The organism is Kribbella sp. CA-294648 (genome assembly GCF_050943845.1).
GTDB lineage: Bacteria > Actinomycetota > Actinomycetes > Propionibacteriales > Kribbellaceae > Kribbella.
This window is the reverse complement of sequence record NZ_CP191981.1, coordinates 5,549,039-5,606,383: the sequence shown is the minus strand read 5'-3', so window position 1 is coordinate 5,606,383 and position 57,345 is coordinate 5,549,039. Positions and strand designations below refer to the sequence as shown.

Genomic DNA, 57,345 nt, shown 5'->3' with positions numbered 1-57,345 from the left:
CGACGTCCGCATCGAGCGCGCCGGTCGCCGACGCCCGGGCCGACATCGCCGCGATCCGGCCGGGATCGGTGAGGATTGGGAGCAGGGTCGTCTCGATCCAGGCGGTGTCGAGGTCGGCGTTGTCGACGAGCAGCGCGCCACCCGCCGCGACGACCGGCTCGGCGTTCAGCCGCTGCTCACCGCCGCGCAACGGCAGCGGGACGTACGCAGCAGGCAGACCGACAGCGCTGAGCTCCGCGCACGTCATCGCCCCCGAGCGGCAGATCACGAAGTCAGCCGCGGCATAGGCGTACTGCATCTCGTCGACGTAGGGCAGCACAACGTAGGGCGGTTCACCGGCCGGTACTTCGATCGCGTGCTGCGGCCCGGTGATGTGCAGCACCTGTACGCCGTACGCCCGCAACGTCCCAGCCGCGCCGACCACCGCGGTGTTGATCGTGCGTGCTCCCTGCGAACCACCCGTGACCAGCAGGACCGGCCCCTCGGGCCTCAGGCCGAACCGCTGCCGAGCGGCCCCGCGCAGCGCGGGCCGGTTGAGCCCACTGATCGCCGGTCGCAGCGGGATGCCGATGGCGGTGGCATGAGCAAGCCGGACGCTGGGGGAAGCGGTGTACACATGCGTTGTCATCCGCGCGGCCAGCCGGTTCGCCACTCCCGGCCGCGCGTTCGCCTCGTGGACGACGATCGGCAGACCCCGCCTGTGGGCGGCGAGGTAGGCCGGCGCGGCCACATAGCCGCCGAAGCCCACTACTACGTCGGCCTGTACACGATCGAGGACTTCGCCCGCCGCCAGCACCGAGTCGCGCAACTTGCCCGGCGTGCGCAGCAGCTCCCGGTTCAGTTTGCGCTGCAGCGGTACCGGCGGGATGAGTTCGAGGGGATAGCCGCGCGCCGGGATGAGCGTGGTGTCCAGGCCGCGGACGGTGCCGAGGGCAACAACCTCGGCAGTGGGCTCCAGCCGGCGCAGAGCGTCGGCGAAGTTCATCATGGGCTCGATGTGCCCGGCCGAATGGCCACCGGCGACAACGACGCGGGGGCCGGTCACTCCGTGCCCTCGATGGGGAAGTCGAAGTACGTGTCCGGGTAGGGCTCATCGGTGAGGGAGTAGTGCCACCACTCGCTGTCGTACCGGCGGAAGCCGCAGTCCTCCATGATCGAACAGAGCAGCTGACGGTTCTGTGCCTCGGCCGGCGTGATGCCTTCCGCGCCGTGATGGGAGATCGCGTCCATCAGGTCATGACCACCACCCATGGCGGCGAGTTCACCGGTGGGCAGGTGATAGAGCGTCAGGTCGACGGCACTGCCCCGGGTGTGGCCCGACTTGGCGGACACATAGCCGCGACCGACCATCTCGCCGCGGTCGATGTTCGGATAGTGGCGCTGTTTCGTCGCGCCGTCCTCCGGCTGTGTCGACCAGCGCAGGAAACAGTCGACCGCACGTTGCGGCCGGTAGCCGTCCCAGATGAGCAGACCCATGCCGACCGATTCGGCCTTCCCCTGCGCGCTTTCCAGCGCCGCGCACAGGGCCGTCGTACCGACGATGCGGTTGGTCAGGTAGCCGTCCACCGGGCGGCCGGTGAAGTTGTCCCAGCCGGCGTACTTCGCATCCCAGCGGATGCCGGGGACGACTTCGTCGACGAAGACGAAGCCGGCTTTCACTGGATCTTCCCCGTCACCGCCAGCGAGACCACCCGGTCGAGGACTTCGGTCAGCGACAGGCCGGCGGCCGCCATCATCCTCGGATAGCGGCTGTAGGAGGTCAGGCCGGGCAGGGTGTTGACCTCGTTGAGGATCACCTTGCCGTCGTCGGTGAGGAACAGGTCCACCCGGGCCAGTCCCCGGCAGCCCAGCGCGCGATAGACCACCTTCGCGGTCTCCTGGACGAGCGAGCGCGACGTCGCCGAGATGTCGGCGGGCACGACGATCGTCGAGTTCTCCGACCCGCTCTCGGGGTTGTCCTCCAGATGGATCTTGAAGAAGCCGTGGGTCAGCGAGATCTGGTCCACCTCACCCGCGATCAGGTGCTGCTCGTTGCCGAGGATGGCGCAGCCGATCTCGCTGGCGGTCACGGCCTCCTCGATCAGGATCTTCGCGTCGTACTGGCGGGCGGTCTCCACCGCGGCCGGCAACTCTGCTTCCGAGGAGACCTTGCTGACTCCGAACGACGATCCCGAGCGGGCCGGCTTCACGAACACGGGATAGTTCAGCCGGCCGGCATCGATCTTCTCGTCCGGGGTGAACGTCCAGAAGGTGGGAGTGGCGACGCCCGCACTCCTGGCGACCAGGTAGGTGAGGGACTTGTCCATGGACAGGGCCGAGCTCTGGATGTCGCAGCCGACGTACGGGATGCCGGAGAGTTCCAGCAGCCCCTGGATCGCGCCGTCCTCGCCTTGTCTGCCGTGCAGGACGGACAAGACCGCGTCGAGCCGGATCTCTTCGTAGCCTCCCTGCTCCAGCACGAGCAGGCCGTGGGCGTTGCGGTCCGGGGACAGCACGGCCGGCCGGCAGGTGCCCTCTTCCCAGTTCCCGCCGGGGCCGTCGCAGAGTTTCCAGGCACCGCTCTTGGTGATGCCGAGATAGAACGGCTCGAACACGTCGGTGTCGAGACTCTTCGCGACCTCCCGGGCGGACTTGACGGAGACGTCGTGTTCCTCGGAGCTGCCCCCGAAGATGATGCCGAGCTTCATATCCATTGCTGCTTTCTGCGTTCGAACCTCAGGCAGTTGGCCAGAGAGTTCTCGACGGTGTCGGTCAGGGCGCGGTCGGTGTAGTAGGCGGTGTGCGGGCTGATGATCACGTTCGGCAGTTCCTGCAGCCGCACCAGCGACTTGTTCTCGAGGGGTTCGTCCCGGCAGTCGGCGTAGAAGATTCCTTCCTCGCCTTCGAGCACGTCCAGCGCGGCCCCGCCGAGCCGGCCGCTCTCCAAGGCAGGAACCACGGCCTCGGTGTCCAGCAGTGCGCCCCGGCCGGTGTTGACGACGAACGCGCCCGGTTTCATCCGCTCGATCCGCTGGGCGCTCAGCAGGTGGTGCGTCTCCGGGGTCAGCGGAGTGTGCAGCGTGACGAGGTCGCTCAGCTGGAGCAGCTCGTCGAGCGGGACATAGTCGGCAGCGGTGGCCGGGTGGTTGTCGTAGGCAAGCACTTGGCAGCCGAAGCCTCGCAACCTGTCGATCACCGCCGCGCCGATGCGTCCGGTTCCGACCACTCCGACGGTCAGGTCGCGCAGTTCCTTCCCGCGGACGTCGTTCAGCCGGTAGTCGTGAACATCCGTCCGGCGAATGATCGACTTCGCCTGCCGGACCACCATCAGCATCAGCATGAGCGTGTAGTCGGCCACGCCGTCGGGGGAGTACGGGACGTTCTCGACCTGAAGACCGACGCTCTCCGCGTAGCCGACGTCGAGGTGGTTGTAGCCGATGCTCCGGGTGGAGATGTACTGCACGCCGGCCTGGCTCAGCGCCCGCAAGGTGCAGTTGCTGATCTGGGTCTTGTGACCGACGCTGATGCAGCGGCTCCCGATGGCCAGCGCCGCGGTGGCTTCGGACACGGGTTCCTCGGTGATGGCCGGTACTACGCCGTACCGGAGGGCGAGCTCCCGGAACAGGGCCGCCTCGTCCGGTTCGCAGCTGTAGACGGTGACTCTTGTCGTCAGCAGCGCCGAGCTGCACCAGGACGCCAGCGATCCGGCGCCGGGGGCCGCCGTTGGTACTGGTTCGCTGAAGATCATGCCGCTCAGTCAAGCCACCACGGTGTATCGCCCGCGTATCGAAATCTCCATACACAGCAGGAACATCGCACCCGCTTGAGTGGACAGCGTGACCCTCACTCTCTGCCTCATCGCCCTCGCCGTACTGTTCGTCGCCCGGGTCCTGCACATCTACAGCCGCCAGCGTCGCGACCGCATGTAGAGGTCGAAGGCCCGGTACGTGATCGGTCGCAGCGGGAGGTCCCACTCGCCGGCGTACCGCACTGCTCGGCCGCCGGTGCCGACCTTGAACTGGATCAGCCCGACGTGGGGGTCGTCCGCGTCCAGGGTGGGCGTGATGCCGCGCAGGTCGTAGACGTCGCACCCGGCCGCCAGCGAGTCGCGGATCATCGCCCACTGGCAGGCGTTGGAACCGCGCACCTCGCGCTTCTCGGTGGAGCTGGCGCCGTACGCGTACCACGCGTGGCCGCCGACGCGGATCAGGATGGTGGCGGCGACCAGGTCACCCTGGTGGCGCGCCAGATAGAGCTTGATCCGCTCGGGATCCTCGGCACTCATCGCCGCGAACATGGTCTCGAAGTACCGCAGCGGCCGCGGCGTGAAATGGTCGCGCTCGGCGGTGTGCACGTAGAGATCGTGGAACGCCTTCAGCTCCGCACTGGTCCCGAGCTCGACCTCGACGCCCTCCTTGGCGGCCTTCTTGATGTTGCGGCGCCAGTGCTGGTTCATGCCCTTGAGCAGGTCGTCCTCGGTCCGGCCGGCCAGGGGAATCTCGAACTTGTACTGCGGATGCCCGGTCCCGAAGCCGCTCTCCGGGCTTTGCGGCAGCCACCCGGCAGCGCTGAGCTGGAGGTGGACGCCGGAGCCGACCGGATGGGCCTGCCGGCTCGGCAGGTCGGTGAGTCGCTCGATGCCCGGGTCGGCGATGCCCTCCTTGACCTGGGCGGCGCTCCAGGTGTGCGTGTGCACCGGTGGTCCGAGCCGGATCGCGAACGCGCCGTGTTCCTTGAGGTACGTCGCCAGCGGGTCGAGCCACCCGTCGATCTCGCCACTCCAGTCGATGGCCGGGCCCTCGGCAAGGTAGGCCAGGGTGTAGCGCTCGAGCCGCGGTACTGGGCGGTGCAGCACGAGGCCGGCTCCGACCAGCCGTCGGCCGTGGTACCAGCCGAGGGACTCGCTGCGCCATTCGGTCTTGACGTGAGCCCACGCTGGGGTCTGCAGGAAACTGACCGACGGCAGCGTCTGGATGAACGCCAAATGCTCGGAGACGCTGATCGGTTGGACGGTCAGGGAGGGCATGCCTCCAGTCAACGCAGCCTGATGTTGTCAGGGTGTATGCCGGTTTGAATACGCCGACGATATGCGGTGAGGTGCCAGGCGATCGTGTAGAGAAGCAAGGCGACCGCGAAGGCGGCGCCTGCGCGCTTGGCTGCGCCGGTCAAGACGCCTTCGGCAATCTCGGCCCACGACGCTGTCACGGCTCTGTAGCTGTCGTAGTCATCGCGAGCGAGGGCTGCGGCGCCTAGGAGCGGGGCCGCGATCAGTGCGGCTACCACCAGCCGTCGCGTTTTGGTACCGAGGTGGTGGGCTCCGTTGGCTCGAAGCTGATCGCGCCGCTGCCAGAGGTACCAGCCGATGACGGCTAGGCCGAAGGCTGTGCTGGCGTACTGGAGCAGGCGGGACGGGAGGAAGTCGGCGTCAGTGAAAGCGTCCCAGAGGATGTGGGTGCCGACACCGATGAGGGCGGACAGCAGGAGCCAGCCGTAGTACTGAGCTCTGGTTGGTCGGGTGGGTTGGGGGAGGGCCAGGCCGGGTGGGAGCAGGGCGGTGATGGGGGCGCGCATCAGGCAGTAGACGGCCACCAGCGCGGCGGCGTACAGGAGGTCGATCGGGAGGCCGGTGAGCGAGTGGGTATGGGTGGCGTTGAGGAGTGGGCCGTACCAGTCGCCGGCGTGCGTTGAGGTGATGCCGGCCGCGGTGAGGTAGTACGGGACGTCGGGGGCCATGGAGCCGGCGACGAGGGCCGCGGGGACGAAGGGGCGGCGGAACAACGGCAGGACCACCGCGGGGTGAGCCAGGGTGAAAGGCATCTCGGTGGTCTTCTCTCGTCGCGGATAGTACGTGACGAAGAATACTCACTTCAGCGGACTATTGCTAACCGAGCAAGCCGTGAGTCAAGGCGTGGGCGAGGAAGAGCGGCGAGGCTGCGGTGATGGCGGCCAGGCCGCGCAGATCTGACAGGCGTGAGTGAAGGGCTAGGGCGACACCAGTCAGGATGGCGGTGAGCAGCGGCCAGACGCCGTAGTCAGTGCTGACGACGAAATTGCGGGTCTGGACGAGGGCGACCGGGAACCACGCGACGGCGGCCATGGCTCCGGCGACTGCCGACAGGTGCCGGTTGCCACGGCGGTCTGGAGGAGCGGCGAGTACGACGGCTGCGGTGAGGACTGCCGCGATCGGCTCCAGCGGGCCTTCGGCGTACCGGCCAGGGGTGACGGTCCAGAGGGCGGCGTAACCGAGCAGGCCGGCGACGGCTGCGAGCGTGCCTGCGGTGGTCCGCTTGAGCAAGGCGGTGATTGCTCCGACGCACATCAGCGCCAGGGACAGCACCTGCAGCGCTTGGGGGCCGTCCGTCGTTGCCAGGTGGCTCCAGGTCGAGCCGGGGGAGATGGCGACTCCGGCGTACCAGCTCATCAATTGGATCCCGCCGTACGCCGCGGTGACTCCTAGGGCGAGCGGGGCGGCGAGGGCGAAGAAGCGGCCGCCGGGTGAGGCGGAGTCGAGGCCGAGGCGTACCCGGAGAGCGTGGGCGAGGAGGTCGGCGTCTGCGCGGAGCCGGGCGGTGCGGGGGAGATCCAGCGTCAGCTCACGATGGACGTCGAGAATCTCTTCTCCATAGGCGGCTCGATAGGCCGCCGGGTAGATGCGGAGAAGGTGGGAGCCGCCCGGGTCTCGGCTCACGTGGCGGTCGCGGTCCCGGCGGCCAGGCGGCGGCGGACTTCGCGGGCGGTGGCGGCCAGTCGCTCCGCCTCCGCTTCCAGCCGCTCGCGGCCGGTGGGGGTGAGGGCGAAGATCCGGCGGGCGCGGCCGGACACGACCTCCTCGCGTTCGACCTTGATCAGTCCCTCCGCCAGCAACCGGTCCAGAGCGCCGTACAAGGCTCCGGTCTTCGTCACCACCCGGCCGTCGGTGATGGTCTTGACCTCCTGCGCGATCGCGTAGCCGTGCCGCGGTTCGTTCGCGAGCGCGGTCAGCAACAGCAGCGCCAGCTCCTGCATCCCTCGATCGGTCATGCGAACAGACTATTCCGTCGAACGGACCACCGGACCGGGGGTGGCAGAGACGACGGGATTGCCCGATTCTTGCGGGATGGAGAACGAGGAACGGCTGTGGTTCCTGGACTGGTTGCGGGTGCTGGCCGTGGTCGGGGTGTTCCTGTTCCACACCTTGCGGCCGTTCGACGACGGCGACTGGCACGTGAAGAACGCCGAGGTCAGTGAGCCGATCTCGATCATGATCGCGTTCTTCGGGCTGTGGGGGCTGGCGTTCTTCTTCCTGATCTCCGGGGCGAGCGCGTGGCTGGCGTTGCGATGGCGGACCGGTCGGGAGTTCGTCCGAGAGCGGTTGCTCAGACTGCTCGTCCCGTTCGTCATCGCGTACGTCCTGCTGTCGCCGCCGCAGTACTACCTCGAGGAGCACCACAAGGGCCGCTCCGACGGGTCCTTCCTGGAGGACGCGAGAGCGTTCTTCAGCGACCTGAGTGGTGATGCGCCGCTGTGGTTGCGCGACACGTACCACCTCTGGTTTCTCGTGTACCTGTTGCAGTTCGCCCTGCTCGGGCTGCCGATCTTCCTGTGGCTGCGCGGTCCCGCGGGCCGTCGCCTGGTCGACTGGATCGCGGCGCGCTGCGTTCGACGCGGGAGCATCCTGCTGCTCGCCGTACCCCTCCTGCCGGTGCACCTCCTGCTCTACGGCGCACCTGGTCCCGAGCACGGCTGGGGCGAGTTGGTCTTCTTCTTCGACTTCTTCGTCGTCGGTTTCCTGGTCCTGTCCGACAACCGCCTGATCGCAGCCGTACGCCGCGACGCCGTCCCCGGACTGGCCTTAGGCCCCGGGGCCTTCGTGCTAGGCGTGGCCACCGGCATCATCGACTTCCTCGAAGTGTGGTGGGAGGACCCAAGCTACTCGTGGCCGTACGTCTACTACTCCACACTCATCACCCTGGCCGTCTGGGGCTGGCTGGTCGCCGTACTGGCGCTCGGCCTCCGCCTACCAGCGTTCCAACGCCCGATGCCCGCGCCGATCGCTCGAGCAGCAATGCCGTTCTTCCTCATCCACCAGCCGGTGATCCTCCTGATCGCGTACTACGTGGTCGACTGGAACGCGAGCATCCTGACGAAGTACGCCGTACTGATGCCAACAGCCCTCGTGTCAACCACAGCCCTAGCTTTCTTTCTCTCCGCCCTCCCCGGCATCTCAACCGTCCTCGGCGTCAAAGGCAAGTATTTTGTTGCCAGTGGCAAGTAGATGTCGCGCGGCCAGAGGAGCCGGGGGCTGCTCCTCTGGGCGATCGCGGCGACGTGCCAGGCTCCGGTCAGCTCGCTGCTGCGAGGGCCGGCGCCAGTTCAGGGGTACGGCGGAGCATCTGGAGTGCCCGCATCCGCATCGGGCCGATGCTGCCGATCGGCAGGTTCAGCATCTCCGCGATCTCCGTGTACGACGGGCAGCTGTCGGACATCAGCAACCGGATCAGGCGCTGATAGCGTCCGGGCAGCCGGCGCAACGCCTGCTCGGTGGTCGGTTCGTACTCACCGTCGACCGGGTAGACGTCGACCACGGCCGTGCGCTGGCCGTCGCTGTGCTCGGCCGTCGGGTCGGCGTACAGCAGGTACCGCTTCCTGCTGAGGGCCAGTCGCAGGCCCTCTCGCCGGGCGGTGGCGGCCAGCCAGGCGGGAAGGCATTCGGGGTCGCGGATCTGGCGACCGTGCTGCCACAGCCGCAGCCAGGTGAGCTGCGCGACGTCGCCGGCGTCGCTGTGGCTGAGGCCTACGCCACGAGCCGCGTGGAGCAGCAGGTGACCGTAGCGTCCCTCCAGCTCCTTCCAGGCTGACCAGTCGGAGGCCAAAGCCCGGCCGAGAAGCACCTCGAGGGTGGGTCCGGAATCGTGCTGATGGCGATTCCGCTCGGGCGTCCGTTCAGTTTTGCGTGGCGAGATCGTCGACACGTTCCACGTCCTTTCGCTGATCCTCGCAGACCGGCGACAACACGGGAGCAAAAAGGCACAGGTGTGAACTGCGCACGTCGGTGGACGTCCGCAGCTAGCTCGCAAGGGCGTGCGGGCTGGGTGAAACCTCACTCGGCAAAACCTCTGGAGCGACCTGTGCCTCACGCTGCCCCGGTCGTCGTCAGTGCTGCCTTCGGCCGCTATTCGATCACCGGCGGCGTCACCTGGACGTAGTCGTGGCGTCACCGAATGACGGGTGCCGCGTCACCGCTGGCATACGTATCACCAGTGGGTAGTTGCCCGGTCGCGCTACGTTCCCGAATGCCCGGTCCGAGCAGCCGCAACAGCGGTGCGGCCATCATCGTGGTGATCAGAGCCATCATCACCATCACCGTGAACGCGCTCTGATTGATGATGCCGACACTCAGACCTGCGGACAGTACGACAATCTCGGTGATGCCCCGGGCGTTCATCAGAACGCCGAGACCGAGCGCTGAGCGGCCGGGGAGTCCAGCACCCCGAGCCACCGGTACGGCGCCCAGGAACTTGCCCAGGACCGCGGCAACCAACAGCAGGCCACCGGCTGCGAGCACCTGAGGATGCGACACGGCCGCAGTGACATCGGTGCGCAGCCCGATCGAGGCGAAGAAGACCGGCACCAGCAGAGCGCGGTTCAGCCCACCGAGCTGGTCCGCCACCTGTCGGACCGGCAGGCTGTCCTTCGGCAGCACGATGCCGGCCAGGAAGCCACCGAAGATCGCGTGCACGCCGATCGCGTCGGTCGCCGCGGCGAGACCGAGGATCAGGCCCAGTACGAGCAGTACCAGGATCGGGGTGGGCAGCGAACCGGCGTACCGGTCGGCGAGCAGGCGGAGGAGCGGCTTGAGGACCAGCACGGTGGCAGCGCCGAGCAGGATGGTCAGGACGAGCGCCACGAGGGCGTCAGCGGGATCCGCGGACCGGATCATCGCCAGCACGATCGCGAGCGCACACCAGGCCAGTACGTCGGCGACGGCGGCACACAACATCGCCAGCGAGCCGAGCCGGCTGCCGAGCAGGCCACAGTCCTGGACGATCCGGGCCAGTACCGGGAAGGCGGTGATGCTGAGCGCCGTACCGATGAAGATTGCGAACGGCAACCGGTCGACACCCTGGCCGGCCAGGGTCGTGTACAGCGGAAGGGCAACGACCACCCCGAGAGCGAACGGGACGGCCATGATCGCGAGACTGGCCCCGGCGATCGCCCCGCGGTCGCGGCCGACCCCGTCGCGGCCGAAGTCGGTCCCCACGGTGAACATGAAGACCGCCAACCCCGCTTGCGCCAGCAGGTTCAGGTTGGGCAGCACCTCGGTGGGCACGATCGCGTTGAACAGCCAGGGGGCCAGCGCTCCGATCACAGACGGTCCGAGCACCAGGCCGGCGATGATCTCCCCGACCACCGGCGGCTGACCGATCAGCCGGGCGAGCCGGCCGAAGACGGTGGCCAGTGCGCAGACCACCGCGACCGCGATCAGCAGCCGCCACATCAGTGCCGCCGGTGTCGGTCCGGCTTCCGGCGCGGCAGCGGCGGCTGTCGCGGGGTGCCCGGGATTCAGCCAGCCGGCGCCGTACGCGATGCCGAGGAGGGCGACCGCGCCGGCGACGAGAGCGCCGGCGACGGCCAGTCCGCGACCGGGTTTGGGCAGCAAGGAACCATCGGTTGCAGACATGGGGAATGTCTCCTCAGTTAGCTGTGCAAAGCCCCATCAGCAGACAGGGGTACGGCGGCAAGGTGACCGTTGGTGGCCCGGTGGGTCCCGTTGACCCTCGTTCCGGCGCGCCGGGTGAGCAGGTCCTGCGCGATGTCACCGGCCCGGTTGCCGAGCACGCTGAGCAGCGAGTCGGCGATGCCGTGCGTTGCCTCGTTGACCCCTTGCAGGTAACACGCCGCGTCCGACTGTTCGTTCAGCTCCAGCCGGTACCGCCGGCTGACCTCGATCCGGTCCAGTCCGATGGCCGCGGCCAGATCGCGCACCATGGCAGGCATCTCGCGGACGAACCCGGTGCCCAGCAGCACCAGGTCGCGGCGCAGCTCGGTCACCTCGTCGGTCCGCCGGTCGGTGAGCTCGAGGACGATCTCGTCGCCTTCCTCCCGCGCACCGGTGATGTCGGTCATCGTCACCAGCCGCCGCCGGTCCACACCGGCCAGCTTGTCCAGATACATGCTGGTGTAGAGCTCCTGCAGCAGGTCGGTCTCCACCCCGGAGTAGTTGGTCAGGTGCATCTCCCTCAGGATCTGCTCCCGGCCTTCCGGCCGCGCCTCGAAGACCTTGTCGATGTACGACGGGTAGTACAGCTCGTTGGTGAACTTGTTCGTGTCGTACGCGCGCAGCCCGATCGACCGCATCACCCAGCTCACGTCGCCGGCCGGCAGGTCGGTCTGCAGGGCGCGGAACATCTCGGCCGCGCTCTGCGCCGCACCGACCACAGCTATCCGGTGCGCTCCGGCCTTGTCCAGCTCGGAAACCCGGTACCGGTACTGCGTGCTGTGGATCAAACGCTCGGCTGGAAGTCCCGCCAGTGTCGGCGGCACATATGGGTCACGACCGGCCCCGATGACCAGGTACTTGCTGGAGATCGTGGTGCCGTCGGCAAGTTTGGTCAGCCAGCCGGTCAGCGTGCCGGCCGCGTCGCGGACCGGTGCGATCGACGTACATTCGCAGCCCAGCTGCAGCTGCACCTTGCGCAGCGACTGGGCGACCCAGCTGAGATAGCCGGAGATCTCCACCCGGTACGGCGTGAAGCTGCCCATGTTGATGAAGTCGTCGAGCCGGCCGACGCTGCGCAGGTAGTTGAGGAAGGTGAACTCGCTGCGGGGGTTCCGCAGCGTCACCAGGTCCTTGGCGAAGGCCACCTGGCTTTTCGTCCAGGGCAGCAGGAGACCGCGTTGCCACTCGATCGAGTGCCCCCGCTCGATCACCAAAGTGTTCTCGGCCAGGCCGTCGACTCCGAGCTCCTCGATCGCGACGGCGAGGGCCAGGTTGGCCGGCCCTCCGCCGATGGCGAGCAACTCGACCTCACGGTTTGTCATGCGTGCTCCCCTTTGTTCACACGGTCTCGGCTCACCATGGCCGTCCGGAATACTCGGTCTCGTTCAGGGCGTCGTACTTCAGTTCGACCAGATCCACCGCGGCGGACAGCCGGTCGGCACAGGTGGCGGGATCGTCCGCGGTGCAGATGACGTAGGCGTGCCGGCCGATATGAGCCCGCGGTGGCAGCCGGACCGTGGCGCCGGTGGCAACCATCGGGTGCGCCTCGAGCAGGCCGGGACTCGCGCCCGGCGCGGGCACGGTGATCTCCACCACCCGGCAGTCCTCGGGCGGATAGCAGAACCGGATGCCCACACAGGTCCGGTGATCGGCCGCCAGGGCCGGCCGGAGGCCTTCGGCGACCTCGACCAGGACCGTCCCGGGATCGATGCCAGTAGCAAGTTTCCCGACGTACGGGATCAGGTCGCCGCCGAGCCGGCCGTTGATCTCGATCACCACTGGGCCGCGCGCACTGAACCGGACCTCGGTGTGGGTGATCCCGTACGGCGCACCGATCGCGGCGTGGGCGGCCCGGAGCAGCTCGCGCAACTCCGGATCGGTCAGCAGCGGATCGTTGCCGTCGACCAGATGGCCGATCTCCTCGAAGTACGGGGCCGGGCCGAGTTGCTTGTGGGCGATGCAGAACGGCAGGTACTCGCCGGCCACCACCGCGCCGTCGATGCTGATCTCGGGGCCGTCGACAAGTTCTTCGATCAGCGCACCGCCGTGGTACTCCACCGGACCGTTGCGGCTTGAACCATCTGCTCGGTTGAACGCGTCGGCGATCCCGTCCGGTCCGTCGACCAGCGCGACGCCGATGCTGGCGGCCATTCCCCGCGGCTTCACCACCACCGGATAGCCGATTTCCGCTGCCGCGGCGGCAGCCTCCTCGGCCGTCGTCACCACCGCGAAGCGCGGCTGTGGAAGACCGGCATCGGTGAGCGCTTGCCGCGTTCGGGCCTTGTTGCGGCAGCCCTCCGCGCCCTCGGGCGTCAACCCGGGGAGCCCGAGTTTGTCGGCCACCAAGGCCGTGATGATCACTGACGGCTCGTCGTAGGTGATGACTCCGCGGACCTGATGCGCTTGGGCAACGGATTCCGCAGCCGCGAGCAAAGCCTTGTGATCAAGGACCAAACCATCTCCCGGCAGTGGCAGCACCACGGTGCTGCCGGCCAGGTAGGGCTGTTGCCAGCCGGCCGGTTCGTCGTCGATCAGCCACAGCGGCCGGCGTTTGGCGGCGCCCTCCATCAGGTATTCGCGGTACGGCTGGAAGCCGCTACCGAACTGCAACACGACACCGTCGATGTTGTCGTCGTCCACGCGTTTGCCTCCCGGGTCAGCACTACCGAACGAGAGGAGCCGACCTGTCACGGGTGATACAACGTGTGCCGCCGGAATTGACAGATACCCGCCTGCCCCAATGCCTTGCTTGTGATTAGTTGACGCCTCAGACTTCACGGCAGGTAATGCGGAGGTCACTGGAAGGGGAGATCGACGATGCCCAGGCCGGGAGGCGATTCCGCCCAAAGCTCTCGCGGTAACGGAGTGTCGGCAAGTCATCACCAGAAGTGGGAATTCATGCCTGTGGGGGAGCATATGCAGTTCGAAACTGTTGCAGCGGAGCGTCCTGACCAGGACGCCGAGCCGACGGAAAGTCAGGAAGCGGCCAAACTCCGGCTGCTCGACGGCTTCCGGGTCATCGTCGACCAGCAGACGCTGTCCATTCCGCTCAGCGCGCGGCGGGTAGTTGCCTACGTCGCGCTCCGCGGCCGCTCCAGCAGGGCAGAGGTGGCCGGCACGCTGTGGCCGGAGGTCTCGGACTCGAAAGCCCAAGCGTGCCTGCGAACGGCCTTGTGGCGGCTGCGCCAGCTGAGCAAGTACCCGTTGGTCACCGGAGACGAGACGCTGCGCCTGGACGAGTCGCTCGACGTCGACGTCAGCCGTCTCGTCACTGCCATTCGCCGAGTCATCAACGAAGGCGAGTGTGGTGCCGACCAGGGTCTGTTGCCGACGCTGGCCACGATGGGCGAGCTGCTACCGGGCTGGTACGACGACTGGGTGCTGCTGGGCCGGGAACGCCTTCGCCAGTTGCAGTTGCACGCACTCGAGCTGACCGCTCAGGCGTTGACCTGCGAGGGCCGGTACGCCGAGGCGATCGAGGCCGCGATGGCCGCGGTACGGCTGGAGCCGTTGCGGGAGAGCGCGACCAGAGTGCTGATCGAGGTGCACCTGGCCGAGGACAACGTGGTCGAGGCGATCCGGCGGCTCGAGTTCTTCCGCAAGAGCCTGGCCTCCGAGCTCGGGGTCGAGCCGACCGAGGAGCTGGTCCAGCTGGTCCGCAGCCGGCAGACCGTCTCGCACGCGCGGCGCGATCTGCCCGAGATGCTCGGCCGCAACCGGCATCTGGCCTAGCCCACAGCGGTGGGTCCTGCGTCCGAAACCCCTCGGACGCAGGCCCTCCGGACGATCACAGCCAAGCACATCAGAGCACAGGCGGGCTCCAGACGTCGTCCTGGTCGAGTGCTTCGACGTGGTACTTGCCGAGAGCACTGACGAGGAGCTGGAGTTCGAGGGCGAGGCACTCGACGAGGTTGGTCAGGCCGTGCTCGGGATCGGTGTCCACCGCGATCAGCGCGGCCCGGCCCAGACCGGCCGCGTTCGCGCCGAGGGCCAGGCACTTGGCGACCCGCGCGCCTTCCCACATCCGGCCTGACACCAGCAGGCAGGACGGAGCCGGCGTCGGGGTTGGTGCGGCTCGTTTGTTGCCGATGCGGCGCAAGCACTCGCCGAGTGGCAGACCGACCTGGTCGAGGAACGCGCGCGGGGCCCAGCCGGTACCGGCTTCCGCGCCATCGACCGTCACGGCATCCGCACCGGCTTCCCAGGCGACCTCCGCCGCGGCCGCGACATCACGCGCGGGCGGCAACTTCACCCAGATGCGAGCTCGCGGATAGTTGTTGCGCATCAGCCGGATCTGCTGTCGCAGGATCTCCTCGGTGAAGGTGCCGGGGCTGCTGCTGCGCAGTACGCGGCCGTCGCCGGCGATGGGGTCGATCAGGTACGCGTCCGCGAGTCGCTCGGCGGCGGCAGCGCCCATCAACGTCATCCCGCCGAGCCCTGGCTTGGCGCCCTGGCCCACCTTCAGCTCGAACGCGAGTCGCCCGGACTGCAACAGGGGCAAGGCATTCGGGTCGCTGTAGACCAGGTTCCACACCTCGGCGTCGGCGTCCTCGGTGCTCTGCTGGACGACGACACCGCCGTACCCGTCGAGGGCCTCGGCCTGGTAGGCGCTGATCCGGCCGAGCAGGGAGCGTTCGGCGTCGGCTTCGAGCCGGCCGTAGCTGTTCATCGGCATCACGTTCTCGCCGACGACCATCGGGATGCCCAGCCGCCCGGCCTGCCGGCTGGCCGCGATCCCGAGGGCGACACTGGCCGCCTCGGTCGAGCCGAAAGCCGAGACGTACAAGGGCAAAGCGGACCGGAACCCACCGATCCGGGTCTCCAGTACGACGTCCCGGTACACCGGCTCGCGGGCCAGTTCGACGAGCTGGGCCAGCCGCTGCGGGACGAAAACCGGTGGCACCAGCCGCAACCGGTCGATCAGGCAGGACGGATCCGTACCGCTGGTGTCGGCGCCGAACAGCGAGTGCCCGTACTGGTCCGCGGGCGGAAACGCATCGGCAGCACCGGCTCGGGCCCGGCTTCGGACAGCTGCCTCGGGAAACGACTCGGCGCGCAGGGTGCTCTCCTTCGATCGGCCTTTGCCCACCAGAGGCTGTGGCCGACCCCCGAAAATACGAACCCGCCGGTCCGCCCTCCGGACGGCCGTATCACTGACCGTCACGCCGTCCCTCCCACTGGTACTGGGGAGGCCTACTTTCTTCAGCCCTGGGGGGCAGACCATGAATTCCGCACGCGCGCTCACACTCCTGACGGCCTTCACGTTAGGCGTCAGCTCAGTTCCACTGTCCGCAGCCGGTGCCACCGCCACCGCCAGTCCGTGCCGCTTGCCGGGAGGTGTCCTGCCGTCCGCCGCACTGGATGCTCGGTCCGTGCAGGAGTGCGGCGCCATCGGCAGGCTGATGGATGCCGGTGACGGCGTTGCCCTTCCAGTACAGGCACCTGGGGGCAGCGTCACCATGGACCTGTTGTTTCCCGATGGTGCCCGCACCTACTCGCTGACCACGGACGAGCAAGGCCGGGTGACCACCACGAAGCATCCGGCGCCGGAGCAGTTCCAGGACCTGCCGGGTCCCGGGGCGTGCGAACGCGACAGCTATCAACTACGTCCGTACAAATGGGACAAACCCTGGCTGTTCCGTACGACGAAGGGCACCGCGCTCGCCACCAACCGACAGTCCGACTTCGACGCAGCGGCTCGACGCTCCACCGCCAACATGACCCAAGGACGCAACACCTGCGGCATGAGCGGCCGGACCCATGCGAGAGGAGCCTTCATCGGCCACACCGCCAGGCAGGGCAACTTCGTGTACGCCGACGGCCAGACCACGTGCGGCGACTCCGACGGCCACAACGTCATCGACACCGGCGACCTACCGGGCGACTTCCTCGAGGCGACTCTGGCTTGGACCTGCACCTGGGCCGAGACTCGCCACGGTGTCACGCGAGCGGTCTCGGCCGACATCCGGATGAACGACGCCGACTACAACTGGACCTACCGGCCGGGTGACGATCCCGCCTGCGACCCGGCGTTTCCGCCGGACCAGCAGCGCTGGCGCTACGACGTGGAATCCGTTCTGACCCACGAGATCGGCCATGTGTACGGGCTGGTGAACCTCAGCGCCCCCGAGGACCTCAACCAGACGATGTACCCCGGCATCAGACGCTGCAGCGGCCACATGCGCACCCTCGGTCGCGGCGACGTCCTCGGCATGCAAGCGCTTTATGGACGTCGCTGAGCTCGCGGCCCGGCCAGCCGGCGGTAGAGGAGGGCGGCTGCGGTGACGAGCAGGGCCCAGATCAGGTACGGGCCTGCCATCAGGAGGAGGACCACCACGGCGCCCTGCGCTACCAGGGCAGCACGGCGGGCCTTGGTGCCTCGGGGGAGGAGCTTGACGGCTGCGGCGACACCGACGGCGTACACGGTGACGAAGAGGCCGGTGGTGAGGAGTACAAGGGGAGACGGGCCGATGCCGGCCGCCATCACGATCAGGGCGGTGGTGATCGACATGCTGCAGAGCAGTGCGAGGCTGCGGCGCGGTATCTCGCCGGCGGCGCTGCCCTGGGCCAGCCACGCAGGCAGGGAGCCGTCGCGGGCCAAGGCGGCGCCCAGCTTGGAGGCGCCCGCGTAATACGCGTTCATGGCGCCGAAGCTGAGTAGGAGTGCGGCAACGGCGGCCAGGATGCGGGAGTTGCCGCCGAGACCGATGGCCAGAAGGTCGCCTAGTGGCGCACCGGTCTCGGCGGCGCCCTCCCCGAGAACCGTGATGGTGGCGAAGGCGACGCTGAGGTAGAGCACGCCGACCACGACGACCGCGATGGCAGTAGCTCGCGGTACGTCGCGGGCCGGGTTGCGGAACTCAGCAGTCAAGTGCGTGACGGCCTCCCAGCCGACGAAGCTCCACACCAGCAGTGCTGCGGCTGGGCCGATCGCCTGCCAGCCATGCGGCGCGAACGGCTGCAGGTTGCCCAGGTCCGCATGCGGCAGCGACAGCGCGACTGCTCCGACCAGGAAGACAGTGAGCAAGGCTGCCAGGGCAATCTGCACCCTGCCGGTCACCTGGATCCCGAAGGCGTTCGTGGCCGGTACTGCTACCAGCAGGACCATCATGGTCGCGAGCACCGTCGTCTGACCGCCGCCTACACCGGCCTCGACGTAACTACCGGCCCAGAGCGCGGCTGCTGGACCACCGACGGGTACGGACAGGTAGAAGCACCACCCGACGACTGCGGCCGCCTTGTCCCCGAACGCCAGCCGCGCGTACGTCGCAACGCCACCAGCGTCCGGGTAGCGCGCACCCAGCGCAGCGAACGTTGCTGCCAGGGGAGCGGACACCAGCGCGAGACCGATCCAGGCAAGCAACGACGCCGGGCCCGCTACGTCGGCAGCGAGGGCGGGCAGGGCTATCACGCCGGTGGCCAGCACGGCCCCGACGTACAGGGCCGTGCCCTGGCCGAGGCTGAGGCGGCCGGCCGGCTGGGTGGTTGCGTCCGTCATGCCGGACATCTTCGCGCCCAGGTGGGCCTCACGGCGAGGCGATCCCCGGGACCTTGGGGAAGGCGCTGGCCTGCCAGACCGAGTCGAGCCCGGCGACGTACCGGGTGAACCGTTCCAGGCCGAGCCCGAAACCGGCGCTGGGCGGGACGCCGTCGCGCAGCATCTGCAGGTACCACGCGTACTTCGCCGGGTTCTCGGCCGTCTCGCGCATCCGCGACACGATGGTGGCGTAGTCCTGCTCACGCTCGCTGCCGCTGCACAGTTCGCCGTACCCCTCGGCGGCGATCAGGTCGAAGTTGCGCAGCATGCCCGGCTGGTCGAGGCTTTCCTTGTCGTAGAAGCCGCGCGAGCCCTTCGGGTAGTCGGTGACGAAGAACGGCCGGTCCACCTGCTGCGACAGCTTCGCCTCGCCGACCCAGTCGATCTCCGCGTCCGGGCTCTGGTCGTGGTCGATCGCCTGCAGGTCTGCCACCGCGGTCGCGTGCGTCCGACGGCCGAAGGCGCCGGTCAGCACCTCGGCCAGCGCACCGGCGTCCCGGCCGACGGCTTGCAGCTCGGCGGGCAGGTCGCTCAGGACCCGCTCGACAACGTGCTTGACCAGGTCCTCGGCCAGCGCGATCGCGTCGTCGCGGCCGGCGTGGGCCATCTCGATGTCGATCTGGTGGAACTCGGCCAGGTGCCGGCTGGTCGACGCGGTCTCCAGCGGCTCTAGCCGGATGTTCGGGGCGATGAAGAAGATCTTGTCGAACGACGTCAGCGCGGCCTGCTTGTAGAGGATCGCACTCGTCATCAGCTTGTACCGGAAACCGTAGTAGTCCACGTCGACCTGCTTCGCGCCGCGGGCGCCCGGGTCGGTGACCGGGCCGATGATCGGCGGCAGCAGCTCGGTGAATCCCCGGCCGGCCAGGAACGTGCGGGTCGCGGCCAGCATCTTGTTCTGAATCACCAGCACCGAGCGGGTGACCGGCGAGGTCAGGTGCTCACGCGGACTGGCGGGCAGCCGGGCTTCGGCCTGGGCTGGGGGGATCCGGGTCTCGGTCATCTGCTGTGCTCCCTGTGAGTTCGTCCGGCCGGGGCGCGGCCCGGTATTCCTGCTCGAGACTGGCGTTGTCGAACTTGCGCTCCATGTACGACAGCGAGGTGAGCAGCCCCGCGGCGGTCAGCTTGGTCGCCTCGGTCGCGCCGACCACCTCGCGGATCGGCATCGACCCGATGGCCGACCACTGCAGCCGTCCGGAGCTGTCCAGATGACTGCGGGTCCGGCCCGCGTTGTCCGGGTGCAGGCAGTACGGCACGTCGAGGTATCCGCGGCGGAACGCGCTGACGAGGGCCGCGCCGACGTCGGGGTCGAGGCTGACGACCGCCTCGATCAAGGCGCTCGCCTCGGCGTGGATCCCGGTGTCGAGGACATCGCCGATGATCCTGGTGCAGCGATCGGCGGCGGCCGCGGCGGTCTCCAGCGCGGCGACGTTCTCGGCGAAGGTGGGGATCCGGTAGCCCTCGGCAACCGTCTTCACGATCAGCCTCGCCGAAGCCGTCCGGACCGCCAGCCGGGCCGCCTCTTCGAGCAGCCGGGAGGCTCCGTCCGGCGTCCGTGGGTAGACACCCATGTAGGTGTAGATGACGACGTGCCAGTCGATGTCGGGCAGCCACTGGGTGGCCAGGCGGCGCATCGCCAGTACTGCCTCGGCATCCTGGTCCGGGTCGGTCTGCTGCGCATAGCTCAGCGACACGCTCCGAATGCCGTGCTGGCGGAAGAACATGCACTCCAGCACGCTCAACGCGACCAGCAGTCCGGGCGGGCAGAGCTGGCCCATCATGCAGCCGCCGAAGCTTTCGATGTGCGGCTCGACCCCTGTACTGCGTACGCCGGCCAGCAGTTCGCAGCTGCGAGCCCAGTTGGGGATCGACTCGGTCAGCGGCACCCGGCTGTAGGGCAGGCAGTACGAGACAGGCCCGCCCTCCGTCGCGTGCAGGCCCGCGTCGATCAGTGCGGCGATGATCGACTCCGGCAGCGGCGACCCGTGCCTGATCTGGACCGGAAAGTCGGGACCGACCACACCGTCCAGCACGCCACGCGTGGTCGCCGCGTCGTGCGCGACGATGGGGTAGCCGTTCAGCTCGACTCCGGCCGCGAGCGAGGCTCGGGCGCTGGCGTCGTCCCCGGTACGGGTGTAGCTGTCGAGCGTGATGGTGCCGACCGTGGTCGCTGCCGAGGCCTTGGTGAGCAGCAGGCCCGCGCGCATCGCATCGGCATCACTGACCCCCATCCGCGGCTGGACGACGAGCTTGCCGGCCGCGTGGGCGCGCGCGACGAAGTCACCGAACGAGCCGGTGGAGGCGAGGCTCACGCGCCGTACCCCGGGTCCGCGACGGCGCCCACCGGGCCTGCTGGAGCGGCGCCAATTGCGAGCCGGCCGACGAACGACTGGAAGGCGGTCAGCCCGGTGCCGTCGTCGAAGACCGCATCGAACCCCGCGGCCATCAGCTCGGCCTGGCTGAACTCCGAACCAGGTCCGGCGATGCCGAGCTTGCCGCCGATCACGGTCGGGATGCGAGTCAGTTCCGGGTGGCCCCGGAACTGGCCGATCACCCGCAGACCGTCGTGAAAACCATGTCCGTTGACCGTGCTGACCACCACCAGGTCGGGGCGCAGCCGCAGGCTCTCGGTGACCAGCAGCTCGTCCGGAACGCAGGCCCCGAGGTTGTGCACCCGATGGCCGAGCTCTTCCAGTACCAGCTGCAGGAACACCAGGTTCCAGGTGTGCGAGTCCGACGAGACGCTGGTCAGCAGGACGGTCAGATCGCCGTCCCCGACGGCTCTGCCGGCAGGGACGGCGGCGACGTGATCCATGACAAGCAGAGGACTTCTCATCCTTGCCCTGATACACGCGACAGGTCTGCCGGTTCGACGATCTCGTCGAGCTGGGAGACACCGGTGGCTGCCTGGGGTCCGTACCGCTCCCAGCGTTCGTGCAGCCGGATCTGCCCACCGGGCAGCACTTCGGGCGTGCTCTCGCAATGGCCGGCCAGCAACGTGCCGTCGGCAAGCACCATCGTGTAGGTGAACTCGAGGGTGCCGTCCGGATGGCACAGGCCGCTCAGCGACCCACGCCGTACCCGGCCGCCGCTGAAGTCGGCCCACAGGAGGTCACCGTGCTGCCGGTACGCCGCGACGGGTCCATCGCCGTCGGCGTGCGCGGCATCACGGAACCTCCTGCCGTTGTAGTCGATCACTGGGCCCTCTGGTCATGCAGTTCGAGCGTGCAGCACTTCACCCCGCCGCCGGCCCGCAGCAGCTCCGAGACGTCCATCCCGATCGGCTCGAAACCCGCGTTGCGCAACTGGGCGGTCAGGTTGGCCGCACCTTCCGGCATCAGCACGTGCTCGCCGTCCGAGACCGCGTTCAGGCCGAAGGCCTCGGCGTCCTCGGCGGTGGCGATGATGGCGTCCGGGAAGAGCTCACGCAGGATCGCCTGGCTGCCAGGGGTGAAGGCGTCCGGGTAGTACATGATCGTGCGCTCGTCCAGTGCCGCCAGCGCCGTGTCCAGGTGGTAGAACTTGTCGTTCACCAAGGTCAGGCCGATCACCGCGCGGCCGAAGTACTCCTCGGTCTCGACGTGCGCGCGGCGGTCGGTACGGAAGCCGTTGCCGGCCAGCAACCAGGGTCCGGCGGCCAGGTAGTCGCCTTCGCCTTCGTTCTGCCGGGTCGCTTGCTGGACGGAGAGTCCACGGGCGGCGAACCAGTCCAGGTAGCCCGCCGACTCCGCGACCCGCTCGGGGAACCGGAACCGGGCGACCAGCGCGCGGTCGCCGTACACGGTGGCGCCGTTGGCGGCGAAAACCATGTCCGGCAGCCCGGGCAGTGGCGGGATCAGGTCGACCGTGTGGCCGAGGTCGACCAGCTGGTCGTGGATCCGTTGCCACTGGGACATCGCGATCGACTGGTCGGTCGGTTTGCCCGGATCCATCCACGGGTTGATCGAGTAGGTGACGTCGAAGTGGGTCGGCGGGCACATCAGGTAGTGGCGGACGGTACTCCGCCGCGCGACCACGCCGGACGGGTGGCCGGCCGTGGCCGTCGAGGTGCCGAGCTCGGTGATGAGGTCCATGCCGACAAGAGCGCGCCAGGGGCCCGATCAGATACCTGGGCGGGGGAGTGTATTTCCGCAGCCGCCCGGAGGTCTCTGTCCGAGCAGGAGCCGTTCTGGCTTCGCCCAGCCCACCCCGGAGGTCCTGACATGGTTACCGGCTTGAGCCGAGCTGAACTCACGGCACAGTACTTGGACGAGATCAAACGGCGCGGGATCTCGGCCGGCGAACTCGTCAGCACGCAACCGGAGTCCGTCGGGCTGCAGTCCTTCTACGGCGGCCGTTGGCTGTCCCGGCCGCTGTTCCTCGGCGCCGAGGAGGCCGAGCAGCTGGCGGACGACATCCTCACCATGCACGCGGCGCTGATCAGCCTGCCCGACAAGGTGTACGGCGGCGACCTGGCCGCGTTCGGCAAGGCGGTCGGACTCACCGACGTCCAGATCTCCGCCGTACTGCGCAGTCGCGGGACGTCGGTCACCAAGCAGAGCCGCGCTGACCTGTACCTGGACGAGACCGGCTTCAAGCTGCTCGAGTTCAACATGGGCAGCGCGCTCGGTGGCATCGACCAGTCGGACATGGCCCGCGCCTTGCTGGACCAGCCGGTACTGGCGGAGTTCGCCGAGAAGCACCGGCTCGGGTACGTCGACACGATGCGCGAGCAGGTCAACAACATGCTGGTGGAGAGCGGGTTCGAGCGCGGGTCGCGGCCGGTGATGGGCACCGTCGACTGGCCGGCCAGCTACGAGACGCTCGAGCCGTACATGGAGCACTTCTCGGGCCGCCTGAACCAGATGGGGATCGAGAGCATCTACGGGCACATCGGCCAGCTCGAGGTGCGGGACGGCGGGGTCTGGCTGCACGGCCAGCGACTCGACATCATTCAGCGGTTGTTCATGCTGGAAGACCTCGAGGACCCGGACTCGCTGGCGCTGATGGAGCCGGTGCTGGACGCGGCGGCGCGTGGCGAGGTGAAGATCTTCACCCCGCTGGACTCGGAGATGTTCGCCAGCAAGAGCGCGCTGGCGATGCTGTCGGACGAGGCGAACCGCAAGTACTTCGACGAGCGGACGCTGACCGCTCTTGACCGGCTCCTGCCGTGGACGCGGATGGTCCGCTCCGAGCAGGTGACGCTGGAGGACGGCAGCCGGGTCGAGCTGATCGACTACGTGCTGAGCCACCAGGAAGAGCTGGTGCTCAAGCCGACGTCGCTGCACGGTGGCGAAGGGGTGCTGCTGGGGTGGCGGAAGGACACCAGCAAGGAGCTGTGGGAGGAGAAGGTCCGGGCGGCCGTCGATGGTGCCTGGGTCATTCAGCGGCGGATCCGGCCGGTGGTGGAGTACTTCCCGATGCCCGAGGGTGATCCGGTGCCGTGGCTGGTGAACTGGGGTGTGTTCACGGTCGTCAACGGGTTCGGCGGTGTGTTCGCGCGGGCGGCGACGGTGGAGTCGGATCTCGAGGTGATCCGACTCCACGGCGGCGCCTCGGTCGGCTGCTGCCTCCACGTCCTGCCGGAAGACTCCGATGCTCAACCCGGCCAGGCGATCCCGGTCAAGTAACAGCTGGAACAAGAGAAACGGTCCGGCCTCCCGGCCGGACCGTTTCACGTTGTAGAAGCAGTTGCTCAGGTGGCGGGTTCGGGAGTGGGACCGCCGGTGGAGGGCTCGGGGGTCTTGGCGGGAGCTTCGTCGGGGCGGCGCATGCCGATGCGGGCGCAGACTGCGGAGAGGACTGCTACGCCGGCTGCCCAGAGCCAGAAGGTCTGGCCGACGTGGGACCACGCCCAGACGCCGACTGCGGGGCCGACCGCGTTGCCGAGGCCGAAAACGGTCAGCATGGCGCCGGAGTACCGGCCGCGCAGGTGCGGCGGCGCGACCATGCCGGGATAGGCGAAGGTGGTCGGGGCGCCGATGATCTCCGACGCCGTCCAGATGATCGTGCCGACGATCAGCAGCGCCGGAATCAGCGCGATCGCGTAGACGCCGTACCCGACCGCGACCAGTCCGAAGCCGGCGATGGCGGTGATCCGCAGCGGCCACTTCTGCACGTACTTCGTCGCCGGCACCTCGCACACCGCCACGACGATGGCGTTGGCCGAGACGACGGCGCTGTACCACCACAAGCTGAGGCCCTCGTCCACGATCGCCAGCGGGAGTACCGCGATGTACTGCGTGTAGACGATGGTCACCAGGAACACGGCAGCCAGGTAGAAGTCGTAGCGCCAGTCGGACAGTACGGCGCGGTAGCCCTGCTTCTTCTCCGCGGCCCTCGCGGCAGCGGCCTCGGCCCGATCCTCCGGACTCGCCTTGCCGGGCAGGTACTTCCACGCGATCGCGCTGTAGAGCACGGCCGCGGCCGCCTCGGCGTAGAACAGCAGGCTGTACGAGATCGAGACCAGCGCCACACCCACGATCGGGGTGACCGCGGTACCCAGGTTGATCGCCAGCCGGTACATCGCCATCGTCATCACCAGCTGGCCGGGCTTGGTCAGCTCGGCCAGCATCGCCTGCGCGGCCGGCCGGTTCAGCTGACTGACCGTGCTGACGACCAGGATCGCGATCAGGATCAGCCAGTAGGTGTTGATGTACAGCAGCGAGACGATCAGCGCGGCCGAGCCGAGCATGCTGATCAGGGTCGCGGCACGCGCGCTCAGCCGGTCGGTCAGCCAGCCGCCGACGAACGAGCCGAGCACATGGCCGGCGCCGTAGACGCCCAGGGCGAAACCGGCCTGGCCGGCCGTGAAGCCCTGGTGCGTCATGAACAGCACCAGGAAGATCTGCAGGAAGGCGCCCAGCCGGTTGACGAACACACCGAACAGCAGGGCCTTCGACGTGAGCGACGTCTGGCGCCAGGTCGCGATCGCGCCCAGGCCGGCGCCCGGTTGTTCGGTCGATGCCGGTTCGCGGTCGACTTCTTCACTCATCGGTACTTCACCCCTTGGTTCCGGGCAGGCGGGAGGCTCCGGCGGTTTTGCCGGTGGACATTTGGTCCCGCACGCTACCGCGCGAAAGGCCGGACCGACAGGGTTTGAAGGCAACAAAACAAGGCGTATCAGGGCCCTTTCCCCGATGCCTCTTGTGAGGTGACGGCGAGACATCGCTCAGCGCATGTACGCCCCTGTCGTCATGCCCTGCAGGTAGGAGGATCGGACCATATGACCATCGAAATCCACCAGGGACTCGATCGAATCCCGGACGACTTCATGCAGAGGCCGTACGAGATCCTCGAGCCCTACCGGAAAGCCGGCCGCGTGCACCACGTGGTCTTCCCGCACGGAGCCGATGTCTGGCTCGTCACCCGGTACGCCGACGTACGGACGCTGCTGCAAGACCCGCGGGTGAGCAAGGACGGCACCCGGATGAACGAGATGTTCGCCCGTCACACCGGGACCTACGTCGAGACCGACAAGCCCGACGTCGGCTTCGACGACGAGCTGTCCCAGCACATGCTGAACACCGACGCGCCCCGGCACACCCGGCTGCGTTCCCTGGTCAGCAAGGCGTTCACGCTCAAGCGGATGGAGAACTTCCGCGACCGGATCGAGGAGCTGGTCGCGCAGTACCTGGACAAGCTGGAGGGTCGCGACGACGTCGACCTGGTCGGCGAGTTCGCCCAGCCGCTGCCGATCGTGATCATCTGCGACGTGCTCGGCATCCCGTTCGAGGACCGGGAACGGTTCCAGCAGTGGGCGGTCGAGCTGGTCGGCGCCGGGCACCCGCCGGAGGTGGTCGAGAACGCCTCGAAGAACGTGCAGGAGTACGGCCACGCGATCATCGAGATGAAGCGCAAGAACCCCGGTGACGACATGGTCAGCGCGATGATCGCCGGCAACCCGGACGGGGACCGGCTGACCGACGACGAACTCGTCGCGATGATCTTCCTCTATACCGTGGCCGGTCACATCACCTCGCAGCACACGCTGTCGAACGCGATCCTCAGCCTGCTCACCAACCCCGACGCGATGGAGCGGCTGCGCGGCGACCTGTCGATCATGTCGCACGCGATCGACGAGCTGATGCGGTACGACGGCGGCGTCGGCGTGGCCACCTTCCGGTTCTCCCTGGAGGACATCCCGATCGGCGACACCGTGGTGCCGGAGAACAGCATCCTGGCGCTGTCGATCCTGTCGGCGCACCGCGACGACGAGCAGTACCCGAACGCGAACAAGCTGGACCTGGACCGCCGTCCCAAGGGCGTTCTCGGCTTCGGCCACGGTCCGCACTTCTGCATCGGTCAGCCGCTGGCCAAGATGCAGACCAACATCGCGCTGACCCGGCTGCTGGAACGCTTCCCGGACCTGCGGATGACCGCGGACCCGAAGTTCCTGGAGTGGGAGCCCAGCACGCTGCTGCGCGGTATGCATCACCTGCCGGCCGCGACCACACCGCTGCCGAAGTCCTGAACCGACCCACCTTGTGCATCAGCTGAGCAGATCTGGCCCGCCAGAACGCTCAGGGCGTGCACAATGTCGGCGGTGAGAAACGAAAGCGCCGCCCCGGCCGATGAGGTTGGGGCGGCGCTTTCGTTGCCGGGGGAGCGGTGGGTCACTCCTCGACGTAGTACCAGTTCTCCGGGTTGATCAGGCCGTACGGGTTGACCGGCTCGACACCGTGCAGGTTCTTCGCGACCTCGAACATCCGGTTCGGGAAGCCGGGCGACCAGATCGTCGGGACCTGCTCGGCGATGTAGTCCTGGTACTCGTACAGCGCCTCGGGGTCGTCGCTGTGCACGGTCCGGTCGATCAGCTCGTCGGCCTTCGGGTCGGAGTAGTCGCCGAAGTTGCTGCCGCCGCCGGTGCGGAACAGCATCTCACCGGTCAGGTGGCCGTAGTACGACCAGCCGCCGTTCCAGGTGTTGATCTCCCACAACCGCTTGGCCGGCTGGTTCGGGGCGTGGTCCTCGGCCACCATCACCGAGCCGTAGACGGGCTCCAGCTTGAGCTCGATCCCGGCCTTGGCCGCGTCGTCGGCGAAGATCTTCAACAGGTTGAGCAGCGCGTCCTTGCCCTCGACGTACCGGATCGTGAAGGACATCCGGTCGCCGATCTCGACACCCTCGCCGGCGCAACCGGCGACCTCGCCAGGCTGCACGCAGCCGGCGGGCAAGGTGCTGGTGTCCCATCCGTGCGCCTGGAGCAGCGCGTTCGCGGCCTCGGGGTCGAACGGCATCGGGTCCTTGAGCTGCTTCGGCGACACGTGCGGGTTGGCCGGTGACGGCGGGATCGGGCCGTCCATCCGGTAGGCGTTGCCGTTGAAGACCTCCGCGATGATGCGGTCCTGGTCCAGGCACATCTGCAGCGCCTGCCGCACGTAGGTGTGCTTGTAGATCGCGGCCGCGGTGGAGTCGTTGTCGAAGTTGAACGGCATGTACCGGACCACGAACACGTCCTGCGGTACGACGCGGTACAGGTCCGCGAGCGGATCCGGACCCCCGTCGGTGACCTCCATCCCGGGCGGCAGGTAGCCGATCTGGATGCCGTCCTCGGCCTTCGGACCGGCCAGCAGGCGTTGGTACATCAGCTCGTCGGTGTCGTTCTGGACCTGCCGGAACTCGTCCAGCTGCGGCTTGTTCGGGCCGGAGTACAGCTCGTTCGGGACGAAGGTGACCATGCCGTCCATGGTGTAGCTCTTCAGCTTCCATGGGCCGTTGACGACGCTCCAGACCGGGCTGTCGGCCCAGCGGCCGCGGTGCAGGTTGGCCTCCTCGGTCCAGTCGCCGTTCTCCGAGACCAGGTAGTCGTAGACCGCCGGGATGTCGTCCTTGTCGAACGACGCGTGCGCCGGTCCGTCCGCGGTGCGGTCCCAGGCCTTCGGCATCGGGGTGATCAGCGACAGCTGGTTCATCTCCACCCAGGTCTTGGAGTACACCTGGTCGAAGGTGAACCGAACCTTGTCCTCGGCAACTTTCTCGTACGACGACAGGTTGTCCGGGAAGTAGCCGGGTACGTAGTACCCGAGCCGGTCGCCCTTCACCGCCATCATGTTCACCCAGAACATCACGTTGTCGGCGCAGATCGGTTCGCCGTTGGACCACTGCCAGGGCTTCAGCGTGACGGTGACGCTCAGCCCGTCGTCGCTCCACTCCGGCGGGCAGGCCAGGCTCAGGTCGGGGTCGACCTCGGGGGCGCCGTCGCGGCCGAGCCAGTACAGCGGGCGGAACATCAGGATCTGGAACTCGTACAGGTTGCGGATCCCGATCCGTTCCCGCGGCGTGAACGGGAAGATCGCGGCCGGCGGGAAGCCGGGGTTGCAGGCCCAGGTGACGACGCCACCCTTGACCGGCCGGCGGGCCTCGGACGGCTGGTCGGAATCCTGTGTGGTCAGCGTTGTGGACATCAGGTCACCTTTCTTCAACAGCTTGCGGTAGGTCGGCTCGTGGGTCGGTCAGGCGGTGGCCGGCAACGCCAGGCGGACGTCGATCTGTGCGGCGAACTCGTACGCCGTCTGGATCGCCTCCTCGAAGGTCGATCCGCTGGTGCACAGGAAGCCGAGGATGTTGTTGCCGTCGGGCGGACGCCGGACGACGTCACCCGGTTTGGCCGTGATCTTGAGGAAGAACACCCGGTCGTCGTCGGCCACTTCGGGCGGCACGGTGATCTGCTCGATCCGGCCGGGCCCACTGATCAGGCAAGTGCCGGCCAGGTGTACGCCGGTCGGGTGGTAGTGCCGGACTTCGGGCTTCACCCCAGCGGAGACGGCCATCAGAGCCCGGATCGGGCAGTAGCCGGTGCTCAGCCTCGCGAAGTAGTCCAGCCCGCCACCGCCCGGCCGTACCGCGATCTCCAGCATGTGCGGCTTGCCCTGGTGGAAACGAACTTCCGCGTGCATCACGCTGCGGCGCAGACCTTGCGCACGTGCCGCGGTGGCAACGACCTCGTGTACTGCGGCCAGCTGGTCGGCGTCGAGCGTGGTCGGTGCCTGGTGCGCGTCGTCGTCGAAGGTGTTGCCCTCGATCGTGATCCGGTCGACGATCGACCCGAGGTACACCTCGTCGTCCCAGGCGACCGCCTCGATCTGCATCTCCCGCCCGTCCAGGAACGACTCGACCAGCAGTCCGTACGGGCCGAGATCGATGCCCTCGGCCTCCATCCGGAACCACGACATCCTGGCCATCCCGGCAACCGCCTGCGGGAACCGGGTCCGCAGCTCGTCCGGGCTGTCGATCTTGAACACGAAGTTGCTCGCAGCACCTAACGTCGGCTTGAGAATGATCGGGTAGCCGAACTCGTCGGCCGCCGCCAGCGCCGCCGCCAGATCAGGCACCAGCCGGTACTGCGGTACCGGCGCGCCGCCGCGTTCCTGGGCCTCCCGCATCAGGAGTTTGTTTCTGCTGACCCTGGCCACGTCCAGTCCGACGCTGGGCAGTCCGAGCGCCTCGGCCACCGCGGCGACCGTGAGCACCCCGGACTCGGAGAAGGTGAGGACGCCGTGGAACCCTTCGACGGCATGCCACTCGCGAGCCGCGGCGATGATGTCGTCGATGTGCTTGGAGCCGGCGATCCGGTACCGATCGGCCGGCCAGTAGCCGGGTTCGCCGAGTCCGTTGAGCACGAACAGGGTGCCGCCGAACTCCTCGACCTGCTGGTAGCGGGACTGGTAGTAGCGTGCGTTCTGCACGGCCTCCAACGCGAGCAACTTCATTGTGACCAACACAGCATGACCTACTCCTCACCGACCGCGGCGAGCTGGCGCGGCCTGTCGATCGAGTCGAGACCGGTCGGGCGGGGTGACGCGCCCACAGCACGATCGGCGATCGCCTTGGCGATCTGGGGTGCGAACTTGAAGGACATCCCGCCGCAGGCCGCAAACGCCCAAACCGTTCCCGCGCCGTACGCCGCTAGCAGCGGCCCACCGCGAGTCCGTTCGGACAGGTAGAAGCCGTCGGTGGACCCGACCACCGCAGCGGGGTCAAAGCCCTGCAGCAGTTGGGAGAACACGTCGATGAGGTGTTGGCGGCACTGGTCGGGAGTGACCCGGTCGGTCATCGCCTCCACCGGGCGGCAGGCGCTCGCCGCGCTCAACCGCATCGGCGCATCCGACAGCGGCACCGTCGGCATGAACCAGGCGTCGGCGTCCGGACCGAGCCCCAGGACGGCAGGCATGTCGGACCAACTGCGCCGCCCGGTCGGCGGTCGGTACGAGAGAACGCTCTGCCGATACAGCGTCAGGTCGGACCCGACCTCACCCGCCAGCAGTTCACGAGACCACGGCCCGGTCGCCACCACGATCTTGTCCGCGGTCTGGGTGCCGCCGTCGGCGAACCGGATCACGCCAGTTCCGTCGACCTCGCACACCGCGACCGCTTGCCGATGCGGATGCAGCCGGACCCGAGGCTGCGCGCCCAGCCAGCGGGCCATGGCGACCAACGCATGATCGGCCAACACCACACCGGCTGTCGCTTCAAGCACGCCGGCAGACCCTTCAGGGAAGTGGACCTTCGGGTACCACTTGGCCAGGTCCAGTGGTGACAACGCCCAGGCCTTCGCGCCAGCGGCCGTGAGCACGGCAAGCTCAGCCGATGCATTCTCGGGCGACATCGCGGTCAGCGCACCGGTCGGGTGGTAGAAGCGCGTACCGACCAGACGTTCGACGTCCAGCCAGCCGTCGTGCGAGGCCGCGGCCGCGGTGGTCAGCGCCGGTTCACCACGGTGCAACGCGCGGACCACCCGCAGCCGGTCGTTCGACGTCGCCGACGGCGACGGGATCGGGCCGGCGTCGACGAGATCGACCTGTTCCACCCCAGCGGTCCGGACGCATTCGATCGCGGTGAGCAGCCCGATCACGCCACCGCCTACGACCGTGATCCGCATCGGGTGTCACCCACCCGCGGTGAGAACACCGTCGGCCGGGCTTGCAGCCAGCGACGGCGGAGCGAACGGCGTGATGTCAGCGACGTCGAACGATCCCGCGACGAGTAGCCCAGCGTCCGGCGTACCGTCGAAGACTCCGGATTCCTGAGCTGCGGCCACCAGGTCGATCAGCAGGGGAGAAGCCACTGCGAGGAGGGCTTTCACCTCGCAGAACAGGTCGCCCCACTCCTCGGGCTGCTCGGCCAGGCCGATGCCGTCGAGCGCGACCGCGCGGCGCCGGAGCCGGTCGATGTGCACCAGCACGGTGTCCGCCGAACGGTTCAGGTTGAACGTCGGCATCTCGTAGCTGAGGTCGAAGCGCTCGAGCATCTTGACGACCCGGCCCCGCGCGGTCGGCGAGACCGGCAGCTTGGAACTGTCGCCCGCGTTGGCAACTGCCTTGGCGAGCGAGCCGGCCAGCTGGTTCCACGGGCCGATCAGCCGTTCCTCGGCCATCTTGTCCAGCCCCGCGCGGCTGAAGGTCGACCGCTGGTACTCCGGGGCGGTCAGCGCCAGGTAGAGCCTGGCCACGTCGCGCGGTACCTCCTCCAGCAATGCCTGCGGGGTCAGCACATGGCCTTTGCTGGTCGAGAACTTCGAGCTCTCCAGCTCGTAGAACTCGTTGTTGATGATGGATTCGGGCCAGACGTACTTGTCGCCGTGCGCCATCAGCATCGCGATGTGCGGCAGGCAGAAGTAGTAGGCGTTGTCGAAGCCGAGGAAGTGCACGATCCGCAGGTTCTCCGATGTGCGCCACAGCTCACCGGGGACGGTGTCGCGGCCGAGGTTCCGGGCGGCGTACGAGGTGGTGAACATGCCGGCCGGGATGAGTTCGAGCCAGGCGTTGAGCACCTGCCCGGGCACCTCCGGGAACTGCGCGTCGATACCCCAGTTCAGTGGGAAGGTGATCGGCACGTCCTGCAACGGGCGGGCCAGCAGCTCGGCGATCATCTGCCGCACGTGCGGGCGCCGGTGCTCGGCCAGCGACTCGTGGTACTCCGTCAGCCGGTCGCGGTACTCCTCCAGCGGCAGCACCATGATGGTCGCCTCGCGATACGTCAGCTTGTCGCTGGGGTCGATCGTCGAGTGCGGGTTGATCAGCTGGTCGAAGTTGTTCGGGTGGCAGCAGGTCTCGCACAGGCCGCCGCGGCTCATCGTCAGGCAGACCGGGCACTCGCCCTCGATCAGGCCCTCCACCATGAACTCGCCGGTCCGCTCCAGATACGGCAACCGGACCGTCTTGAGCTTGAAGACGCCGGCCGCATGCAGCGCGCCGAAGTACTGCAGCACCGTTGCTTTGTACGCCGAGTCGAACGGGCCGAACCCGTCGAAGGAGATGCCGATCGCCCGCAGGGCTTCCTGGATCTGCCCGGTCGAGCGCTTGCACAGCTCTTCCGGCGAGATCCCTTCCCTGGCAGCGGATGCGACCACGTAGGTCTGGCTGTCGTCGGTCTCGGTGGTGAAGATGACGTTGCGGCCGCGGGCCCGCTGGTAGCGCGCGTAGACGTCGCCGGCCAGGTACGGACCGGCGATGTGACCCAGGTGCATGCCGCCGTTGGGGGTCGGGTTCGGTCCCAGGACGAGGACGGGACGGTCGTCGTCGGAGGGCAGGACTCGGCTCATGCGTTCACTCCCGCTCGCTCGGCGTTCTCGATTTCTTCTGCGGTAGCAGCGTTTTCGGCTGCCTTGGCCGCTGCCTCGGTGGCCAGCGCCTCGGTCTCGGATCCCTCGTACTCGGCGAGGAAGCGCTTGGCCATCTCCGGGTCCCACCAGATGCTGGTGAAGACGAAGTCCTCGTCGTTGTGGTTGTGCACCCGGTGCAGCTGACCCGGCGTGAAGTAGCAGACGTCACCGGCCCGGAACGGCTGCCGTTCGCCGCCGCACTCCACCACGCACTCGCCGGAGACGGCGACGAAGATCTCCTGCTCGTGGTGGGTGTGCAGCTTGGAGACCGTGTTCGCCCGGCAGACGGCGTACGAGACCTCGAACGGCGCGTTCAGCACCGCCCACGGCATCAGCCGCTGGGTGTCGACGCTGTACTCGTGCACGAGGTTGTCCCGATCAAGCCGGGAGATGTGTACGACCATGGTTACCGTCCCGAAATCTGCTCGAAGGTGTTCGGACCGTTCTGGGTGTGCCGGGTCTCGATGACGGCCTTGTGCGGGTCGCCCTGCAGAATCAGGTCGATCACCGGCGTTCCGCCGCCGCCGGGCGTCTGCACCGACCGGCTGTAGAGCACCCGGAGCTGGCTCGGCTCGAGGCCGCTGATCCGCTCGAGCTCGGCGGCCAGGTCCGGATCGTTCGTCACCCCGGCCAGCAGGCTGTGGATCTCGGTGAGCCGGCCGGACAGCTCGGGGTGCTCGCGCTCGAGGAACTGCTCGAGGCCGGCGCCCTGCCCGGCGAAGGGGGAGTAGGTCATGCAGACCAGGTGGCTCTCGGTGAGTCCGAAGGTCTCCAGTGCGTACTCCTCGGCCAGCAGCCGCATCCGCTTCAACGCGTCCGGGGTGTCGTAGCGGGCCCGCATCAGCTCGATCAGGCTGGCCGGGATGTCCTTCTTGCGCATGAGGCCGAGCGCGAACTCGACGTACTCGGCCATGCCCTCGTCGTACGAGCGCTGGAACAACCGCTCGGCCTTCAGTCCACGCAGGTGCGCCATCAGGGCCGGGTTGGCACAGTCGGACTCGGTGAAGCTGAACGCCAGGTCGTCGAACTGGAAGCCGAGGAAACCGGTCAGCAACTCGAAGTGGTCACCGGCCGCGTAGTCGGTCTCGTCGTAGATCGAGAAGAACCGCAGGTGTTCCGGTACGGCGGTCCTGACCTGCCGCTCGGCGATCGCGGTGGTCGCGTCCGGGCCGAGGATGTCGGTGAAGTACGCACCCGAGATGTCGTCGAGCTGGCCGAGCACCTTGCCGAAACCGTTGTCGGTAGTGGCGTGCTCGCGCAGTGTGCCGGGGTCGGTGGCACGGATCTGGCGGGCCAGCCGGCCGACCCAGGCGGTGTACTGCCGCTGCTCCCGCGGGGAGTCGCCGGTGATGATGATGTCGGCGCCCTCGCCGTGCGCCGCGGCCACCCCGAAGGCGTTGAAAACACTGAGGTTGCAGGAGTTGCAGAACGTCGGGCGGCCGTCGGCGAAGGTGCGGTGACCGGTCATCAGGATGTCGAGCCGGTTGCGCCGGATCACATGCTCGCGTTGGGGCGAGTCGACGGAGAACTCCGAGACCTCGTCGCCGTCGACCAGCAGCAGCTCGCAGTCCGGGTCGCCGAACAGGCGCAGTGCGTGGTACTCGCGATCGATGTTCTCCATCACCGGGCGGGGCATGCCCGCGTGCCGGTTGGTCGCCACCCGCATCCGGAACGTGCGGCCGTACACCCGGTACAGGATCAGCTGCATCGTGCGGACGAAGGCCAGTGTGTACGAGCTGTCCTTGCCGCCGCCGTAGGCGACCAGGACGAGGTTGCGCTCCAGCTCCTCGCGATGCGGCAGCACCGCCTCGAGCCGGACGGTGCACCGCAGGGCCTCGGCCAGCACGCCCGGTGGCATTGCCGCCCGCAGACCTGCGAACGCCTGGTCACGGGCCCAGGTCACTTCGTCGTCTGAGGTCCGTTCGAGTTCGACCATTGCCATCCGGGCTCTCCTCGGGGTGCGCCGTTCTGCCACCCGTTAGAGCGTGCTGCCCGCCTTGCCTGATACAGCTTCGACCGATCCGGCAACCGCCGGGATCCGCTCGCGGTGGGCGATGATGTCGCGGCAGATCTCCTCGGCCCGCTGGGCCAGCACGCTGAGCAGGGTGTCGGAGATGCCGTGCGTCTGCTCGTTGACGCCTTGCAGGTAACAGGCCCCCGTGCTCTGGGTGCCTTGCGCGCCGAGATCCAGCCGGTACGCGCGGGAGACGTCGATCCGGTCGAGGTCCAGACTGCCGGCGATCTCGCGCACCAGTCGCGGCATCCGGACGTCGAAACCCGTGCCCAGGAAGACCACATCGCGATGCAGCTCGGTGACGGCGCCGGTCCGGCGATCGGTGAGCTCGAGAACCAGTTCGTCGCCGGTGTCCCGGGCGCCGGTGATGTCGACCATCGTGACGAGTCGCCGTTCGTTGCGTCCGTTGAACCGGTCGAGGTACAGGTCGGCGTACAGGTGCTCGAGCATCGCGGGCGTGACGACGGAGTAGTTGGTCCGGTGCATCTCCGCGAGGATCTGCGCGCGGGCGGCCGGCCGGGCGTCGTAGAAGTCGTCCACGAACGCCGGGTAGTAGAGCTCGTTGGTGAACTTGCTCGACTGGTCGGAACTCAGCCCGATGGAACGCATCAGCCAGGCGACATCACTGTCGGGCAGGTCCTCGCGCAGGGCCCGGAACATCTCCGCGGCGCTTTGCGAACTGCCCACGACTGCGACCCGGTACGGCAGTTCGCCGGAGAACTCGGCGACCCGTTGCCGGTACTCGGTGCTGTGGACGATGCGGGTCCTCGGCAGGTCGGCGAGCACTGGTGGAATGTTCGGCTCGCGGCTTCCGCCGTACACGAGATAGCGGCTGGAGATCGAGGTGCCGTCGGCCAGCGTGGTGAGCCAGCCGGTCACCGCTCCGCCCGCGTCGCGTTGCGGTTCGATCCCGACGCATTCGCGCCCGAGCTCGATCCGGACCCGGGCGAGTGAGGACGCCACCCAGCGCAGGTACTCGGTGAACTCCACCCGGTACGGCGTGAAGGTGCTCATGTTGACGAAGTCGTCGAGCCGGCCGGTCTCGTACAAATGGTTCAGGAACGAGAACCGGCTGCGTGGGTCCCGCTGGGTGACCAGATCCTTGAGGAACGACACCTGGCTGGTGGCCCACGGCATCAACATGCCTTGCTGCCAAGCGATCGTGGGGTTCCGGTCGATCAGCAGACTGTTCTCGGCCAGCTCCGGCGCCAACTCCTCGAGCGCCACCGCCAGTCCCAGATTCGACGGGCCCGCCCCAATCGCCAGCAGCTCGACTTCCACACACTGTCCAGACATCCACGCCGCCCTAGTCTCGGGGAACACCTCCCCATCGAGAGGCCCTGAGGAGCGACGGCTGATACACCTACCGCGGCTCGGACAGCAGCGCGAGGCGGCTGCGGAGGCGTCTCGGGGGTAGAAGAAGGTCCCGGCGAGCAGGGCGAGGAGGGCCTGTCGGAGGGTCCCTCGGAACGCGAGATAACTTCCTGTGGTCGGGGCGCATCTAGTTGGTGTCCTAAGGGGGCATCATGAAGGTGATTCCTGGCATCCAGGTGCACAAACCGGTCCGAACCGCAGTTGCCGTGATCGTCGTCGCCGCGGGGGCGGTGGGAGCGATCGGCGGTCCGGCGGCTGCCGGGGGTGATCGGCAGCCGGGCACGATCAGCATGGTGTCCGTCGGACCGGGCGGAACGGGCGGCGACGGTGCCTCCGGAGCTAACGGGACCTCGGGGACGTCGAAGCACGGGCGCTACGTCGTCTTCGTCTCGGCCGCGACCGATCTCGTCGCGAACGACACCAACGGCCAGACGGACGTCTTCGTCCGCGACATGGTGACCGCCCGGACGACGCTGGCCTCCGTCGGACCGGGCGGAGTGCAAGGCAACGCCGAGAGCCGGGAGGCCTCGATCTCGGCCGACGGTCGGTACGTCGCGTTCGACTCGTTCGCCTCGAACCTGGTGCCCGGCGACACCAACGACAGTCCCGACGTCTTCCGGCACGACCTGCTGACCGGGCGAACCGCGCTGGCCTCGGGAGGTCTGCAGGGTCCCGGGGACCAGGGAGCGGTCTTCCCCGACATCTCGGCCGACGGGCAGCATGTCGCCTTCCAGTCCAGCTCGACGAACCTGGTGCCCGGCGACACCAACGAGTCTTCCGACATCTTCGTCCGGAATTTCCTGGCCGGCAGCACCGAACGGGTGTCGCTGACCTCCGCGGGACTACAGGCCGATTGGGTCTCGGCCCAGCCGGCGATCTCCGGCAACGGACGCGTCGTCGCCTTCGACAGCAACCCGGCCATCCAGGTCCGTGATCGCGACAAGGGCACGACGCGCTCGGTCTCGGACGGCGTACCGGGCGATCCGCGGTCCCCTATCCACAACTACAGCGCTGCGGATGTCTCCAGTGACGGCCGGTTCGTGGTGTTCTCGGTCTACAGCATGCTAGGCAGCGACCAGGTTGCCAACGTCTGGCTCCGCGACCTTCGCACCAACAGAGTGCAGCTGGTCTCGGCCGACCACCTGGGCAAGCCCGCGACGAACTTCGGGGGCGCCACTGGCACCGTCTCGGCCGATGGAAGGTACGTGACGTTCTCGACGACGGGCCGTACCTCACCCTCGGACCGCGGCCTCCTCGGCGACGTGTACCGGCTCGACCGGTCGAGTGGCACTCTCGTCTGGGTCACGCATCGCCAGGACCAGACCAACCCCTGGCTCAACCGGATCGGCAGTTTCGTCCCGGCGATCTCCGATGACGGGCAGCACATTGCCTTCGACTCCGACGACACGCGCCTGGCCGGCATCGTGGGCCCGTCCGGCTACGAGAAGTACCTCTGGAGTCTCACCCCGCCGAGCTGACATCCGCGCAGCAGCAGCTGGTCCAGCGGGTTTGCCGCTGGATCAGCGAGGCTGCGGAACATTCGGTGCGGGTTGGCGGTTGTGGGTTGACGTGCATGGTGAATACAAGGTGCCTGGTGGGAAGTTGGTTGTTGCGGATCTGGACGTCGCCGGGGAGGTGGTGCGGCGGGCTCGGATCAGTGGGGACTTCTTCCTCGAGCCGGATGACGCGTTGGAGCGGATCGACGCGGCGCTGGCCGGAGTACCGGTTGGGGCGCCGGTGGCCCAGCTGGCGGCGCGGGTGCGAGGCGCACTGGGGGATGGTGTCGAGATGCTCGGGTTCTCGCCCGAGGCGGTTGCGGTCGCAGTACGGCGGGCGTTGACCGGGGCGTCGGCGTGGACGGATCACGCGTGGGAGTTCGTGCACGACGTACCGCGGGAGCCTGCGTTGCAGATGGCGCTGGACGAAGTACTGGCCGAGCAGGTCGGTTCGGGGGAGCGGCCGCCGACGTTGCGGATCTGGGAGTGGGCGTCGAACGCGGTCATCATCGGCAGCTTCCAGTCGCTCGCCAACGAGGTCGACCTGGCCGGCGCCGCTCGCCACGACGTGACCGTCGTACGCCGGATCAGCGGCGGCGGCGCGATGTTCGTCGAGCCCGGCAACACGATCACATACTCGCTGTATGTGCCGGAGTCGCTCGTCTCGGGGCTGTCGTTCGTCGACTCGTATGCGTTCCTCGACGACTGGGTCGTGGGTGCGCTCAACGAGCTCGGCATCGCCGCGACGTACCAGCCGATCAACGACATCACCTCGCCGGCCGGCAAGATCGCCGGCGCCGCGCAGAAGCGGTTCGCGGGTGGCGCGGTCCTGCACCACGTGACGATGGCCTACGACATGGACGCCGCGAAGATGGTCGAAGTACTGCGCATCGGCCGCGAGAAGCTCTCGGACAAGGGCACCACCAGTGCCAACAAGCGCGTCGACCCACTCCGCAGCCAGACCGGTCTGGAACGCGCCGACGTCATCAAACGTCTCGTCGGCACCTTCGCCAACCGCTACGGCCTCGCAGCCGGGACCATCGACGACGCGACCGTGGCCGAGGCTGAGCGGCGGGTTGCTGAGAAGTTCGGCACCGAGGAATGGCTGACCCGAGTCCCGTAGCTGCTGGCGGATGCTCGGCGCCATCCGTCGGAGCCGCCGTTTCGTCGTCTGGGACGGACCGCCACCCCGGCAGGCCCGGGAGTGGGCGAACTGGGGCGGCTCATGCGTTTCGGGGGTTAACCCCCGCGGTTGTGGGTTGCCCCCTCGGAATCTCGGGTGGCAACCCATCCTCTCGGGGGTTGACCCCTGAGAGGGCGCGGGAGCTCTGGGTCAACGCAGGTCGTCGGAGAGGGCCTTGGCTGCTTGGGTGAGCATCGGGACGGCGTGGTGGAGGAGCTCTTCGGTCATCCGGCCGGCCGGGCCGGAGATCGACATGGCCAGGCGTGACGGCGCATCGGGGACCGGTACTGCGACGCAGCGGACTCCTTGCTCCTGCTCGCCTTCGTCGAGCGCATAACCGTCGGCCTGGGCCTTGTGGAGCTGGATCGTGAACTCCTCGACGTCGGTGATGGTCGTCGCGGTGTGCTTCGGCATGCCCGTGCGGTTGAGCAACTCGCGGACCTCAGGCTCAGGCAGCTGAGACAGGATCGCCTTGCCGACGGCCGTGCAGTGGGGGAGCACCCGGCGCCCGACCTCGGTGAACATCCGCATCGAGTGCCGCGACTGAACCTGCGCGAGATAGACGATCTGGTCACCATCGAGCATCGCCATGTTGGCCGACTCCCCGAACTCATCCACCAACCGAGCCAGATGCGGCCGAGCCCAGACACTCAACATCCGAGAAGACGTCTCCCCGAGCCGGATCAGCTTCGGCCCGAGCACATACTGCCGAGACGGCTCCTGGCGCACATAGCCGAGGTCCACAAGCGTGCGAACAAGCCGATGAATAGTAGGCAACGGAAGCCCAGACGCAGCAGCCAACTGCGAAAGCCCCACCATCCCACCCGCATCAGCCATCACCTCAAGCAACCCAAACGCCCGCTCAATCGACTGCACACTCCCAGTGCGACTCTTCGCACCCACCACTTCCGCCACCACAACCCCGCTCTCCACAGCTATTCCGGATCCCGGAAGTTTACCCCCAGATAACGGAAACCGGGCGGGAACTTAGCTAGTGCGGATCACGAGGTTGGTGACCGGTTCGGCGGCGCAAGCCCGCTGAGACGACGAGCGCCGGCAGCTCATCATGAGCCGGTTCGGGGAGAATTCTTGCCAGCTCCGCGGAGGATCTTGCCCCTTCCCGGGGAGAAAATCCTCCCCGGTCCGGGTCGTGCCCGCGCCGGCCCGGCTCGCGCTGGGCGGGGCGGGGCTGGGCGGGCGGGTGCTGCGGACGTGCGGGCGCCCGCTCGGCGACGCGGGGTTGGTGACCGTGGGCCAGCGATGATCGGACCGGGCGGCCGGCTAGCGGCGGGCGAGGACGGATAGTTCTTGGAGGTCTACGGCGATCAGGAGGTCGATCTCCGATGGATCGATTGCGCCGCACTCGACTCCGCGGAGTACGAAGCCTGCCAGGGCTGTGGCGGTTGCGGGCTCGTCTAAGTAGCCGGAGTTGCCGCCCTCTAGGTAGGCGCGTAGGCGGGTTGCCGCGGTTTCCAGGCCTTCGCGGTAGAAGGAGTAGGTGGCGAGGTAGCGGGTGGGGAGTTGGGCGGGATGCATGTCCCAGCCCTGGTAGATGCCGCGCTCCAGGGAGCGGCGTACTAGTCGGCTGTGGAGGCGCCAGGCCGCGTGGACCTGGTCGCGGGAGCCGATCGGTAGGACGTTGGTGGAGCCGTCGCAGACGAAGACGCCGGTGCCTGCGGCGGCCAGTTGCATCACGTCCTTGGCGTGGTCGGCGACCGGGTGCTCCATGCTCTGGTACGCCGCCGCGACGCCCAGCGAAGCCGAGTAGTCGTACGTGCCGTAGTGCAGCCCGGTGACTCGGCCAGCGCCCGCCCGGATCATCCGGGGCAGGGGAGTGGTGCCGTTAGCAGCGAGGATCGCCTGCGGGGTCTCGACCTGGATCTCGAACTTCAGCGACCCCGTCGGCACCGAATGAGCGCGCTCGATCGCCTCCAGTACGACGACCATCGCCTCGATCTGCTCGACCGAGGTGACCTTGGCGAGGGTGATCACGAAGCCGTCCGTGAGTGCGCCGGCGCCGGCCAGCTCGCCGACAAACAGGTTGAGCGTCCGGATTCCGCGGCGGCGGCTCGGCGCTTCGAGCGATTTGATACGAAGGCCGTGGTACGGCGGGACCGTGTCCGTCTTGACCTGCTCGGCTAATGCCTGGGCGGCCCCGACGGCTGCGGCGTCCTCTTGGTCGTCGGGGCGATTGCCGTAGCCGTCTTCGAAATCGATGCGTAGGTCCTCGATCGGCTCCCGCTCCAGCTTGGCGACGACTCGTTCGTAGACCTGAGCAGCATGACGCTGCGGCAACTGCAGGAGCTCGGCCAGCTCGTCAGTCGATCCGCCATGGTCGGCGAGCGCGGTCCGGGCCGCCTTTGCCCATTCGTCGACCGTGCCGGCGTCGTACCGGTCGGCGGGGACGTAGACGGTGTGAACTGGTTGCCGGACGCCACGATCGCCGGGGTACAGCGAGTTCAGCGCGGCGTCGGCTTCGGCCAGGCGCCGGTCGAGCTCGGCGTTGAGTGCGTCTTCCACAGGTGGGCCTCTCGCGGATCAGGTGGTCTTGGTGAGGAGGTCGTGGTGGGTCTGGGCGACCTGGCGGGCCAAGGTCTGTTCGTCGATGGTGACGACGGTGTCGTGTTCGACGACGGGACGGCCGTTGACCAGGAGGAGTTCGAGTGGGGGTGGCGGGCCGAGGATGAGCGCGGCGATGGGGTCGGTGATGCCGGCGTGGCCGAGCGTGTCGAGACGCCAGACCGCAAGATCGGCCAGCTTGCCGACCTCCACAGAACCAATCTCGTCTTGCCGACCGAGAATGCGGGCGCCGTCAAGGGTGGCCAGCTCCAACGCAGTACGAACATCGAGTGCTTGCGGGTCGCCTCCGCCGCCTGCTCCTACTGGGCGGGCTCTAGCGAAGAGGAGTGCGTGGCGGAGTTCTTCCAGCAGGCTGCCGGCTTCGTTGCTGGCGGCACCGTCTACGCCGAGGCCGACCGGACAGCCGGCTGCTCGCAGGTCGGCGACTCGAGCGATGCCGGCTCCGAGCCGGGCGTTGGAGCTCGGGCAATGAGCGATCCCGGTGGCCGACCGGCCGAGGTTCTTGATCTCCGCGTCGTCGAAATGGATCCCGTGCGCGAACCACACATCCGAGCCGGTCCACCCGAGGTCAGCCGCGTACTGCGACGGAGTACAGCCGAATCTCTCGTCGCACCAGCTGACCTCGTCGACCGTCTCGGCCAGATGCGTGTGCAGCCGGACATTCTTGCGGCGAGCGAGTTCAGCCGCCTCGCGCATGAGTTCGGCGGTGACGCTGAACGGCGAACACGGCGCGACCGCGATCCGCAGCATCGAGTCCGGCGAAGGATCATGCCAGCGGTCGATCGCCGCCTCCGTCGCCAGCAGGATCTCGTCGCGGTCCTCGACCACGGAGTCGGGCGGCAGACCGCCGTCCTTCTCGCCGAGGTCCATCGATCCGCGCGCCGGGTGGAACCGCAGGCCTACCTTCGCCGCGGCAGAGATCTCCGCTTCCAAGAGATCGCCGCCGCGCCGCGGAAAGACGTAGTGGTGATCAGCCGCCGTCGTGCAGCCGGTCCGAGCGAGCTGCGCCAGCGCGCCCTGCGCGGCAACATGCACCGACTCCTCGTCAAGCCCCGCCCACACCGGATAGAGCTTGGTCAGCCAGCCGAAGAGGGTGGCATCGGCGGCGAGCCCACGCGTCACCCACTGGTACAGATGCTGATGCGTGTTGACGAAGCCGGGCGTGACGAGGCAGCCACGTCCGTCGATCACCCGCGCTCCGTCGTACGCCGGTGCCGGACCGATGCCGACCGCAACGATTCTCTTGCCGTCGACAACTACATGCCCGCCGGCCAGCTCGCGCCGGTCGCGGTCGATGGTGGCGATCGCGGCGTTGTCGATGACGATCAACAGAACCCCGGTACCGCGTGCCAGGCCGACCCGGAATCGCTCGCGTCGTCACGAACCACGGTGGCCTCGATCAGCCCGTACGGCCGGTCCGCGGCGATGAAGACCTCGCCCGGGTTCTCCACCTCGAACGGGCTCAGGTCGACCAGGAAGTGGTGCTTGTTGGGCGCCGAGAACTTGATCTCCGCGACCTCCGGGTGCCGTTGCAGCACCGCTTCGCCCATCCCGTACAGGGTCTGCTGCAACGCGAGACTGTGGATCCGCGCGAACTGCTCCAGCAGCAGGCCCTTGATCTCGTCGTACGACTTGTCCCAGTCGACGTCGGTGTGGTCGTAGCGCCAGCGGGCGACCAGCGAGGTCGCGAGGATGCGGTCGTCGGTCTCCTTCAGCGTCGTGTACTTGTCCTTGAGGAAGCCGTGGAACTCCGACCCGGTGGACTTGAGCACGGTGAGATCGCGGATGCCGGATACGACGTACTGCTTGCGGTCCTCGCCGCGGCCCTCGACGTTGACGACCGTGGTCCGGATGCCGCTGCCGCTGCGGACGAACGAGTGGTCGTGGCCGGCGCCGTCGACGGAGATCCGCTCCCACGGGTACTCCTCGATCTCGACCCGGGCGCCGTCGGCCGCGGGCGCCGCCGCGAGGAAGTGGTTGCCGAGGGTGAGGGCGAACTCCTCGATCGAGTCGACGCCCTTCTCCTTGGCGAAGGCGAAGGCGGTGTTCTTCTGGGTGTCGGTCGGCAGCACCTCGGACTGGTCGCCGGTCGTGTGCGCGTCCTCGAACCGGCCGCGCAGCGCGGACGAGACGTTGAGGTCGCGGATCTGGTGGCGTGGGGTGTCGCGGTAGATGCGGACGACCCGGCTCTCGGCCTTGCCGTACTGGTTGGCTCCCAGGTGGATCGCCATCGGATCAGCTCCCTCGATAGGTGGAAAACGCAAACGGGCTGAGCAGCAGCGGCACGTGATAGTGCCGCTCCTCAGTGACTACGAAGGTCACAGTGACCTCGGGATAAAACGACTCCTGACCATCGCGCGCAACCTCGAACCACAGCTGATAGACCCCAGGCACCAACTCGCCGAACCCGGCAACCCGCCCATCGCTGTCCGTCTGCCCACTAGCCAGTACTTCGAACTGCCGGGTAACCGTGCTCCCGACCGCGGCCGAGTCCGCGCTCGGAAGCGGTGGATCGAGAGGACGGCTCAGGGTCGGTCGGGGCGAGGTGATGGCGGTCTCGCCCGGATCCGGCAGTCCGGGCGGCGCCAGGCTGCCGTCGCCGGCCCCGGAGGCAACGCCCTCGGCCTGCGGTGTCGCCCTGCTGCCCACCGCAGACAAGTCCGCCGCAGGCGGCGATGCGACTACACGCGTCAGCAGGATCTGTACATCCGGGGCGGGGGTGCCGGTGGTGGTGTTGAGGATGTGGGTGCTGAGGGTGCTCATGCGGGGACCTCCGCGGTGAGGAGCTTGGTGAGGCGGAGGAGGACGATCTTGCGGAGTTCCTCCTGTACTACGGCTGCTTCGGTGGAGTCGTCGTTGGTGAGGCGGTGGTTCAGAGCGGTGAGCATCTCGGTGGCTGACAGGCCGGTGGCGCAGATCAGGAAGACCCGGCCGAAGCGATGCTCGTACTCGCGGTTGCCGGCCGCCAGCGCTGCGCGGACCCCCGGGTCGTCGCCGACGCCCGCTTGCTCACCCCGCGACCAGGTCGCCTCCGTGGTTTCGCCCGTGGCGCGGTCGCCGATGCGCGGGTGAGCGGCCAGCGCCAGCGCGACCTCCCCGTCATCGAGTGCTCGGACCGCACGGTCCGCTACCGCGGCGAGCGCCTCCGCATCGGCGTACGGGCGGCCGGCGAGGACCCGCTCGACCCAACGCGGGACGTCGCAGCACGCAGCCAGGAGCGGACGCAACTGGCCGACCGGAGCCGTGTTGAACTCCTGGAGATTCATCGGGTTGGCCGCAGAGAAGCCCCGTTGGTGACGGTGGGGAGATTCCGCGACTTCCTCCCTTCGTGGATCGGGGACTGTCGGTCCAGCCTGATTGGATAGGTGGCATGTCGCGGTTCCGGATGTACCCAACTCCCGCGCAGCAGGCTGCGTGGGTGGAGCAGTGCGGGTATGCCCGGTACGTGTGGAACCTGGCTCTTGAGCAATGGTCGATGTGGACCAGGGATAAAGGAGCAACGCCCGGGTACGTCGAGCAGGCACGCCAACTGACCGAGGCGCGGGCGATGTTCAGTTGGTTGCGGGCCGGATCGCAGACCGTCCAGCAACAGGCGTTGCGCGACTTCGACAGGGCCGTCAAGAATTTTTACGCGGGAACCCACCGGCGGCCGAAGTGGCGCAAGGCCGGCCTGCCCGAGGGGTTTCGCATCGTCGGGAGCCAGGCGTCCCGGATCGTGAAACTGAGCCGGAAGTGGGCAGCGGTCAACGTGCCGAAGGTCGGCTGGGTGCGGTTTCGGATGTCCCGCCCTGTTCCCGAGGCGAAGTCGTACCGGGTCAGCTGCGATCGGGCGGGCCGCTGGCATCTCGCGTTCGCCGTGATCCCGCCCCCGATTCCCTCGCCGGGGACGGGGGAGGTGGTCGGTGTGGATCGCGGAGTGACGGTGTCGGCGGCGTTGTCCACCGGTGAGCTCTTGTCGTGCCCCGGCTTGTCGGAACGTGAACAGCAACGGCTGAAGCAGTTGCAACGCCGGCTGTCGCGCTGCCGTCGCGGCTCCAACCGTCGGCGGCAGGTGAGGGCCGCGATCGCGAAGCTGCATGCGCGGGCCGGTGACCGTCGCAAGGATTGGGTGGAGAAGACCAGCACCGACCTGGCGCGGCGGTTCGACGTCATCCGGGTCGAAGGTCTGCGCATCGCCCAGATGACCCGGCGACCACGGCCGAAGCCCAACCCGGACCGACCGGGCACGTACTTGCCGAACCGTCGGCGTGCCAAAGCCGGACTGAACCGGGGCATCCTGGCCAACGGCTGGGGCGACCTGGTGACCCGTTCGGAGCACAAGGCCGTGGGGAGGGTTCAGAGAGTGAACCCGGCGTACACATCGCAGACCTGTAGTGTCTGCAGGCATTGCGTACCAGAGAACCGCGAGAGCCAAGCGGTGTTCCGGTGCGTCGCCTGCGGACACCAGGCGAACGCGGACGTGAACGCGGCAGTGAACATCGCGGCCGGACGGGCCGTCAGCGCGCGGCGAGAGACGCCGGCACCGGTCTCGCTGAAGCGTGAACCTCAACACGCTACCTCCACGTAGTAGTTGGAATCCCCGTTCATCAGAGGCGGGGAGGACGTCAACCAACCTCCATCGGGGACAACAGTTCGCCGTCGATCCAGACGGCGCGGACGTCGGCCGGCGTACCGAGCGTGAAGAGCCGGGCCAAGGCGTCCTCGGCGTCTTCGGCGTGTTCGAGTCCGACCGCGAGTGGTGAGCCGTCGGCCGGGCGGATCAGCTGGGCGTCGAAGCGTTTGCCGACGCTCAGCTCACCCACGTCGTCGAGCCCGAGCGCCTCCGCTCCAGCGGTGGTTGCCAGGTGCAACAGATGCGCGGAGTTGAGCGGAAGCCCGTGATCACCCATCAACTGCTGACAGAAGTAGGCCTGCAAGCCTTCCTTGAGCAGCGAGAAGCCGGTACCGGCTCCGACGTCCGACCCCAGCGCAACCCGTACTCCGTGTTCGAGGTGCCGCGTGAGGGGGAACAGCCCGCTTCCCAGGACGGCGTTGCTCGTCGGGCAGTGGGCGACCGTCGCGCCGCTGTCGCCCAGGACCTTGAGCTCGACATCGGTCGGGTGGACGTTGTGCGCGAGGACGCTCCGTCGATCGACCAGGCCGTGCTTCTCGTACGTGCTGACGTAGTCGCTTCCGCCGAAGAGCTCCGCCACGGTGGCGATCTCGGCCTCGTTCTCGTTGAGGTGTGAGGTGAACAGCGCGCCGGGGATCTCCTCCAGCACGGTGTGGCACGTCGCGAGCAGCTCGTCGGTACAAGACAGCGAGAAGCGCGGCGTCACGGCGTACCGGTTGCGGCCGACGCCGTGCCAGCGGGACGCCAGGGCGAGCGACTCGGTGTAGGCGCGCTCTGGGGTGGTCAGCAGGTCGGCGCGCAGGATGCGGTCACTGACGACCAGACCGCTAGTGATCCGCAGACCGACCCGCGACGCGGCGGTGAAGAGCGTGTCAACTGCTTCGGCGAAGTGTGCTCCGAAGACCAGCGCGCTCGTAGTACCGGCTGCTGCGAGGCCGCGCACGAACTCGTCGGCCACGCTGGAGGCGTAGGCGGCGTCGGCCATCCGGGCTTCTTCGGGTAGCGCGTAGCGGTCGAGCCATTCGAGCAGCGGCATCCCCATGCCGCCGACCGCGCGGATCTGCGGGAAGTGCACGTGGGTGTCGACGAAGCCGGGTAACACCAGGCCGCCGGTCAGGTCGACCACGCGCTCGGCCGGGTGGGCGCTGCGCAGTTCGGCGTACGGGCCGCGGGCGGTGATCACCCCGTCCTCGACGAGCAGGGCGGCGTCGGTCGCGACCCGGAGGGTGCCGCCGGTGAACGGGTTGTCTGGAGTGTCGAGGAACGTGCCTCTGAACAGCGTCATGCTTCTGCCTCACGGTGAACCGGCGCGGAGTTGCGCTCGGCAACGAACTGTTGGAGCAGCCAGGCGGCCACGCCGACCGCGATGACGGCCGGCTCCTTGCCTGGCAGGTCGGGGAGACCGATGGGGGTGGTGATCCTGGCGATCGTCTCGGCCGAGTTGCCGTCCTCGGCGAGCTTGTGGCGGAACCGCGTCCACTTCGCGCGCGACCCGATCAGGCCGATCGTTGCCAGTTGCCCGTTTCTCAGGGCGGCGTCGCAGAGGGCGGCGTCCTCCGCGTGGTCGTGGGTCATGATCAAGGCGTGCGTTCCCGGTGGCAGCTCGCCGACCACGAGCTCGGGCAGCACTGGCACGTGGTGCACGTGGACGCCGGCGATCGCATCGTCCAGCACCGAGAGCCGCTCGGGTGTCAGCTGGTCGGGGCGCGAGTCGATCAGGTGCAGCTCGAGATCGTGCCGGGCAAGAATCCGCGCCAGCTCGAGACCGACATGGCCGATCCCGAAGATCGCGACGGCCGGGACGACGGGCAGCGGCTCCAGCAGCAGCTTCACCTCGCCGCCGCAACACTGAACAGCTTGCTGGAATGGAGCCTTGTCGGACAGCGCAAACTCCAGTACTTCGGGTTCGCGGCTGCCCGCCGTGAGCATGGCGCGCGCCCGCTCGATCGCGACCGCCTCGAGGTTGCCCCCGCCAACAGTCGCCCAGACCCGCTCCGCGGAAACCACCATCTTGGCCCCGGCATCCCGCGGCGAATGCCCCCGCACAGCCATCACCGTCACCAGTACGCCGCCCTGCCGCCGCTCCCGCAGCGCCTGAACAGCCCGCATCCACTCCATCTCGATCACACCCCCGTCAACTCAGCTGGAGAAATGGCTGAGCCGGCAGCGGATGCGTTCTCGCCGTCGGGGTTCGGCTGCCCGGACCTCCGGGCGCTGTCCAGCGCCCAGTAGACCGCCTCGGGTGTGGCGGGGGAGGCGAGGTCGACGCTGGTTCCGGGTGGGCCGAAGGCTGCTGCGGCCTGGCGGAGGGCTTCTCGTACTGAGAAGGCGAGCATCAGCGGCGGCTCTCCGACGGCCTTCGAGCCGTAGACAGCGCCATCCTCGTGCGCCTTCTCCAGCAGCCGGACGTTGAAGACTTCCGGCATCTCCGAGAAGCTCGGCAGCTTGTAGGTGCTGGCAGCTTGCGTCGCCAGCCGCCCACGATGAGGCCCGTCGCTCTCGTCCCAGCGCAGATCCTCCAGCGTCAGCCAGCCCGCGCCCTGCACGAACCCACCCTCGATCTGCCCGATGTCGATCAACGGGCTGAGGCTGTCACCCACGTCGTGCACGATGTCGACCCGTCGCAACGTATACGCACCGGTGAACCCGTCGACCTCGACCTCAGCCGCCGCCACGCCGTACGCGAAGTACTTGAACGGCTCACCCCGCATCGCGTTGGCGTCCCAGTGCAGGCCTTCGGTGCGGTAGAAGCCGGCCGCCCAGAGCTGGACCCGCTGCATATAGGCGGCGCTGACCAGCTCTTCCCAGTACATTTTCCCGCCGCCGAAGGTCAGCCCCTGGACGACGCCGCCCACGAAGCGGACGTCCCGCGGGCTGATCCCGAGCTTGCCACCGGCAACTTGTGCGAGTCGCTCGCGGATCTGCTCGCAGGCGTTCTTGATCGCGGCGCCGTTGAGATCGGCACCCGAGCTCGCCGCGGTAGCCGACGTGTTGGGCACCTTGTCGGTCCGGGTCGGCGCCAGCCGTACCCGAGCCAGCGGAACGCCGAGCGTCGTCGCCGCGACCTGCAGCATCTTGGTGTGCAGCCCCTGGCCCATCTCGGTGCCGCCGTGATTGATCAGCACCGAGCCGTCCTTGTACACGTGCACCAACGCACCGGCCTGGTTGAACGCGGTCAGGTTGAACGAGATCCCGAACTTCACCGGCGTCATCGCCAGCGCCCGCTTCGCGAAGGGATGCGCGGCGTTGAACCGCTCGATCTCCACCTTCCGCCGCTCGACGTCACCCGCCGAGAGCACCTCGCTCCAGCACGCCTCCAGCCGCTCGGCGTGACGGACCGGCATCCCGTACGGCGTACTGTGCTGCGACTGGTAGAGATTGCGCCGGCGCAACTCCATCGCGTCGTACCCGAGCAGCGGTGCGCACCGCCCGAGCAGATCCTCGACCACGAGCATGCCCTGCGGTCCGCCGAAACCACGGAACGCGGTCTGCGAGGTCTTGTTGGTCTTGGCGATTCGCCCGTCGACACGGACGTTGGGGATCCAGTAGCTGTTCTCGATATGGCACATCGCCCGAGCCAGCACCGGCTCCGACAGGTCGAGGCTCCAGCCACCGTCGGCGGTGAGCGTGGCGTCGAGCGCGACCAGGTGACCCTCGTCGTCGAACCCTGCCCGCCACTCGGTGTGGAACCCGTGCCGCTTGCCCGACATGGTGATGTCCTGAGTCCGGTTGAGCCGCAACCGCACTGGCCGGCCGGTCAGCGTCGCGCCCAGCGCCGCGATGGCAGCAAACCCGTGCGGCTGCATCTCCTTGCCACCAAAGGCGCCACCCATCCGCAGACACTGCACGGTCACCGCATGGCTGGCCACGCCGAGCACATGGGCAACAATCTCCTGCGTCTCCGACGGATGCTGCGTGCTGCTCTGCACGAAGATCTGGCCGCCCTCGTCGACCAAGGCCAACGCGGCATGCGTCTCCAGGTAGAAGTGCTCCTGACCCGCGAACTCGAACTCACCCTCGAAGACATGCGGCGCCGCGGCCAACGCAGCTTCGACGTCGCCACTCTCGAGATGCCGCCCAGTGCCCTGGAAGTTGCCAGCGGCAATTGCTTCGCGAACCGTCACCAGCGAGGGCAGTTCCTCGTACTCGACCTCAACAGCAGCAGCCCCGAGCCGCGCGGCCTCCAACGTCTCGCCGAGCACCCAGCAGATCGCATGCCCGTGGAACATCGCTTCCGACGGGAACAGCGGCTCGTCATGCTTCACCCCGGCGTCGTTCACCCCGGGAACGTCCTCGGCGGTCAACACCCGCACCACCCCCGGTACGTCGTACGCAGGCTTCACCCGCAGGTCGACGATCCGGGCATGAGCGTGCGGCGACTGAACCGGCCACGCGTGCAGGACATCGCGCGTGCGGACGACGAGGTCGTCGGTGTAGAGCGCCTCACCGGTGACATGCAATGCGGCGCTTTCGTGCGGCAACGGCAGGCCGACAACTGCCTGCTCAGGTCGCTGGGACAACGAGCTCATGCGTTAACCCCCTCGGCGGCGAGGTGCTGGGCGTACAAACGAAGGAGCGACTGGCCGAGCATCGCCGACCGGTACGACGCGCTGGCGCGGTGGTCGTCCAGCGGTGTCCCCTCAGCAGCCAGTACTGCGGCCGCTTCGCGGACGGTGTGCTCGGTCCATGGCCGGCCGGTCAAGGCCTGCTCGGTCGCCCGGGCCCGAATCGGCGTGGCGGCCACGCCACCCAGACCGATCCGGGCCTGGCTGACGGCGCCGTCGGCGAGTTCGAGCGCGAAGCCGACCGCGACGCTGGAGATGTCGTCGAACCGGCGCTTGGCGATCTTGTGGAAAGCGGTCAAGGGGGCGAGCGGCAGCGGGACCACGATGGTCCGGATCAGTTCGTCGTCCGCCTTCACCGTTTCCCGGTACCCCGTGAAGTAGTCGGCCAGCGGGACTGTTCGCTCGCCGCGAGCGGAGGCGAGGACGAGCGACGCGTCGAGGGCGAGCAGTGCTGGCGGAGTGTCACCGATCGGTGACCCAGTGCCGAGGTTGCCGCCGATGGTGGCGCCGTTGCGGATGAGCCGCGAGGCGAACTGCGGGAACATCTGGGCCAGCAGCGGCACCCGCCCGGCGAGCAGTCGCTCGATCTCGCTCAACGTCAGTGCGGCACCGATGCGGACCTCGTCGGGACCGAAACTGAACTCTCGCAATGCGGAGAGCCGGTCCACGGCGACCACCAACGGAGCGCGGACGCCGCGCAGATTCACCTCGACCCCGGCATCGGTCGAGCCGGCCACGAGCCGCGCATCCGGCCGCTCAGCCAGCACCGCGAGCGCTTCCTCCAAGCTGGCCGGCCGCAGGAACTCCGCGCCGTCAACCGCCACCTTCGTCGCCGCGGGCGGGGGAGGAGGCGATGACCGGCGGGCCGCGAGAACGTCGTCCGGCGCAGGATCACCGAGCGCGTACGCCGCGTCCCGGATCGGCCGATAGCCGGTGCACCGGCACAGGTTGCCGCTCAACGCATGGAGGTCGAACCCGTTCGGCCCGTGCTCGTGGTCGCAGGAGGCGTCGGCGGACGCGGAGCCGCCGTTGAGTTCCTGCTTCTGGGCGCGGGGCGCGGTGGCGGGCGTAGTACGGGTCGGGCGGTAGTACTCGGCGGCCATGCTGCAGACGAACCCCGGGGTGCAGTAGCCGCATTGTGAGCCGCCTCGGACTGCCATCTCCTGCTGCACCGGGTGGAGTTCGGTGCTCCTGCCCAGACCCTCGGCGGTGACGATCTCCTGGCCGTCGAGGGAAGCCGCCGGCATCAAGCAGGCGTTCAGGGCGGTCCACTCCGTCGGGCTGTCGATCCCTGGCCGGGCGACGAGTACAGAGCAGGCGCCGCACTCGCCCTCGGCGCAGCCCTCCTTCGCACCCGTCAGGCCGCGGTCACGCAACCAGTCCAGCAGGGTGGTGTGGACTGGTACGCCGTCGAGACTGGCGTCCTGGCCGTTCACCTTGATCGTTGTCATGGTCTGCTGCTCCAGCGGGTCCTTGCACTGTGGATGGGGTTCGCATCGGAGAGGAAGTCGTCGAAGCGGAAGCCGGCGATCTTCGCGATCTCCAGCAGCGCCGCCGCGTGTTCCTGGTTCTCGCAGTTGTCCAGCCGTTCCCGGCCCTGCTCCACGATCCGGTCGAACGACTCCGCGTCCCGGACCGAGATCACCAGCGGGAACCCGAACCGCTCCTTGTACTGCGCGGTGATCGCCTCCAGCTCGTCCCGGTCGGGCTCGGCCAGGTAGGTCAGGCCCCGGGTCGACTGGTCCCGCAGCGAAGCCTCACCACTGAGGCCGTCGGCAACGAGTTGCGACCCGAGCTGCGGGTACGACGCGATCAGTTCTCGCTGCTCCTCCTTCGAGCCGGAGAAGAGCGCCTCCTGGAACGAACGGCGCAGCGCGTGGGTGTCGGCGAACGGCCGCATCTCCCAGGCCCGCTCCACCATCCAGGTCGGTCCCTGGAACAGTTCGGCGAAGGTCCTCACGAACTCCTCGCGAGACATCTCGTTCACCTGGTCCAGCCGGATGGTGCCGGTGCCCTTGGGCTGGCCGGCGACCGCCGGGCCGAAGTCCTTGCCGACGTGGTGGAAGAGGATGTTGAGCCCGATCGCGGTCAGGCTGCCAAGAGTGATGCCGCTGCCGAAGATGATCTCGGCCCAGCCCGGTACCGCCTGGGCGACCTGCGGCTGCGCCGTCACGTACATCGCCAGGCCGACGCTGGTCGCCACGATCACGACGTTGCGGTGGTCGTGGAAGTCGACCTTCGCCAGGGTCTGGAAGCCGACCACCGCGACGGTGGCGAACATCGCCAGCGCGGCGCCGCCCAGGACCGGGTGCGGGATGCCGGCGACGATCGCGCCGGCCTTCGGGACCAGGCCGAGCAGGATCATGATCACGCCGGCCGCCGCGACCACCCAGCGGCTCTTCACCCGGGTCAGCCGGACCAGGCCGACGTTCTCGGCGAAACACGTGTAGGGGAAGGAGTTGAAGACGCCGCCGATGGTGGTGGCCAGGCCGTCGGCCCGCAGCGCCCGGGCGATGTCCTCGCGGCCGATCCGCTTCTCCACGATCTCGCCGGTGGCGAACACGTCACCGGTGGTCTCCACCGCGGTGATCAGCATGACCACGATCATCGAGATGATCGCGGCGACCGAGAACTGCGGCCAGCCGAAGTGGAACGGCGTGGTCACGCCCACCCAGTCCGAGTTGTTGACCGCGTCGAAGTGCGCGTCCCCGAAGGCCCAGGCGACCAGCGTGCCGACGACCAGGCCGGCCAGGACGGCGATCGTCGCCATGAAGCCCTTGAAGACCCGCTGGATCAGCACGATCAGCGCGAGGGTGCCGAGCGCGTAGGCCAGGTTCTTGCCGCTGGTCGGGTCCGAGGTCGGGCCGGCACCACCGGTCGCGTCGCCCGCGGCCACCGGCAGCAGGGCCAGGCCGATGATCGTGATGACCGAGCCCGTGACGACGGGTGGGAAGAACCGGATCAGCCGGCTGAAGAACGGCGCGATGAAGAAGGTGGCGAGTCCGGCGACGAGCACCGCGCCGTAGATGACCAGCAGGCCGTCGGTCCCGCCGCCCGCGGCCAGGCCGATCGCGATCATCGGGGAGACCGCCGTGAAGGTCACCCCCTGCAGCAGCGGCAGCCGGACGCCGACCCTCCAGAAGCCGACCGACTGGATGATCGAGGCGATGCCACAGGTGAACAGGTCGGCGTTGATCAGATGCACCAGCTGCTCGGTGCTGAGCCCGATCGAGTTCGCCAGCAGGATCGGGACGATCACCGCGCCGGCGTAGAACGCGAGCACGTGCTGGGTGCCGTAGACGGCGAGGCGCCCCGGTGACAGCACCTGGTCGACAGGATGACGGGCGGCGCGGCTCGGTCGTGGTTCTGCCTTCATCGGGGCACCTTCCAAGGGGTCGCGGCGGATCTGACCTGCACGACAGCTTGGGCTCCGGCGACGGCCGATTGCACCCGAGAAACCTCCGAACTTCCGGGGTTTCCGCGGGTCTGATTTGGAGGATCCTCCAAAAGCTGAGCGTCAGAGCGACTTGAGCGCCAGGAAGACGTCGACCCGGTCCTCGAACTGCGACAGATCGCGACCGGTCAGTTGCTCGATGCGTTCGATCCGGTACCGGACGGTGTTGACGTGCAGGTGCAACGACTCCGCCGTCCGCGACCAGGAACCCGACCAGGCCAGGAACTCGTCCAGCGTGGCGATCAGGTCGGCACGGGTCTTGCGATCGTGCTCGAGTACCGGCCCGAGCACCCGGTGGGCGTAGGTCCGCCGGACGTCGTCGGGGACCGTTGCCAGCAGCAACACATGGGAGGCGACCTCGTCCGAGGTCACCACCGAGACCCGGGTCCGGCCGGCCAGGGCGGCCCGCTGGGCGAAGCGCGCCTCCTCGAGCGCTCCGGTCAGCGCGTCGAGAGTGGTCGCGCCGCTGACACCGACCGTGAGTCGCGCCTTGGCGAGACCGGGGGAGAGCCGGCCGAAAGCTCGGCGGAGCAGGCTCGGCAGCTCGGGCGATGAGGGCAGGAGTGCGACCAGCAGGCCGTCGCGTCCCGCGGCGACCACGGCCGGGCCGACCGTCAGGGCTACGTCCTCGAACACGGTGAGCGCAATCTCGACCGGGCCGTCGTCCCGCAACTCGGCCACGGCGACAGCCATCGGCCGGTCGGAATGCGCTCCGGCCTGGCGCAGCCGAGTCGCCACCTCGGCGTGAGGTCCGCCCGACTCGACCAGGGCCAGCGCATCCGCGACCAGCGGCCGCAACGCGAGCCGCCCCTCGTCCCGGCGTACCCGGTCGAGGGCGGCGATTGCGCACAGCTCCTGCACCGCTTCGACATGGGCGCGGGGCCACTGGGTGTGGTCACCGTCGACGACCAGCAACCACGCGGTGAGCCGATTGCCGAGACCCGACCCGATCGGAAACAGGCTGTACGCCGTACCGCCCGCGTCGGCGACAGCGGGCGTGCGATCGGCGGTCAGGAACCGTCTGGTGACCGCGTCGAGCGTGTCGTCGTCCAACGGCTCAGGACCCGGTACGACGTGCCGCCCGGTCGACGTGATCACCCGGCAGTCGTGCCCGATCTCGGTGGAGATCCGGGCGGTGAGCTCGTCGAGGCTGCGGCCGGAGGCGATTGCCGACAGCAACTGGCGCTGGCGGACGAGACTCGCGGACAGCCGGGCGCCGGTGTCGGCCGCGCCGGCCGCCGCGACGTACTCGGTGACGTCGGCGAAGGCGACCTCGGTGGGCACCTCGACGAGCGTGACCTCGTGTCGCCGGCAGGCCTCGAGCAGGTCGTCCGGAATCGTGCCGAGCAATGCCTTACCGGCGAGGATCGTGGTGGCGCCGCGCTCGGCCACCGAGGCCACGAACGTCTCGCTGTCTGCTTGGCTCCTGCGCCAGACCAGTCCGGTCAGGACGAGCTCGCCGCCGTTGAGGTAGTTGCCCGGTTCGAGCAGGTCGGTGGTGACGAGGCGGCCGATCGGCAGGTCGTACGCGCCACGAGCCGCGTGCAACAGCCGAAGCCCCAACTCAGGCGCATCGAAGAGCTCGGAAAGCAGCACCGCCACTCCTCCGCTCGGTCGAGAACCAAACCCACTCCTTGGAGGAACGTACAACGCGCACACGCCCCCGCGAAACGCCCGCGCACACGAGCACCCGCGCAAGACCGCGCACACGAGCCCTGCCGACCCACCGCCCGCGGAGCGACCGCGCTCCCGCCCCGACCCCGCCGTCCCGGCGCCGGCCAGTGCTTGACGAGGTCCGGAGGGCCGCTCTATGGTCATTTCGCATAGCAGAAGCAAACTTCCACAATGCGGAAAACGAGAGAAGGATGTCATGAGCCACGCGCTGCGCCACGCCGTGAACTGCTCGATCCTGTTCACCGAGCTGCCACTGCTGGAGCGCCCGGCGGCGGCCCGGGAGGCCGGCTTCGGAGCCGTCGAGTTCTGGTGGCCGTTCGCCGGCGCGGTCCCGTCGGACCACGAGGCCGACGCCTTCGTGACCGCGATCCAGGACGCCGGAGTGCAGCTGGTCGGGCTCAACTTCTTCGCCGGCGACATGCCCGCGGGCGACCGCGGCCTGGTGTCGTGGCCCAAGCGCACCGGCGAGTTTCGCGACAACATCGACGCCACGGTCGGGATCGGCGAGCGGCTCGGCTGCCGGGCCTTCAACGCCCTCTACGGCAACCGCGACGACGCGCATTCCGCGAGTGAGCAGGATGAGCTCGCCGCCGAGAATCTCGGGCTGGCCGCCAGCGCCGCCGCCCGGATCGACGCGACGATCCTGGTCGAGCCGGTCAGCGGAGCCGAGCGCTACCCGCTCCGCACGGCGGCCGATGTGCTGAGCGTCATCGACCGGGTGCGGACGGAGTACGGCGTACAGAACCTTGGACTGCTGGCCGATCTGTACCACCTCGCGGTCAACGGCGACGACGTCGACCGGGTGATCGCCGAGCACACCGACCGGATCGCGCATGTGCAGATCGCGGACGCGCCGGGCCGCAACGAGCCCGGGACCGGATCGCTGCCGCTCGACCGGCAGCTCGCCGCCCTCGAGAGCGGCGGCTACGCCGGCTGGGTCTCGCTCGAGTACAAGCCGTCCACCACCACCCCCGAGAGCTTCGGCTGGCTGCCGCGCGAGCGCCGCGGCCTCACCGCCTGACCACCTGAGCTAACTAGGAGATTCCGTCATGACCAACATCGCCTTCATCGGCCTCGGCATCATGGGCAACCCGATGGCCGTCCACCTCGCCACCGCCGGCCACGCCGTCGCCGGTTTCGACCGCAGCCCGGAGCGGGCCGCCGCCCTGATCGAGGCCGGTGGGCGCGCCGCGACCTCGCTGGCCGACGCGGTCAAGGGCGCCGACGTGATCTGCGTGATGGTGCCGGACTCGCCCGATGTCGAGCAGGTGCTCAACGCGGACGACGGCGTCTTCCAGCTGGCCGAGACCGGCACGCTGATCATCGACTTCTCCAGCATCCGGCCCGACGTCACCCAGCAGCTCGCCGAGCAGGCCCGCGCGCTCGGCTTCCGGATGCTCGACGCTCCCGTCTCCGGTGGTGAGGCCGGTGCGAAGAACGCCGCGCTGTCCATCATGGTCGGCGGCGAGGCGGACGACTTCGCGATCGCCAAGCCGCTGTTCGATGCCATCGGCAAGACCGTCGTGCACGTCGGTCCGAGTGGTTCGGGTCAGACCGTCAAGGCCGCGAACCAGCTGATCGTTGCCGCCAACATCCA

49 protein-coding genes (2 of these 49 only partly in view) are annotated in these 57,345 nt (G+C 68.3%); 10 read left to right on the top strand and 39 right to left on the bottom strand.

Annotation, left to right across the window (positions count from 1 at the left end; genetic code table 11):
- The 8 genes from ACQPYM_RS26445 to ACQPYM_RS26410 form a co-directional block, all read right to left on the bottom strand.
- Positions 1–1,045, bottom strand: the 5' portion of a protein-coding gene (locus tag ACQPYM_RS26445) for a UDP-N-acetylglucosamine--N-acetylmuramyl-(pentapeptide) pyrophosphoryl-undecaprenol N-acetylglucosamine transferase (protein ID WP_433005233.1). 56 nt of this gene lie to the left of the window's left edge; only the first 1,045 of its 1,101 coding nucleotides appear in the window; it begins with the start codon at positions 1,043–1,045; its stop codon lies off the left edge, out of view.
- Entirely contained in the window at positions 1,042–1,659 is a 618-nt protein-coding gene (gene vanX, locus ACQPYM_RS26440) for a D-Ala-D-Ala dipeptidase VanX (protein WP_433005230.1), read from the bottom strand. Before vanX ends, ACQPYM_RS26445 begins: the two co-directional genes overlap by 4 nt.
- Positions 1,656–2,693, bottom strand: a complete 1,038-nt coding sequence (vanA, locus tag ACQPYM_RS26435) for a D-alanine--(R)-lactate ligase (RefSeq protein ID WP_433005227.1) — start codon at positions 2,691–2,693, stop codon at positions 1,656–1,658. Before vanA ends, vanX begins: the two co-directional genes overlap by 4 nt.
- Positions 2,684–3,727: a D-isomer specific 2-hydroxyacid dehydrogenase family protein gene (locus tag ACQPYM_RS26430; RefSeq protein ID WP_433005224.1), complete on the bottom strand. Its 1,044-nt coding sequence runs from the start codon at positions 3,725–3,727 to the stop codon at positions 2,684–2,686. The genes vanA and ACQPYM_RS26430 overlap by 10 nt, the downstream gene beginning before the upstream one ends.
- Before the next feature lie 150 nt (positions 3,728–3,877).
- Positions 3,878–5,005 carry a lipid II:glycine glycyltransferase FemX gene (locus ACQPYM_RS26425; protein WP_433005221.1) on the bottom strand — a complete coding sequence of 376 codons (1,128 nt, stop codon included), beginning with the start codon at positions 5,003–5,005 and terminating at the stop codon, positions 3,878–3,880.
- Positions 5,006–5,013: 8 nt separating this feature from the next.
- Entirely contained in the window at positions 5,014–5,796 is a 783-nt protein-coding gene (locus tag ACQPYM_RS26420; protein ID WP_433005218.1) for a DUF4184 family protein, read from the bottom strand.
- A gap of 64 nt (positions 5,797–5,860) precedes the next feature.
- Positions 5,861–6,667, bottom strand: coding sequence for a hypothetical protein (locus ACQPYM_RS26415; RefSeq protein ID WP_433005215.1), 807 nt, complete (start codon positions 6,665–6,667; stop codon positions 5,861–5,863).
- A complete protein-coding gene (locus ACQPYM_RS26410; RefSeq protein ID WP_433005212.1) occupies positions 6,664–6,999 on the bottom strand; it encodes a PadR family transcriptional regulator in 336 nt (111 codons plus the stop codon). Before ACQPYM_RS26410 ends, ACQPYM_RS26415 begins: the two co-directional genes overlap by 4 nt.
- A 76-nt stretch (positions 7,000–7,075) precedes the next feature.
- Between ACQPYM_RS26410 and ACQPYM_RS26405 the strand changes: the two genes are divergently transcribed.
- Positions 7,076–8,233 carry an acyltransferase family protein gene (locus ACQPYM_RS26405; protein WP_433005209.1) on the top strand — a complete coding sequence of 386 codons (1,158 nt, stop codon included), beginning with the start codon at positions 7,076–7,078 and terminating at the stop codon, positions 8,231–8,233.
- A gap of 67 nt (positions 8,234–8,300) precedes the next feature.
- On the opposite strand, the gene ACQPYM_RS26400 is transcribed toward ACQPYM_RS26405, so the two are convergent.
- The 4 genes from ACQPYM_RS26400 to ACQPYM_RS26385 all read right to left on the bottom strand — a co-directional run bounded on the left by ACQPYM_RS26400 (position 8,301) and on the right by ACQPYM_RS26385 (position 13,318).
- Positions 8,301–8,930 carry an RNA polymerase sigma factor gene (locus ACQPYM_RS26400; protein ID WP_433005206.1) on the bottom strand — a complete coding sequence of 210 codons (630 nt, stop codon included), beginning with the start codon at positions 8,928–8,930 and terminating at the stop codon, positions 8,301–8,303.
- Positions 8,931–9,172: 242 nt separating this feature from the next.
- Positions 9,173–10,639 carry a cation:proton antiporter gene (locus ACQPYM_RS26395; protein WP_433005203.1) on the bottom strand — a complete coding sequence of 489 codons (1,467 nt, stop codon included), beginning with the start codon at positions 10,637–10,639 and terminating at the stop codon, positions 9,173–9,175.
- A gap of 17 nt (positions 10,640–10,656) precedes the next feature.
- Positions 10,657–12,000, bottom strand: a complete 1,344-nt coding sequence (locus ACQPYM_RS26390; protein ID WP_433005200.1) for a SidA/IucD/PvdA family monooxygenase — start codon at positions 11,998–12,000, stop codon at positions 10,657–10,659.
- Between the two features lie 31 nt (positions 12,001–12,031).
- Positions 12,032–13,318 carry an ATP-grasp domain-containing protein gene (locus tag ACQPYM_RS26385; RefSeq protein ID WP_433005197.1) on the bottom strand — a complete coding sequence of 429 codons (1,287 nt, stop codon included), beginning with the start codon at positions 13,316–13,318 and terminating at the stop codon, positions 12,032–12,034.
- Positions 13,319–13,576: 258 nt separating this feature from the next.
- Here ACQPYM_RS26385 and ACQPYM_RS26380 point away from each other — a divergent pair, with 258 nt between their 5' ends.
- Complete coding sequence (locus ACQPYM_RS26380; protein WP_433005194.1) at positions 13,577–14,410, top strand: AfsR/SARP family transcriptional regulator; 834 nt, start codon at positions 13,577–13,579, stop codon at positions 14,408–14,410.
- 70 nt (positions 14,411–14,480) lie between these two features.
- On the opposite strand, the gene ACQPYM_RS26375 is transcribed toward ACQPYM_RS26380, so the two are convergent.
- On the bottom strand, positions 14,481–15,767 hold the full coding sequence (locus ACQPYM_RS26375; protein WP_433005191.1) for a glutamate synthase-related protein: 1,287 nt from the start codon (positions 15,765–15,767) through the stop codon (positions 14,481–14,483).
- A 133-nt stretch (positions 15,768–15,900) separates the two neighbouring features.
- Between ACQPYM_RS26375 and ACQPYM_RS26370 the strand changes: the two genes are divergently transcribed.
- Entirely contained in the window at positions 15,901–16,917 is a 1,017-nt protein-coding gene (locus ACQPYM_RS26370) for a matrixin family metalloprotease (RefSeq protein WP_433005188.1), read from the top strand.
- Here ACQPYM_RS26370 and ACQPYM_RS26365 read toward each other — a convergent pair.
- From ACQPYM_RS26365 to ddaH, 6 genes are read right to left on the bottom strand one after another with little or no spacing between them, the layout of a single operon-like run.
- Positions 16,902–18,176 (bottom strand): amino acid permease, encoded by a 1,275-nt coding sequence (locus ACQPYM_RS26365; RefSeq protein ID WP_433005185.1) that lies wholly within the window; start codon positions 18,174–18,176, stop codon positions 16,902–16,904. The genes ACQPYM_RS26370 and ACQPYM_RS26365 overlap by 16 nt on opposite strands.
- Positions 18,177–18,204: 28 nt before the next feature.
- A complete protein-coding gene (locus tag ACQPYM_RS26360; RefSeq protein WP_433005182.1) occupies positions 18,205–19,218 on the bottom strand; it encodes an asparagine synthetase A in 1,014 nt (337 codons plus the stop codon).
- Positions 19,157–20,527 (bottom strand): methylaspartate mutase, encoded by a 1,371-nt coding sequence (locus ACQPYM_RS26355; protein ID WP_433005179.1) that lies wholly within the window; start codon positions 20,525–20,527, stop codon positions 19,157–19,159. The genes ACQPYM_RS26360 and ACQPYM_RS26355 overlap by 62 nt, the downstream gene beginning before the upstream one ends.
- A complete protein-coding gene (locus ACQPYM_RS26350; protein ID WP_433005176.1) occupies positions 20,524–21,030 on the bottom strand; it encodes a cobalamin B12-binding domain-containing protein in 507 nt (168 codons plus the stop codon). The genes ACQPYM_RS26355 and ACQPYM_RS26350 overlap by 4 nt, the downstream gene beginning before the upstream one ends.
- 17 nt (positions 21,031–21,047) lie before the next feature.
- Complete coding sequence (locus ACQPYM_RS26345; RefSeq protein WP_433005173.1) at positions 21,048–21,413, bottom strand: hypothetical protein; 366 nt, start codon at positions 21,411–21,413, stop codon at positions 21,048–21,050.
- Positions 21,410–22,288 (bottom strand): dimethylargininase, encoded by an 879-nt coding sequence (gene ddaH / locus ACQPYM_RS26340; RefSeq protein ID WP_433005170.1) that lies wholly within the window; start codon positions 22,286–22,288, stop codon positions 21,410–21,412. The genes ACQPYM_RS26345 and ddaH overlap by 4 nt, the downstream gene beginning before the upstream one ends.
- Positions 22,289–22,429: 141 nt before the next feature.
- Between ddaH and ACQPYM_RS26335 the strand changes: the two genes are divergently transcribed.
- Positions 22,430–23,824, top strand: coding sequence for a hypothetical protein (locus ACQPYM_RS26335; protein WP_433005167.1), 1,395 nt, complete (start codon positions 22,430–22,432; stop codon positions 23,822–23,824).
- 65 nt (positions 23,825–23,889) lie between these two features.
- On the opposite strand, the gene ACQPYM_RS26330 is transcribed toward ACQPYM_RS26335, so the two are convergent.
- Positions 23,890–25,188, bottom strand: a complete 1,299-nt coding sequence (locus ACQPYM_RS26330; RefSeq protein ID WP_433005164.1) for an MFS transporter — start codon at positions 25,186–25,188, stop codon at positions 23,890–23,892.
- Between the two features lie 231 nt (positions 25,189–25,419).
- Between ACQPYM_RS26330 and ACQPYM_RS26325 the strand changes: the two genes are divergently transcribed.
- Positions 25,420–26,667, top strand: a complete 1,248-nt coding sequence (locus ACQPYM_RS26325; protein WP_433005161.1) for a cytochrome P450 family protein — start codon at positions 25,420–25,422, stop codon at positions 26,665–26,667.
- 142 nt (positions 26,668–26,809) lie between these two features.
- Here the strand turns inward: ACQPYM_RS26325 and ACQPYM_RS26320 are convergent, their stop codons facing one another.
- Genes ACQPYM_RS26320 through ACQPYM_RS26290 form a run of 7 tightly spaced genes read right to left on the bottom strand, consistent with a single transcriptional unit; the run spans position 26,810 to position 36,091 of the window.
- A complete protein-coding gene (locus ACQPYM_RS26320; protein WP_433005158.1) occupies positions 26,810–28,600 on the bottom strand; it encodes an ABC transporter substrate-binding protein in 1,791 nt (596 codons plus the stop codon).
- Between the two features lie 48 nt (positions 28,601–28,648).
- A complete protein-coding gene (locus ACQPYM_RS26315; RefSeq protein WP_433005155.1) occupies positions 28,649–29,905 on the bottom strand; it encodes an ATP-grasp domain-containing protein in 1,257 nt (418 codons plus the stop codon).
- Positions 29,906–29,925: 20 nt separating this feature from the next.
- On the bottom strand, positions 29,926–31,074 hold the full coding sequence (locus ACQPYM_RS26310; RefSeq protein ID WP_433005152.1) for an NAD(P)/FAD-dependent oxidoreductase: 1,149 nt from the start codon (positions 31,072–31,074) through the stop codon (positions 29,926–29,928).
- Between the two features lie 6 nt (positions 31,075–31,080).
- On the bottom strand, positions 31,081–32,736 hold the full coding sequence (locus ACQPYM_RS26305; protein WP_433005149.1) for a class I tRNA ligase family protein: 1,656 nt from the start codon (positions 32,734–32,736) through the stop codon (positions 31,081–31,083).
- Complete coding sequence (locus tag ACQPYM_RS26300) at positions 32,733–33,200, bottom strand: cupin domain-containing protein (RefSeq protein ID WP_433005146.1); 468 nt, start codon at positions 33,198–33,200, stop codon at positions 32,733–32,735. Before ACQPYM_RS26300 ends, ACQPYM_RS26305 begins: the two co-directional genes overlap by 4 nt.
- A gap of 2 nt (positions 33,201–33,202) precedes the next feature.
- Positions 33,203–34,738, bottom strand: coding sequence for a PqqD family protein (locus ACQPYM_RS26295; RefSeq protein WP_433005143.1), 1,536 nt, complete (start codon positions 34,736–34,738; stop codon positions 33,203–33,205).
- Between the two features lie 36 nt (positions 34,739–34,774).
- Entirely contained in the window at positions 34,775–36,091 is a 1,317-nt protein-coding gene (locus ACQPYM_RS26290) for a SidA/IucD/PvdA family monooxygenase (protein WP_433005140.1), read from the bottom strand.
- A 245-nt stretch (positions 36,092–36,336) separates the two neighbouring features.
- On the opposite strand from ACQPYM_RS26290, the gene ACQPYM_RS26285 reads away from it, so the two are divergent.
- Positions 36,337–37,662, top strand: a complete 1,326-nt coding sequence (locus ACQPYM_RS26285) for a TolB family protein (protein ID WP_433005137.1) — start codon at positions 36,337–36,339, stop codon at positions 37,660–37,662.
- Positions 37,663–37,771: 109 nt separating this feature from the next.
- A complete protein-coding gene (locus ACQPYM_RS26280; RefSeq protein WP_433005135.1) occupies positions 37,772–38,803 on the top strand; it encodes a lipoate--protein ligase family protein in 1,032 nt (343 codons plus the stop codon).
- A gap of 210 nt (positions 38,804–39,013) precedes the next feature.
- Here the strand turns inward: ACQPYM_RS26280 and ACQPYM_RS26275 are convergent, their stop codons facing one another.
- From ACQPYM_RS26275 to uraD (ACQPYM_RS26250), 6 genes are all read right to left on the bottom strand, one after another.
- Positions 39,014–39,739 carry an IclR family transcriptional regulator gene (locus ACQPYM_RS26275; protein WP_433005132.1) on the bottom strand — a complete coding sequence of 242 codons (726 nt, stop codon included), beginning with the start codon at positions 39,737–39,739 and terminating at the stop codon, positions 39,014–39,016.
- Positions 39,740–40,144: 405 nt separating this feature from the next.
- A complete protein-coding gene (locus ACQPYM_RS26270) occupies positions 40,145–41,383 on the bottom strand; it encodes a DUF6986 family protein (protein WP_433005129.1) in 1,239 nt (412 codons plus the stop codon).
- 18 nt (positions 41,384–41,401) lie between these two features.
- Positions 41,402–42,772 carry an 8-oxoguanine deaminase gene (locus ACQPYM_RS26265; RefSeq protein ID WP_433005126.1) on the bottom strand — a complete coding sequence of 457 codons (1,371 nt, stop codon included), beginning with the start codon at positions 42,770–42,772 and terminating at the stop codon, positions 41,402–41,404.
- A complete protein-coding gene (pucL, locus tag ACQPYM_RS26260; protein ID WP_433005123.1) occupies positions 42,769–43,674 on the bottom strand; it encodes a factor-independent urate hydroxylase in 906 nt (301 codons plus the stop codon). Before pucL ends, ACQPYM_RS26265 begins: the two co-directional genes overlap by 4 nt.
- A gap of 4 nt (positions 43,675–43,678) precedes the next feature.
- Positions 43,679–44,206 (bottom strand): hydroxyisourate hydrolase, encoded by a 528-nt coding sequence (locus tag ACQPYM_RS26255; protein ID WP_433005120.1) that lies wholly within the window; start codon positions 44,204–44,206, stop codon positions 43,679–43,681.
- Positions 44,203–44,709, bottom strand: coding sequence for a 2-oxo-4-hydroxy-4-carboxy-5-ureidoimidazoline decarboxylase (gene uraD / locus ACQPYM_RS26250; protein ID WP_433005117.1), 507 nt, complete (start codon positions 44,707–44,709; stop codon positions 44,203–44,205). The genes ACQPYM_RS26255 and uraD (ACQPYM_RS26250) overlap by 4 nt, the downstream gene beginning before the upstream one ends.
- A 104-nt stretch (positions 44,710–44,813) precedes the next feature.
- Between uraD (ACQPYM_RS26250) and ACQPYM_RS26245 the strand changes: the two genes are divergently transcribed.
- Positions 44,814–46,010, top strand: a complete 1,197-nt coding sequence (locus tag ACQPYM_RS26245; RefSeq protein WP_433005114.1) for an RNA-guided endonuclease InsQ/TnpB family protein — start codon at positions 44,814–44,816, stop codon at positions 46,008–46,010.
- Between the two features lie 37 nt (positions 46,011–46,047).
- Here ACQPYM_RS26245 and guaD read toward each other — a convergent pair whose 3' ends face one another.
- The 6 genes from guaD to ACQPYM_RS26215 all read right to left on the bottom strand — a co-directional run bounded on the left by guaD (position 46,048) and on the right by ACQPYM_RS26215 (position 55,670).
- Positions 46,048–47,340, bottom strand: coding sequence for a guanine deaminase (gene guaD, locus ACQPYM_RS26240; RefSeq protein ID WP_433005111.1), 1,293 nt, complete (start codon positions 47,338–47,340; stop codon positions 46,048–46,050).
- Entirely contained in the window at positions 47,337–48,164 is an 828-nt protein-coding gene (gene xdhC, locus ACQPYM_RS26235) for a xanthine dehydrogenase accessory protein XdhC (RefSeq protein WP_433005108.1), read from the bottom strand. Before xdhC ends, guaD begins: the two co-directional genes overlap by 4 nt.
- A 14-nt stretch (positions 48,165–48,178) precedes the next feature.
- On the bottom strand, positions 48,179–50,584 hold the full coding sequence (xdhB, locus tag ACQPYM_RS26230; protein WP_433005105.1) for a xanthine dehydrogenase molybdopterin binding subunit: 2,406 nt from the start codon (positions 50,582–50,584) through the stop codon (positions 48,179–48,181).
- A complete protein-coding gene (locus tag ACQPYM_RS26225; protein ID WP_433005102.1) occupies positions 50,581–52,071 on the bottom strand; it encodes a xanthine dehydrogenase small subunit in 1,491 nt (496 codons plus the stop codon). Before ACQPYM_RS26225 ends, xdhB begins: the two co-directional genes overlap by 4 nt.
- On the bottom strand, positions 52,068–53,996 hold the full coding sequence (gene uraD, locus ACQPYM_RS26220) for a 2-oxo-4-hydroxy-4-carboxy-5-ureidoimidazoline decarboxylase (protein ID WP_433005099.1): 1,929 nt from the start codon (positions 53,994–53,996) through the stop codon (positions 52,068–52,070). Before uraD (ACQPYM_RS26220) ends, ACQPYM_RS26225 begins: the two co-directional genes overlap by 4 nt.
- 141 nt (positions 53,997–54,137) lie before the next feature.
- A complete protein-coding gene (locus ACQPYM_RS26215; protein WP_433005096.1) occupies positions 54,138–55,670 on the bottom strand; it encodes a PucR family transcriptional regulator in 1,533 nt (510 codons plus the stop codon).
- A 274-nt stretch (positions 55,671–55,944) separates the two neighbouring features.
- Between ACQPYM_RS26215 and ACQPYM_RS26210 the strand changes: the two genes are divergently transcribed.
- Together ACQPYM_RS26210 and ACQPYM_RS26205 are read left to right on the top strand one after the other, a co-directional pair.
- The gene (locus ACQPYM_RS26210) at positions 55,945–56,769 is read left to right on the top strand and encodes a hydroxypyruvate isomerase family protein (protein WP_433005093.1); all 825 of its coding nucleotides are present in this window, start codon (positions 55,945–55,947) and stop codon (positions 56,767–56,769) included.
- A gap of 28 nt (positions 56,770–56,797) precedes the next feature.
- Positions 56,798–57,345 carry the 5' portion of a 2-hydroxy-3-oxopropionate reductase gene (locus tag ACQPYM_RS26205; protein WP_433005090.1) on the top strand. 337 nt of this gene lie beyond the right edge of the window, so 548 of the gene's 885 nt are visible here — the first part of the coding sequence; the start codon lies at positions 56,798–56,800; its stop codon lies beyond the right edge, outside the window.

Bases quoted from the DNA above. Each gene is read 5' to 3' on its own strand.
- vanA (WP_433005227.1), bottom strand. From the start codon at position 2,693: ATGGATATGAAGCTCGGCATCATCTTCGGGGGCAGCTCCGAGGAACAC.
- ACQPYM_RS26430 (WP_433005224.1), bottom strand. From the start codon at position 3,727: ATGATCTTCAGCGAACCAGTACCAACGGCGGCCCCCGGCGCCGGATCG.
- ACQPYM_RS26425 (WP_433005221.1), bottom strand. From the start codon at position 5,005: ATGCCCTCCCTGACCGTCCAACCGATCAGCGTCTCCGAGCATTTGGCG.
- ACQPYM_RS26420 (WP_433005218.1), bottom strand. From the start codon at position 5,796: ATGCCTTTCACCCTGGCTCACCCCGCGGTGGTCCTGCCGTTGTTCCGC.
- ACQPYM_RS26410 (WP_433005212.1), bottom strand. From the start codon at position 6,999: ATGACCGATCGAGGGATGCAGGAGCTGGCGCTGCTGTTGCTGACCGCG.
- ACQPYM_RS26405 (WP_433005209.1), top strand. From the start codon at position 7,076: ATGGAGAACGAGGAACGGCTGTGGTTCCTGGACTGGTTGCGGGTGCTG.
- ACQPYM_RS26395 (WP_433005203.1), bottom strand. From the start codon at position 10,639: ATGTCTGCAACCGATGGTTCCTTGCTGCCCAAACCCGGTCGCGGACTG.
- ACQPYM_RS26390 (WP_433005200.1), bottom strand. From the start codon at position 12,000: ATGACAAACCGTGAGGTCGAGTTGCTCGCCATCGGCGGAGGGCCGGCC.
- ACQPYM_RS26380 (WP_433005194.1), top strand. From the start codon at position 13,577: ATGCCTGTGGGGGAGCATATGCAGTTCGAAACTGTTGCAGCGGAGCGT.
- ACQPYM_RS26370 (WP_433005188.1), top strand. From the start codon at position 15,901: ATGAATTCCGCACGCGCGCTCACACTCCTGACGGCCTTCACGTTAGGC.
- ACQPYM_RS26365 (WP_433005185.1), bottom strand. From the start codon at position 18,176: ATGACGGACGCAACCACCCAGCCGGCCGGCCGCCTCAGCCTCGGCCAG.
- ACQPYM_RS26360 (WP_433005182.1), bottom strand. From the start codon at position 19,218: ATGACCGAGACCCGGATCCCCCCAGCCCAGGCCGAAGCCCGGCTGCCC.
- ACQPYM_RS26350 (WP_433005176.1), bottom strand. From the start codon at position 21,030: ATGGATCACGTCGCCGCCGTCCCTGCCGGCAGAGCCGTCGGGGACGGC.
- ddaH (WP_433005170.1), bottom strand. From the start codon at position 22,288: ATGGACCTCATCACCGAGCTCGGCACCTCGACGGCCACGGCCGGCCAC.
- ACQPYM_RS26330 (WP_433005164.1), bottom strand. From the start codon at position 25,188: ATGAGTGAAGAAGTCGACCGCGAACCGGCATCGACCGAACAACCGGGC.
- ACQPYM_RS26325 (WP_433005161.1), top strand. From the start codon at position 25,420: ATGACCATCGAAATCCACCAGGGACTCGATCGAATCCCGGACGACTTC.
- ACQPYM_RS26320 (WP_433005158.1), bottom strand. From the start codon at position 28,600: ATGTCCACAACGCTGACCACACAGGATTCCGACCAGCCGTCCGAGGCC.
- ACQPYM_RS26315 (WP_433005155.1), bottom strand. From the start codon at position 29,905: ATGAAGTTGCTCGCGTTGGAGGCCGTGCAGAACGCACGCTACTACCAG.
- ACQPYM_RS26310 (WP_433005152.1), bottom strand. From the start codon at position 31,074: ATGCGGATCACGGTCGTAGGCGGTGGCGTGATCGGGCTGCTCACCGCG.
- ACQPYM_RS26305 (WP_433005149.1), bottom strand. From the start codon at position 32,736: ATGAGCCGAGTCCTGCCCTCCGACGACGACCGTCCCGTCCTCGTCCTG.
- ACQPYM_RS26300 (WP_433005146.1), bottom strand. From the start codon at position 33,200: ATGGTCGTACACATCTCCCGGCTTGATCGGGACAACCTCGTGCACGAG.
- ACQPYM_RS26295 (WP_433005143.1), bottom strand. From the start codon at position 34,738: ATGGCAATGGTCGAACTCGAACGGACCTCAGACGACGAAGTGACCTGG.
- ACQPYM_RS26285 (WP_433005137.1), top strand. From the start codon at position 36,337: ATGAAGGTGATTCCTGGCATCCAGGTGCACAAACCGGTCCGAACCGCA.
- pucL (WP_433005123.1), bottom strand. From the start codon at position 43,674: ATGGCGATCCACCTGGGAGCCAACCAGTACGGCAAGGCCGAGAGCCGG.
- ACQPYM_RS26255 (WP_433005120.1), bottom strand. From the start codon at position 44,206: ATGAGCACCCTCAGCACCCACATCCTCAACACCACCACCGGCACCCCC.
- uraD (WP_433005117.1), bottom strand. From the start codon at position 44,709: ATGAATCTCCAGGAGTTCAACACGGCTCCGGTCGGCCAGTTGCGTCCG.
- ACQPYM_RS26245 (WP_433005114.1), top strand. From the start codon at position 44,814: ATGTCGCGGTTCCGGATGTACCCAACTCCCGCGCAGCAGGCTGCGTGG.
- guaD (WP_433005111.1), bottom strand. From the start codon at position 47,340: ATGACGCTGTTCAGAGGCACGTTCCTCGACACTCCAGACAACCCGTTC.
- xdhC (WP_433005108.1), bottom strand. From the start codon at position 48,164: ATGCGGGCTGTTCAGGCGCTGCGGGAGCGGCGGCAGGGCGGCGTACTG.
- xdhB (WP_433005105.1), bottom strand. From the start codon at position 50,584: ATGAGCTCGTTGTCCCAGCGACCTGAGCAGGCAGTTGTCGGCCTGCCG.
- ACQPYM_RS26225 (WP_433005102.1), bottom strand. From the start codon at position 52,071: ATGACAACGATCAAGGTGAACGGCCAGGACGCCAGTCTCGACGGCGTA.
- uraD (WP_433005099.1), bottom strand. From the start codon at position 53,996: ATGAAGGCAGAACCACGACCGAGCCGCGCCGCCCGTCATCCTGTCGAC.
- ACQPYM_RS26210 (WP_433005093.1), top strand. From the start codon at position 55,945: ATGAGCCACGCGCTGCGCCACGCCGTGAACTGCTCGATCCTGTTCACC.